This window comes from Photobacterium carnosum, assembly GCF_002849605.1.
Taxonomy (GTDB): domain Bacteria; phylum Pseudomonadota; class Gammaproteobacteria; order Enterobacterales; family Vibrionaceae; genus Photobacterium; species Photobacterium carnosum.
This window is the reverse complement of record NZ_NPIB01000010.1, coordinates 1-57671: the sequence shown is the minus strand read 5'-3', so window position 1 is coordinate 57671 and position 57671 is coordinate 1. Positions and strand designations below refer to the sequence as shown.

Below are 57671 nucleotides of genomic sequence, written 5' to 3'. Positions count from 1 at the left end.
TTTTGCCGATTTTTTAAACGACTTGTTCAAAAAGCTACGGTTAGATGCTAATAAAGTAAGTTTGATGGTGCTTTTATTGTTCAATTGGCATGTTTAACTATAAATAAATAACACGGTCTTTATTGCTATTACTGGTTACGGAAAGAGATAATTATAAAAAAAGCCGCAAAAGCGACTTTTTTGTTTAGAAACGATAAATCTAGTTTAAGCGTTTGAGTTCTTGTTGAGCACTTGTACCACCAACAGGACGATTTACTGAGATAGAACGGCCTTTTTTCATGCCTTTTTCATAATCATCAGTGAGTGATTTCATTGCTTCTTGAAGTTGTTTTTTAAAGGTTTCACGATCTAAATTTTCAAACTGCTTATCAATGTAGTTTGCCATGCGCTGGTCATGGTCATCATCAGTATTCAATACGGGTAGTTTTTCTAATGCGCCTTCAAGCCAGCCTGCGAGAAATGATGATACTCGACGAGTCACTTCTGGTGTGCTCGTGCCTGTACCTGCAAAGCTATTACGGAATTGACCTGTTTGCTGGTTCATTTCACGGTAAACAATATCAAAGGCAAAGGCCGCAAAAATTGCCCGTTCAGCAGCACCAATAAACTCAGCTTGTTTTAAGCCCTTGTAATTAGTAAGAACACACTCAACCCCAAAACGACGATTAATACCACGAATGATTTTTAGAATTTGAGAGCTAATATCCGTTGGTAATAATGTTTTTGACTTGGTTTTTCCCATCTTAATGAATTCAATATCATCTTTTTCTAGACCATATTTGAGCATGAGGCGGTGAGCCATACGAATGGCTTGGGCTGCTTCGTTCACATTTGCTGAATTACCCAACTCAAGACATTTTGCAATTTTCTTGAGGGCCTTTCGCTTCTGTTCTGACATTAAACATTCTCATGACTAAAATAGGGCACATATTTTACCGCTTTATGCCCTAAGACTACAAGCCTGTAATTGTGATAATGGTGTGAATTGCAGTTAATTGCGATAGGAGATTGATATTTAGTCAGAAATATCCCGCCTAAAGTGTAAAAGTAAATGACTTTAGAGGTAGTTATTACGACAAAGCGGTTATCTTAAACCTGGTTAGTTGGTAGATGATACAGCGGTTATGAGTAAGAGCAGTAATGAGAAAGAGATGCACCTTAGTTTGTGCACTTTATTGGTGATAGTGGGTGAATAAAACAATGGACAGCCATAACATTGCACATCAATCATAAGTAACTACACTTAAGTTTCAAGTTGCTTATGGTGAAGCCAATGACAATCTCAAGACGGAAATTGATAGAGCCCCAAATTACGCCTTTTTATCATGTAATTAATCGTTGTGTACGTCGTGCCTATTTGTGTGGCGATGATCCGTATAACGGTAAAAACTATCAACATCGTCGTGGTTGGATAGTAAATAAAATCAAACAATTAGCCGCTGTGTTTTGTATTGATGTGTGCGCTTATGCCGTGATGAGTAATCATTATCATTTAGTGTTAAAAATAGATACGGAACAACAACAAAAGCTAATCCCTGAAGATGTGATATCACGTTGGTTGCAGTTATTTAGTGGTCATCCTATCGCTGTCAATTTTTTAAACGAGGGTCAAATAGCCGCAGATAAACAACAAGCATTATCAAATTTAGTGGCTGAATGGCAGCAACGATTAGGCAGTATTAGCTGGTTCATGCGCTGCCTTAATGAAGAAATAGCGCGAAAATCGAATAAAGAAGATCAATGCAAAGGGGCGTTTTGGGAAGGGCGGTTTAAGTCTCAAGCACTACTGGATGAACAAGCATTATTATCGTGCATGATGTATGTTGATTTAAACCCGATAAGGGCGGGTGTTACACCGTCACTCGAACAGTCTGATTTTACCTCTATTCAGCAACGTATTCGTGAACATCACCAAACGAAAACCCCCTCTAAACCATCCTCATCAAATAAAAGTCACTTCCAATTACTACCCTTTGTTGGCGCAGAACATCAAGCTAAAACAGCAGGAATAAACTTTGCTTTTGTCGATTATCTTGAACTGATTGACTGGACTGGTCGGTGTATTCGAAATGATAAAAAAGGTTTTATTGCACCTAATCAGCCCAAGATTTTACAGAAAATGGGAATAACACCGGATGCTTGGCTTGAGCACAGTGAACAATTTATGGAACATTACGCCAATGTAAGTGGTAGATGGTCCCGAATGTGCGCCTTCAAACAACGTATTGGTGGGCATTGGTGCAAAGGAAAATCAGCGAGTCACCAGCTACACCCTAATTAGAGATAGCTTCTTATAATCAGATGAAAATACTGCAATAACCGTCAGGATTGTAGACGTTGTCGATCTTGAAATATGGAAATAAGACAGGTTTAGTGGAGAATATAAGATATTAAGCGGTCATTTTAATAGCTAAAGCACAGTCGTTGGTGAAATGGTTTATTTTTTTAGGGGCACTATTCAATAGTAAAAGATGTGGCTGTCCAGAGTGCTCTTATGAAGATAATTTGGAGTGACTTCTCAAAACGCCGTTATTTTTAAGAGCATAATGACATTATATCCAGTGGTTTTGATGGGTATATTCTTGATTCAATATGGAGAAGATATAATGGCAACAACGGGAGAAAAACCGGGTAAAGGTGCTTATTATTGTGAAAAATGTGGTCAACGAGTTGATTTAGATGATCATACTGACACACTCCCACCTTGCCCTAAATGTGCTCATACCAAATACAAAAAGGGGTGATGATGACAAAAAGTACCCATGTGGTTTCAAACTCTGACGGTGGTTGGGATATTAAACAAAGTGGAGGACAAAGATCTTCAGGTCATTTTGAGACGAAGCAAGAAGCTGTCGATCGTGCAAGAACGATTAGTTTGAATCAAGAATCAGAATTAGTGATTCATAATAAAGACGGCAAAATTGCAGAAAAAGATAGTCACGGAAATGATCCATATCCACCCAAGGGGTAAATCATATTGATATTAGTTATGACACTCGGCATTATTATGTCGAGTGTTTTTTGGTTTATAACCTGATATTTAAGGATATTGGTGTAGTTATAGCTATGTATTTAATAGGGATTGATTGTGAATATGTTAGAAATGTCATTTTCTAAGTTTCGAGCAGTTAAAAAATATAAGGCTGGTATCTAACGCGTCAATACGGTGATCTATTATAAATAGAATATATCATCTAATTAATCGGTATATAGAATATTGGACAAGTTGAATTATCAATGTTAAGTATAGTTACTCTACGATAAGGATATCGTTTATGCGTTTTAACTTATTGTAAAGAGTAATTATATGAACAAGAAAGTGATACTTTTTGATATAAATGAAACGGTTTTAAATTTAGGGGCTCTAAAGCCAATATTTAAGTCAGCTTTTGGTAGCGAAGATGCGCTGTCTCTCTGGTTTTCAAAGTTACTGCATCTTTCTACGGTCTGTATTACGACAACAGTTAAAAGCAATTTTGCAGAGCTAGCCCGTATTACTCTTGATACGGTTGCCGCTAATTATAAGATTCAATTAACAGAAGGTCAGCGAACTGAGTTACTTGGCGCTTTTTCAAATTTATCGCCTTATTCTGATATAAAGCCAGCACTTAGTAAGTTGCGCCAACACGGGTTTAAAGTTGTCGCTTTATCTAATTCATCATTAACCCTCATTGCAACACAAATGGAATATGCACAATTAACTGACTATTTCGATGACATTATTTCTGTAGAAGAGACAGGAAGTTTCAAACCTGATCCTACCGTTTATAAATTTGCGGCTCAAAAATTACAACAACCGATAGACCAATTATGTTTAGTCGCAACTCATGACTGGGATACACATGGCGCTTTATCGGCAGGCTTGAATGCCGCTTATATTGATAGAACAGGTTTGCCGTATAATCCGTTGTATTTAAAACCAAAAATGTATTCAAATTCAATGATGGATCTTATTGATATGATCATTGCAGATAAACAATAATGCGATCAACTCGACTATTAGTAAACAAATAACAATTGTTAGGAGTTAACATGACAAATCAATACATTCCACCTAAACAATGGCAATTTGATAATAACAATGGTGGTCAATGGGCACAGATCAATCGTCCTGTGTCAGGTGCGACACATGATAAGGCACTACCGATAGGTAAGCATCCATTGCAGCTTTATTCTATGGGGACACCCAACGGACAAAAAATAACGATCATGCTTGAAGAGTTGTTAGCAGCGGGTAAATCTGACGCTGATTATGACGCGCATTTGATTAATATTTCTGAAGGTGATCAATTCTCTTCTGGCTTTGTTGATATTAATCCTAACTCAAAAATTCCAGCATTAGTGGATCATTCACAAGGTCAAGCGGTTAATATTTTTGAGTCTGGTTCAATCTTATTTTATTTAGCTGAAAAATTTGACCTGTTCTTACCTCAGTCAATTAACGATCGTACACAAGTAATGAACTGGTTATTTTGGTTACAAGGTTCAGCACCTTATCTTGGTGGTGGTTTTGGTCATTTTTATGCTTATGCAGATGAAAAACTAGAATACCCAATTAATCGTTTTACGATGGAAGTAAAACGCCAATTAGATGTGTTAGATAAACAGCTTGCGTCTCATCAATATATTGCAGGTGATGAATACAGTATTGCGGATATCGCAATGTGGCCGTGGTATGGCAATTTAGTATTAGGCCATCTTTATAGTGCGAGCGAGTTCCTTGATGTAGCAAGTTATACTCATGTTCAACGCTGGGCAACAATGATACTTAATCGTCCTGCGGTACAAAGAGGACGCATTGTTAATCGTACTTGGGGCGAAGTATGGGAACAATTGCCTGAGCGTCATGATGCTCAAGACATTACAACAGTGTTATTACAGAAACCTTAGTTAATGTTAGGGCAGTCATTACAAACAATGGCTGTCCTAAATTAAGCGGTCATAAATTCAGAATTTGGCACAAGAATGCAAAACCAATGTCTGTTATGTTGTTATTTAACAGCTGGTATTGTTTCAGGTTTAACGATTGAAGTAACGGCTGGTTGCTGACATAAATAAGCATTAGCAAACATGGTTACTGAAGTAGAAAAACCAAGTGGTTGATAGAGATACACGGTATTTGCACCTAATGCCGCGGCTTTAATACGCATTTGGTTTATTGTTCCCCAGAGCATGTCTTTATCCGCATGGAACCAATAGTCATAAAAATGACCTTCTGAACCATATACAATCCCTAGGCGTTGACAATTTTCAACAGCTTTCACATCATCCCAAATAACATCGACGTTGGCTGATTCTGTAGTGGGGAAAGTAACACAGCCACTTAATAACAGTGTTGAGGCTAACATTGAGCTAACCATTAGTTTTTTCATGTAAAGATCACGGATAAAATAAATATCGCATGAGTGTATTTAAAAAAAGATCATTAGCAAGAGAATAAAATCAATATTCAGACTGCTGCAACATTAATTAATGAGTCGTTTAATATTATGCGCAATGTAGTCTCGGTATTGATATTTGTATCTCCCCAAGAAAGATATTTAAGCTGATGAAATCACTTATCGATTAATGATTGTTTAACAGTATTTTTAAGTGACTGCATAAATGTTTTAAAGTGGGGCATAAAGTCAGCAAAAAGTGGATGTTTGCGGTTTATCATCATAACCGGGCCTAATAATCGCAGAGCAACACCGACTCTTGTTGCTTGCGTTGCATCTAACTCACAGCCTTTCTTCAAGTTTTTAACTATCTTAAACAGATCTTCTCTATCTTGAAATTCAAATTGCATGGTTTGGGCGGTAGATGACGGAGACTCTACTTCTTCAATGGTAATACGATAGGTTTTTTTATTAGACATAATTGTACTCTTATTTGAAATAAATATGAGTATAGTTGATAATGTCAACTATACTTAGATTTGATTGATATTGTCAACTATATAATCCTTGGACATAGCGGAAATATAATGGTTAATAACAAAACGCTAGATAATTTATTTCAATTGGTACATGCGTTAAAACGTCAATTACATGAGCAGATTGAACAACTTAATCTGGATGTTACACCGATGCATGTTCGAGTAATTAAGATCATTAATAAAATGACACCGTGTACCGCTATTGATATAGCAACAGTGTTAGAACGAGATAAGGCACAAATTACACGGTTAGTTAACACCTTAATAGATAAAGAATTTATTACTAAGGTAGCCCATCCAACAGACAAGCGAAGTTCGTATTTATGTGTTACTGATCGTGGCATAGAGATTGTCGCAAAACTGGTGGTTATTGATAATACGATGCAGGAAAAAATAACAAAAAACATTAGTCTAGATGAGATAGCGTTGTTTCAACAGTTAGCCGATAAAATGACGGATAACCTTCGTTACAAATAACCTTGTTGTTCGGTGGCAGTCTTTGCATAATACTCAACGTACTTTAACTTATAAATAGCAGATAAATGATTTCTTCATACCATAATATTGATGTGCCTTTTAATTACCGCCATACCTGCTGGTTTTGCGGTGAGCCGTATTTTGATAGCCATGCTTTTATGGCTGTCCCAAATTATGATAATCAAACCTTACCGATTATGCTGCCGTGTTGCCAAGAGTGTTTTACTTTTGCTAATGCGGTAAAGGTCAGTAGCTTAGATGTACTGCGCGATAAAGTGAAACAGCAACTGCATAAGAAATACCATAAACATCTACAAATTGGGGTTAACTGGACCAAAGAAGAACTTGAATCGTCTGAAATGGAGGGTAAAGCTCTTGAAGGTTTTCGTTTTAGTGGTTGGAAGATGTTTGAAATCGCTAAAGATCGAGTCAATTACGCGGGATGGCCAATCAATATTGATGGCTTGCCTTGCTATGATGTGACGACGACATTTCAATTTGAATATGATGGCATCATTTATACGAGTTTAAATCACGCAGTGACTCAGTTGGCTGCGTTGTATGCTATTCCTCAGCCTTATTTAGAACAAGTGATAGAGCTGGTCGGGCGTGAAAAAATGACTTATGCCTTACGCTTTTGTAAAACGACTTATGGTTATTCACCAGCAGAGCGTGAGTCAAGTATTGGTAGTTTACGGGCGTTATTGGCAGAAGAGCAGGCTAATGCACAAGTATCACATCGTTCGACGAAAGAACTACGTAAAGTCGCGTTGGCTGATATTAAACAATTGATGCTGTACCGTACCATTATTGCACCGCCTGCGATTCAATGGGCATTAGAACGCGGTATTCAAACGCTAGTCGAGTTAGCTGATCACGAAGACGTATTTTTTGAATATTTCGGTAAAGATTCAGAGTTAACGGCATTTACTTATTTTAATGGCTTGCAAATTTATTTCGAAAAGCGCGAATTAGATCCCGAGTGGGCTGAGAAATCTGATCCTAATCGAGATCTATTTACAGAGTCACGTGTTTAGATAGCGCACTATAACTTTTTATATTTTAAAAAAATTACGTACCATAGATATAACGATGGATACGCTTAATTGCTGAATTAAAGCTATCGACATCGTCATTTTCCGTGAAAAAATTTAAGTATTTATTCACGGAATCTTGATCTTCAAAAATGTAAATATTAATTCGTGGGTGAGAATGGTGTTCGCCATGATCGGATAAGCGAATTTTAACAAAGTAGTTACCTTTATTTATTGTAAAGTAACTGGATTCAGTGGTTAATGAATCGATGTGTTTATAAGTGATCAGTCCTGTATATTGTGCTTGATCTAATAAATCTATCAATTCATGTTTTTCATTATTGAGTAATTTATTCATGAGATAACCTCGTAGTTGAGTGTTATTCTCATTTAAGTGTAGAAGAGTTTAATGATAATAAGGTTGGATCTAAATATTTAGGCCAACCTTTGCTTTATTTAGTGATTAGTTATGACTTGCCCACACCATCGTGCGACCTTTGTCATCAAAAGCGACCACGTTATAGCTGTCTTTCTTATCACCATATTCCATACCAGGTGATCCCATTGGCATTCCTCCAACAGCCAAGCCTTTCATTCTTGTTGGCTTGCTCGCTAAAAATCGTTTGATATCAGTCGCAGGAACATGACCTTCAAAAGTATAACCTTCAATTTGAGCGGTATGACAAGATGCATACTCAGGTAATACGCCTAGTTTGATTTTTGTGGGTGTGAGATTTTCTTGGTAAACGTTTTCTAACTCAAAGCCATTATCTTTCATATGTGCGACCCATTCTTTACAGCAGCCACAATACGGTGATAAGTAATTCGTGCCTTTGATAATAGGTGCTGTTGTGGCCGATGCTGTTGCTGAAACGAAAAGAGCACAAGCTAATAAAGTACGTTTGATGATCATAATCATATTCCTAAATAACGTGATGCATACCACGACGATATGGCTGCAAATAAATGTGTAAGTATGGTGGTGCTGGTGGAGAAAACACTTACGCTATAGGCGGTTTTAGTAATGGTTCATGATAATAATGAGGGGAGTGGCACAATACACTTATGAGTATTTCGGTACTATGGATAGATTGAAAACTAAAGCTAGTTAATAGTGCTGGTTGGTGTTGAGACTGTGACGAGCAATCATCGCTATTACAATCATCGCTACAAATTGAATTGTTAGCAGATGTTGCTATATATTGTTCAACGCTAGCGTTATTCTTGCAACAGGGACTCTTTTCCATGCAGCTACAATATGGCATTGGCATTATTTTTGTGGTGTGTGCATACGCTGTATTGGTTAATACAGTGAGGATTAGCACGCTATGCACAATAAAATAGAACCAATGACGTATCATTTTGATGATTAACTTAGCCTTTATGATTTTTGTGCATTATAGGTTTAATCTGCAATTCAACAATGAATAACTTGTAATAAAGTATGAAATATACCTATATTATATTGCTCGTATGAATGACTGACACATATTCTTACAGCTAATTTATGGATAAAAAAATCAATTCGTTTAAATTTACCCTTGCGCACTGTGATGAATAACGTTGGGTTTATTTAATGTATTGAAAGCGCCTTTAGGAAAAGAAATGCAATATACTGAAAAAGATCGTCGAGTTTTGCACGATACATGGATGAGCTACAAAGCAAAAATGCGTATAACTCAAATAGAGATGGCTAAAAAGCTAGAGTTAACGCAACTTGAATTTTCAGACATTCTGCGAGGGGATTCTGTTATTCGACATCAGTTTGTTAATGATTTTTGTGGCATTTTAAATATTGATCCAGTTTTAATACTTCCTTCGTTGCGTGAAGCTGTACAAAAAGGATCGCTAGTAAACTCTATTGTTAAGAATACGTTTATCTTTGATGGCGAAATTAAGAAAGTAACATACGTTGGTAATCAACTTATTGTTGAGTACGAACATATTCCGAGTGTTAGTTAGGTTTGTCATAAGATTATTTATTTTATAAAAAAGGCTCATCGTATTATTCGATGAGCCTTTTTTTTATTAGTGATTATATGTTATTTTCTGTTTTTCTTAGTATTTTCATCCCATTCAGGGACAAAGAAATAAAGCACTGCCGCTGAGAGTATTGACCCCATGACATCAGAAGGGAAGTGCATACCTAGCCATAAGCGGCTAATACCGACACCTGTTGCCCAAATGATTAAGCCACCTGCGATAAGATATTTACCTTGGCGAATAAAAAAACCACCCCAAAATAAAACACAGATAGCTGCAAAAATAGTGTGACCAGAAGGGAATGAGTAGTTTGTTTCACCTTCCCAGCTGCGTAAACGCCAAGGGCTGACATAGGCAGAAGCTTCTTTTACGATATTATCTTTAGCTGCTGAATCTAATGCATAGAAAGCAGTAGGTGAATCGACTAAATGTAAGTGTTGTAACTCATAGGTATAAGGGCGAGGAATGGCTGTTTCATGTTTTAATACTGTTTTAGTGACAAAACTTAACACTAATAAGATACCAAATTGAATCCATACTTTAGTGATGGTTTTCTTTGGTAACCGCATAAAAACAGGGGTAAGACACAATAATGCGGAGGTGATAAGGAAAAACGGACTGCCAGCACTATCGGTTAATAAAGCAAATGTAATACCCGCCGCGCTACTTACTGGCGTAGTTAACACAGGCACTGGGAAGATATGAATTGCAATAAATAGCAATATTGCAAATAAGCCTAATGCAATAAAATTAGGTAATTTTTTAGATATAAAAGTCATCATCGAGAGAGTTCAATCTTGTCATTATGTAATAATTAAGTAAGCCATAAAAAATAAGACTGTTATAACGTGATATTTTTCATGGTTTAATATCGGCTGTTTCTTTTCGCATAAATTGTATCAAATGTCATTAATAAAATCGTTGGATAACAACTTCTATGCTTATTTGTCAGGTAATGTTTATGTTTTTTATTTCTTAAACAATAAGATAATAATTTATACTCATAAAGTTTACAAATTTGGTGGTTATTTAGATGTTAAATTTGTAATTTATTATAATTAATTTTCATGATATTTCTTAAATTGTGAAGGTTGTCACGTGAAATAACGCAAACATTAAGAAAACTTAATGTTTATCTTGAACTAAGTTTTGCGAACTACTGTATGGTTAGCACATGCTTAAACGACATATGTTGTTTATTAATTTTAATGTGATGATATGGAGAAGGGAATGAGTATTCTTGGACATTTCCAAAAGTTAGGAAACGCGATAATGTTTCCAATCGCAGTATTACCTATTGCTGGTATTTTATTACGTATTGGACAACCCGATCTATTAAACATACCTTTTATTGCAGCAGGTGGTCAGGCGGTTTTCACAAACTTAGCGCTTTTATTTGCTATGGGTGTTGCTGGTGGCTTCTCAAAAGATAACTCAGCAGCAGCAGCAATTGCGGCAGCGGTTGGTTATTTCATCATGATGGCTGCAATGAAAACGCTAAATGCTGATGTCGACCCAGGTGTTGCTGGTGGTATTATTATTGGTGTATGTGCCGGTCTATTGTATAACCGTTTCCATGCAATTAAATTGCCAGAATTCCTAGGCTTCTTTGGTGGTAAACGTTTTGTACCTATCATCACAGGTTTAGTTGCATTGATTCTTGCTTTTGCCTTTAGCCTTGTTTGGCCTCCAGTGCAAGATGGGATCAACCATTTAGGTAAGTGGATTCTTACTAGTGGTATGCCTGGCGAATTTGTATACGGTATTGCTAACCGTCTATTGATTCCACTTGGTCTACACCACATTCTTAATAGTATGGTTTGGTTTGTGTTTGGTAACTATACCGATCCAGCTACAGGTCAAATTGTTACAGGTGAAATCTCACGTTTCTTTGCGGGTGACCCATCTGCAGGACGTATTTTAAGTGGTTTCTTCCCTGTTGTAATGTTTGGTCTTCCAAGTGCAGCATTGGCTTTCTATGTAACAGCTAAGAAAGAGAATAAGAAAGTAATTGGTGGTATGTTGTTAAGTGTTGCATTAACTGCATTCTTAACCGGTATTACAGAACCAATTGAATTTATGTTCATGTTCCTAGCACCTGGTTTGTACTTAGTACACGCTATTTTGATGGGTGTAAGTATTGTTGTTGCATCAATGCTTAATATTCACATGGCATTTAGCTTCTCATCTGGCTTAATTGATTACATCCTGAACTATAATGCTCCAGCAGCGCATAATTCATGGGAAATCATTCCAATGGGTTTCGTGGTTGGCGCTATTTACTTCGTGATCTTTGTTGGTGCGATTAAGATGTTCAATCTTAAAACACCGGGTCGTGAAGATGCACCTGAAGAAGATTCAAACCCTGATACAGACAGCAAAGCTGATTTAGCAGTACAATACCTAGCAGCACTAGGTGGCAAAGATAACTTAACTGATATCTCTGCTTGTATTACTCGTCTTCGCCTAGGTATTGTTGACCGTACAATCATCAATGACGCTAAACTAAAACAGTTAGGTGCGAAGGGTGTTGTAAACGTAGGCTCAAATAACCTTCAAGTTATTATTGGTCCACAAGCTGAGATTATTGCTAACCAAATGAAAGCACTTTAAGTCTTCATTCGTTAAGTAAGAGAAAGTATTCGTGATTTCATAACTTCCCCCTATGGTCGCGTTAAACGGTCTACCTTCTGGTAGGCCGTTTTTTTATACCTAAGAATAAATGTGTACGGTGTATAATATTAAAGAGTTACGGGTAAAGCATTAATGAGTGATTAGATCTAGGTTTAGGCATGAAATGAGAATATTAGTAATTGAAGATGACCTCACAACCCGCGAATTTATTGCGAGGGGATTACAAGAGCAGGGTTTTGTAGTCGATGAAGCGGAAGATGGTCAGCAAGGTTTAATGATGGCAACCCGTTATGAATATCAACTTATTATCTTAGATCGCATGTTACCGCAATTAGATGGTTTGAAAGTGCTAGGAGCATTAAGGGCAGCGGAAAACCACACGCCAGTGCTGATATTAAGTGCAATGGATAGCGTTGAAGATCGTGTTGTTGGCTTAACGTCGGGAAGCGATGATTATCTGACGAAGCCTTTTGCGTTAGCTGAGCTTGTTGCTCGCGCCAATATTCTTGTTAAACGTAATCAATTAGTCGCAACGGTTTCGTCTGAATATAGCTATGATGATTTACGATTAGATATTAAATCACACCGAGTCTGGCGAGGTTCTCGACTGATTAATTTACAGCAAAAAGAGTTTTTGTTACTGCAATACTTAATGGAACATGTTGAAAGTGTTGTCTCCCGCATGAGCCTGTTTGAATCGGTATGGAGCTACCATTTTGATCCTAAAACCAATGTGATTGATGTTCATATCGCTAATTTACGTAAGAAATTGGAATCAGATGGTGAGCCAAGTTTAATTCATACCGTTCGAGGGGCTGGTTATGTCTTACGCCGGGTCTGAAAACCTGTCGCGATCAACTATTTTTAAAGTGTTGATGTATTTTATTACCTGTGTCGCTTTTATTTTTATTTTATTTATCAATCAGGTAGTGGTTAGTTCTGAAACGTTTTACCACCAGCAATTAAAACGTGATTTGGTTAATGAAGCTAATTTGTTTTCGATGATAGTTAACAAAGGTGATAGCGCTGAATTATACCGAACGATAGCGCAACGCAAGCAAAGTAATACGACATTTAGTTATATTGTACAGCCGGAAAAACGCATTAATAAGGAACTGTTACTTTATCCAACGGCGTCATTGATGTTTGGTCCAAGTAAAACTGCCCAATTATCTCAGGTGGTAACATTGCCTTTAGGAATGGAGTTAGTCATAAAGATTAATCCCCAATTTATGCAATCGTACCGAGAGACGGTTATTCCAATGTTACTTTCTGGAATTGCTATCCCCGTTATTATCATGCTGGCAGGAGCTTCATTATTTGCCGTTGTAATATTGAAAAAATTAGCGCGGGTTAATCAGGGAATGAATCGGGTTATATTAGGTGAAAAAGGGGTTAAGTTACCCGTTAGTACCAATGATGATGAATTTGATGTGTTAGCCATGCATCTTAATTTCATGATAGAACAGGTAGAGAAAAAAGAGACGTCGTTAAAGGCATTGTCGGTTGGTATGGCTCATGATTTACGTACGCCTATTGCCCGCATGAAACTACGCTTAGAACGGTTATTAACCCAAAATACAGCCCCATATACAACAGAATTAGAAGCATGCCATGATGACTTAGAAGTATTGCTTAGTATGTTTAACGGTATGTTGGAAATTGCTAATTTAAACAGTGGCAAGCAGCATATTGACAAAGAATGGGTCGATTTGTCTCAAGTATGTCGTGATGTGGTTGAGTTCTTATTACCTATTTCAGATGAGAAACAGCAGCAACTGAGCTTTAGAGAAGATCAACCATACCGATTACAAGGTGAGCCTAGTTTATTATTTAGGGCTGTCTATAATTTGGTTGAAAATTCAATTAAGTACACGCCTGAGATGGGTGTTATTGATGTTATTGTTGATCATTTTGGTGTGGTTGTGATTGATAATGGCATGGGGGTATCAAATGAAGATAAAAAACGTATTCGTGAACCTATGTTTCGCGCTGATCGTAGCCGTACCCATCAAGGTTTTGGATTAGGATTATCGCTAGTTGAAGCGGTGGTTATTCGCCATAATGGTGAGTTAGTTTTCAGTGATAATCATCCAGGATTACGATCACGATTGTATTTACCTCTCGCGTCTGAAGTTAGCAGTAAAGATCAATAAAACATCACTAAATATCATTACCATCAAAAAAGCCCAATCGATAGTCGGTTGGGCTTTTTCTTAGTAATACATTCTTGAGTAATAATGAATGAGACTGATTAACGATGACTTAATTAACTATTAATTGTTAATGGCGTTAAATTTGTCTTTGCGCTCATTAAAACGTGACACTAAGTCATCAATACTATCTTGGCAATAAGGCTTTAAGCCACTCATTACCATGCGCTTACTGCCTGTACCTACAATTTCCCCATTTTCTTTAAAACAGAAATGAAGGGTTACATTCCCGCGCTTTCCTTCTACTTCAATAATAGAATCGGTTAGCTCAACAGTGGGCGCAGTAAGGTCTAAACGAGTGAAATCAAGTTCCATGCATTCATAGATCACCAATGGGCGTGTTGGGTTGATCATGATGTCTTTAGATTTCATCAATGGAACCATGATGTGAGGAAAGTTCATTCCCGAAAAGTGCACATAGTTTTTAGTGACTTGTGAAATTAGCACTTCATCTTTTGTTGTTTCGCCACTACGTTTAACATCCATGTAAACTTTACCCTTACAGTCGATCACTGCTAGCTCTGTAGGGGATTTAATATCTATAAGTAGGCAGCTTGATTCATTGATCATGCCTGCAAATTCGAAGCGCATTTTTTGGCTAAGGCCAACATTCGCTAAAAGAACCGAAAATAGCAGATCGCCAGGTACACAAAAACGCTTGTTATCTTCATCGTGAATAGGGTTAAAGTCACCGGCTACGCGTTTTGCAAAATGACTTGCTTGTGCACGAGTAAAAGATAATTCACCGCTGTTATCTGAATAATATGAATCTAAAAACATGTTTACTTATAATACCTAAAAATAAGACTGCCGCTATTCTACAACATAAACATCACTTTAATGGTCTAGCCAGATGATATTAATGTAAATATATATATTGATAAAATTCATACTAATAATAGTTGGCATAAAAAAGCCCAGCGAATATTGTTGGGCTTAGTCATATAAATGAATGCATTATTGGTTATAAGCGTACTTCAAGTGGAATCACGCTAACATTATCACCGATTTGTGCATATTCTTGCTGTGGAGGAATTTCAATTAGGCAATTAGCTTCACTCATTGAACGTAAAATACCTGAACCTTGTGAACCAATTGTTTTTACGGTAAGACGACCGTTAGCATCCCACTTAAAATAACCACGTAAATATTCAGTGCGTCCAAGACGAGAACGCAGAGGTTCTGCTGCAATGGCAGTATATGTTTGTGGTTGCCAATCTTGATAACCTTGTTGTTTACGAATCGCGGGCTCTACAAATTGTAAAAATGTCACCATAACCGCGACAGGATTTCCCGGTAAACCAAAGAACGGAATATCATTAATATGACCAAAGGCGAGTGGACGACCTGGGCGCATATTGATTCGCCAGAAATTAATTTCTCCTAGCTTATCAAGAATAGTTTTAATGTAGTCAGCATCACCAACAGATACCCCCCCTGAAGATAGAATCATGTCAGCTTGTTGGCTAGCTTGGTTCAATGTCGCTTCAAGCGCGGTTTCACTGTCTTCAATAATACCTAAATCAACGACTTCACAACCTAGATGAGTCAGTAAAGCAAATAAGCTATAGCGGTTAGAATCATAAATACAATTTTGTCGTTGTGCTTCACCGGGAGCTTGTACTTCATCACCAGTTGAGAAAATAGCCACTCGAAGAGGAGTATTGATGGTTATTTCATTGAGCCCAAGTGATGCGACCATGCCAAGCTCTGGTGCTGTGATGGTTTGTCCTTTTGCGACCGCAACTTGATCAATTGCAAGATCTTCACCCGCTAAACGGACATTTTGACCTGCTTTAATCGCACCCATAGCAAGATTGAACGTGACAGTGTCACCATCTTGATGTGCTTGTTCACGCATAATCACGGTATCAGCAGCTTGAGGAACGGGTGCGCCTGTCATGATGCGAACCGCTTCACCTGCTTGTAATGGGTGTGGATAATGATGCCCAGCAAGCACTTGACCGACAACGGTATAGCTACTGAGATCAATATCTGCGCCACGAATAGCGTAACCATCCATTGCTGAATTAGTATGTTGTGGCACATTTACGGGTGAGAGAATATCAGTATGTACAATATGACCCAGTGCGTGTTTAAGCTCAACGGTCAGTGGGTTATCAATGGTCTTTATTTGCGTAAGAATACGCTGGCGACCTTGCTCAACCGATAACAGACCTTGTGGCTGAACATCATCACAACTTGCTGTTTTTATTGGCTGATGTTGTGACTGAGAACTGTATTGCACCACGAAATCGGTTAATTGTTCGAGATCATCAATGCTTATTTGCGGTAAGGTCGTGTCGGCTTTAATGTCACTCGCAATTGCAATAATATTGTTATCATCTTGAAATAACCACGGTTTATTAATCACTTGACGGTGTAATTCAATTTTAGGGAAATCGAGTGATTTAAAACCTTCTACTAAAATCAGATCAAGCTGAGTTTGATCTAATTGGTTAATTAGATAGGGCAAAGTTGCTTCAGTTGTTGGTGTTTCACTGATTAGTGCTCGGCGATAACGCGAGGAGATAAGCATTTGGCTTGCACCTGCTTTGCGTAATCGGTAGCTATCTTTGCCTGGTTCATCAAGATCAAAATTATGGTGTGCGTGTTTAATAACGGCAACGCGTAACCCACGCTTGACCAATTTAGGTAACATGGCTTCAAGTAGGGTGGTTTTTCCGGTGCCACTGAATGCAGCAAAGCCTAATAATGGTACTGATGCGTTAATTTGAGTCATGGCGTGCTCCAAATTGTGATAATTCATCAGGGGTATTAAGGTTAATAAAAGCATCAGTTTGGTCACTAAAATCCACAGTGATCATATTGCATTGGCGATAAAGTAAAATGATTTTACGATCACCATTAGCTAAGAAAGCTTCTAACTTAGGTAAGATACGGCGATGAAGTAGTGTTACAACAGGTTGAATGTAATCACCATTATGAGCAACCGCTATATCAGTGTCAGGTTGACATGCCGCTGTCATTCGAGAAACTAAATCATGGGGGAGTTGCGGGCAATCACAAGGTACAAATCCAATCCAATCGTTATTAATGTGGTGCAGAGCTGCATGCATGCCACCGAGCGGGCCGGGATAGTTTTCAATGCTATCACCAAACACATCACCATATTGGCTGTAGATATTCTGATTACGGTTAGCATTAATGCTGATATGAGATGTTTGGGGTGTCAGTGTATCAATAACATGTTGAATAAAGGGTTGACCTGCAAGTTCTATCAGGCCTTTATCGTTGCCTCCCATACGGCTGGCTTGGCCACCCGCTAAAATGATCCAATGGGTTTGTTCAGGCGTAGGCATAATTATCCTTATTGTTTTTGATATCTGTAACGAGTTGAAGATCGGCTCGTTCAATTAATTGGGTGTCATTGATTGTCCATTGACGGCGACAAAGTGCAGTGAGTGCATTTTGCTGGTGGCTGGTGATCACTAAACTGGTGCCACGTGACAATAAATCTTCCGCTAAAATGACTTGGCGATTGATGGATTCTTGATCCATGCTGGCACTGGATTCATCCATTAATAATACGCTAGGTTTAAGTACCCATGCACGTGCCATGGCGACGCGTTGACGTTCACCACCAGATAAAACCGAGACATGTTCATTTGCTAATGTTTCAAGGCCGACCATGCGCAGCGCATTAATCGCTTCGTTTCGACGTTTTTGGCGATCTTTTATCGCAAATCTTAATCCATAGCATACATTATTAAATACTGTTGCATCAAACATGTACGGTGTTTGATGGAGGTAGATGATACTCCCTTCATAGCATCCACTAAAGAGGCGTTTAAAAAAAGTATGTTGGTGAATATTAACACTGCCAGTGGTCGGCTTTTGTAATCCGGCTAAGACTTTTAATAAGGTCGTTTTACCTACGCCGTTATCACCCGTTAAATAAATGGCATCTCGAGGGGCTAAATTCAATTGAGGAATGTGAAACAGCAATCGGCTTTTAAAACGAACAGAGAGGTCGAGTGCCTGAATAGAAGCTGGAGTCATAAGAGGCCTCGCTTAGTTAGTTCGCAAATGGGCTTTGCCACGCGCGATAGATAAAATAAAGTTTAGACCTAAAGCTAAAATAAGTAACACCATTCCTAATGCGACCCCTTGAGCAAATGCACCTTTTGAGCTTTCAAGTGCAATAGCTGTTGGAATATTTCGCGTTGAATTTAAAATATTGCCACCCACCATCATTGAACAACCAACCTCAGTGATCACGCGACTAAAAGACGCCACAACAGCGGCAAGTAATGGAAATCGGCTCTCCCACATTAAACTGAGTAAAGCTCGTGGATAGCTAGAACCTAATGTTAATGCGGTTTCCCATGCACGACGATCACTGTTTTGAAATGCGGCATGCATCATTGATATTAGTAACGGAAAACAAATCAGCACTTGGCCTAATATCATTGCTTTTTGAGTAAACAACATTTGCCAATCGCCGAGGGGGCCTGCACGTGAGAGCAACATATAAAGCAGTAAACCAATGACGACGGTAGGCACTGATTGTAAGGTATTAATTAACGACAATGTTAGCCAACGCCCAGGAAATTTACCGTAAGCTAAAGCAAAAGCGATCAATAATGAGGGGATCATAACTAATGCAATGGCTAAAATAGACACGGAAAATGATACGCCAACAATGCCCCAGAGTGAGCCATCGCCGCTAAAGAGAAGTTGAGTCGCTTGTTGCGTTGTCTGCCAAATATTCATTATGGTGTATGTTCTAACCTAAAAAATACGCCGATGAATACCATCATTCACATTATAGTTAATGAGTAAATAAGCATTTATCGGCGAAGTGTTACATTAAATTAAGATGTTATTTTTATTGCGTTTGTGCATCAGCAACGAATAATTGCTTACCGTGACGTTGGTAGTTATTAATCAGTTTCTGTGCTTTAGGGTTAACTAACCAATCACTGAATGTTTTAGCGCCTTGGTAGTTAAGATCAGGGTAGCGGCTTGGGTTAATCAAAATAACTTGGTAGGGGTTAAATAAACGCTTATCACCCTCAACCATGATTTCAAGATCAAGCTTGGTTTCATAGGCTAACCATGTACCGCGATCTGTTAATGTATAAGCTTGTAATTCTGACGCCATGTTAAGTGTTGGACCCATACCTTGACCAACCGCTTTGTAGCCACCGAAGTTAGGCTCCATTTTTGTTTGAGCCCAGATATTAAGTTCTTTTTTATTCGTACCTGAATCATCACCGCGAGAAATAAACACCGCATTATCTGTCGCTATTTCTTTTAATGCATGTGCGACATTTTTATCCCCTTTTATTTTCGCAGGATCATTTTTCGGGCCAACTAAAACGAAATCGTTGTACATTAATTTACGTGGTAATACGCCAAAGCCTTTTTCAACAAACTCTGCTTCTGATTGTGGAGCATGCGTCATAACGAGATCAACATCACCGTGTTCACCCATGCGTAATGCTTTACCTGTCCCTGCGGCTAACACTTCGACGGTATAACCGGTGTCTTTAGTAAATACAGGCAATAAGTAATCCAGTAATCCTGAATGATAGGTGCTGGTGGTCGTCGCTAGACGTACTGTCTTATTCATTGCCGTTTCTGTGGTCGCATAAGCCATCGTTGCCGATGCGCAGCCAAGAATAACTAAAGTTGTTTTTAATAAGTTCATCAACGTTCCTGATCGATTGGTTTGCATTAAAAAATGCTGAGATGATAAGTCACAAGTCTTTGGCGCTGAATATATGCGGCAAAATGACCCATCCTCCCGCAATAAAGAGCACTGCCCAGCTATAAGCAAATAAAGTGCCACCTTTTAAATGTTGATAAAAAGGACTTATTATGTGATTTCGGTATCAAATATTACGTAAAATAGGTTAAAGATAACCGAAGTTGTACTTAATGATAAAACAATTTTGACTTAATGATTCATAGTGAGACAAAATGTCGCAAATTTTAGTTTGGTTAAAATGTCTCGGTATCTATGTCTGATTTTAGTTTGTCTTCATCTTGGACTGCGGTTTCTGTATTAGTGGTTGATGATGAGCCAGGAATGCGCACGATTTTAAAGAAAGCGTTAAGTAAAAAATTTGCTCAAGTTGATACCGCAGGAAGTATTGAAGAAGCTGAAGAGATTCGTAAACGTTGCCATTTCGATTTATTAATTGTTGATATTAACTTGCCCGGTCGTTCTGGTATTGAATGGCATGAAGCGTTTGATCCGACAACACGTCGTAGTGATGTGATTTTTATGACCGGTTATGCGGATTTAGAAATGGCAATCCAAGCCTTACGTGCTGGTGCGTCTGACTTTATTCTAAAACCGTTTAATCTTGATCAGATGATGCAATCAGTGAATCGCTGTATTGAACGTCGGTTAGTGGAACGTCAAAATTTCGCATTGCAACGTGATGTTGAGCGTAGTTACCCCGTGAATATCATTGGTGATGCGCCAGCGACACAAAAGATGAAAAAGCTGATCGCTCAAGTTGCACCGTCTATTGCTGCGGTATTAGTGGAAGGTGAATCGGGTACAGGAAAAGAATTGGTTGCACGCGCTTTACATCAATTAAGTAAGCGTACTGGGCCTTTTGTTCCTATTAACTGTGCCGCCATTGCCCCTGAACTTTTAGAAAGTGAATTGTTTGGACATGTCTCTGGTGCATTTACTGGCGCGAAGAAAAGCCGTGAAGGTCTGTTTCGGGTTGCCAATAATGGCACGTTGTTTCTCGATGAAATTGGTGAAATGCCATTAGCTATGCAGTCATCATTGTTACGCGCCCTAGAACAAAAAGCGATTCGTCCTGTGGGCTCTGAGCGAGAAATTCAAATTGATGTTCGTATTGTTGCGGCGACTAACCGTAACTTAAAACTTGAAGTTGAAGAAGGGCGTTTTCGTCGAGATTTGTATTATCGACTTAATGTATTAACCATTGATTTGCCATCATTACGTGAACGTGTAGAAGATATTCCGTCATTAACCCATCATTTTACACAGCAACTCTCAAAAGATTTAGGTATGAAAACGGTTAATTGGACCCATGAAGATATTTTGGCAATGCAAGCCTATTCATGGCCCGGTAATATTCGTGAATTACGTAACATGATGGAACGCTGTATTTTGCTGGGTAAGCCACCAGCAGATTATTGGCGTGAATTACAAGGTGATGCATTACCTGTTTCTGTAACCAATACGCAGGGAGTGACAGGCGAAGAATTAGATATAAATGCCACACATCCGCAACGACCATGTCAATGCCATGAAGACGGTGAAGATCAGTATTGTTATCCTGTTACGTGGACATTAAAAGAAGTTGAAAAAGCACATATTATGCAAGTTGTTGATGCTAGCGATGGTAATAAATCAGCAGCAGCTCGTCAGCTCGGTGTGGCAAGGAAAACATTAGAGCGTAAATACAAAGAATGGACTGATGAATTATGATAAAAATAATCTTATGAAAGTAAAAACATTTATCTTAATGTGGCTCTGGCGCTTTAAAACCATGGTGCGCTATCGACTTTTAGTGCTTACATCTGTGCCTATATTTCTTACATTATTAGCGCTAATTGCAATTACCTTTTATTGGACGATAACCTACACTTGGCAAAATGCATTAATGAATGTAAGAGCTGATTTAGCGGTGGCTCATCACAGTATGGTGCTTTTAAAAAAAGAACAGCGGATGGAGTTACAAGCATTGGCTAATTCTTACGGTTTTCAGCGACGGTTACGTTTTAATGAAACGGCATTAGATGAGTGGGTACGTCAGCAAGATAAAAATCATCAATTAGATTTTGTGGTATTACATTCAGTAAATGATATTGGAATGTTTTCAGCACAAGAGCAACAGCTATTACGTGCAGGAAAAGAGCAGACTTTTTTTCAAGTACTAAACAGTACAGCGCTTTATGATTTAAATCCCAATTTACCTGCAAAAGCGCAATTACCGTTACTTAAAGAAGGCACGATTGAACAAAAAGGACTGGTTAGTCGTAGTTTAGTCCCTATTTTTAATCAGCAAGGTTCTCTTAAATGGATTTTAGACGGCGGTATTTTATTAAACAATAGTACTTCGCTGGTGGATCGTATTCGTAATTTAGTTTACGCCGATGGTACGTTACCAAAGGGAAGTCTTGGTACTGTCACTTTGTTTATGGGTGATGTACGCATTAGTACTAATGTGCCATTAGACAGTGCTAATCTTATTGGTCGAGCGGTAGGAACCCGTGTCTCGAAAGAGGTTAAACAACATGTCTTGCAACAAGGGAAAACGTTTGTTGATCGCGCCTTTGTGTATGATAGTTGGTATGTTTCTGCTTATGAGCCGTTACATGCGAATAACGGTAACGTGGTCGGAATGCTTTATACGGGCTATTTGCAATGGCCATTAATTTATCGGCATCTAACCAACATTATTGAAATGGGGATTAGCATTATGTTGGTATTGTTATTTACCAGCATTATTGTTTATAGAGGTTCGCGTGATTTATTTTTACCAATAGAGAAAATTTACCAAGTTGCAAAAGCGGTACAAATGGGGTTAAAGCGACGTGTTGGTAAATTAGATTTGTGCGAAGGGCATGAATTACAAATATTAGGCGCGCAATTTGATTCTATGTTGGATCAACTAGAGCAACGTAACGGACTTATTAAATTGACCGCGAAAGAGTTGGAAGACAAAGTTGAACAGCGCACCCAGAGTCTGCATCAAAAAACAGAAGAACTAGAACGTCATATTCAATTATTACATCAAGCACGTTCTAAGCTGGTGGCCACAGAAAAACTAGCCGCACTGGGTGAGTTAACTGCGGGTATTGCGCATGAAATTAATAATCCGGTTGCTGTTATTTTAGGAAACATTGAATTAATTCAGCTAGAGCTTGGTGATAGCACGGCAGATGTTCAAGAAGAGCTGGCCGCCATTCATCTTCAAATTGATCGTATTCGTAATATTACTCGTAGTTTATTGCAGTATAGCCGGCAAGGTGGTGTGCAAGATGAAGTGACATGGCATCACTTAAACTTGATTGTAGAAGAAAGCTTAACACTTGTGCGCTCTGGTACTAAAAAGATGGATGTTCAATTTGAGGTTAACCTTAAAGCTAAATGCAGTGTTGAAGCGAATCGTCATCAACTCTTGCAAGTGTTAGTTAATTTACAGATGAACGGTATCCATGCGATGGATGATAAAGGATTATTGAAGATAGCTACCGATGATTGGATTGATGAACAAGGTGAGGTATTAGGGGCGATGGTTGTTATTACCGATCATGGCTGCGGTATTTCAGCACAAAATATGAAACGTATTTTTGATCCTTTCTTCACGACCCGTCGTTCAGGAACGGGATTAGGTTTATCGGTCAGTCAGAGTATTGTGGCTAATGTCGGTGGAGAAATAACGGTTGAATCTGTTGAAGGTCAGGGTTCAATATTTACTGTGTATCTTAAACATAAGAAAGAATCGCCGAGTGAGCTGGATCTTCATGTGACAGCGTAACAAAGAAGAAGGTTAATGAATAACAAAAAGCCCCTTGGTAACTGCAATGAACAAGCAGTTACCAAGGGGCTTTTTTGTCGCGTTACATAATGGATAAACCAAGGATAAGAAACAGTGATGCGGTAAGAGATATTCGGCTAATAAGCCCTAGTGAGGAAGGGATAATCATTTCGGTATGCGGCATACATGATCCTTTTGTTTTAAGACAATTTAAAGCATAGCTGATTTTTTGATTTTTTTGTGAAACCTTGAGCATAAATTAACTTATTGAATCTTTGTTGTTTTTAATGTGGCTTTGAGCGCTACAACTCAGCAAAGCATGGAGAGTGGGAAATAAAATTGGATAGTAATAATATAAATAAGTTAAAAAAGATAGAATAGTCATAAGGTTAAAAAAGCCAGCATCACGAATGCTGGCTTTTTACGATATGAACTAACAACAATAATTAATTATTTGGTTAATTCTTTCAGTTTTTTATGTTGGTAGTATTTAGCATCAGCAGTAATTGATGTGCTCTTACCTGTTTGTAGCCATTGCTTAATACGGCCAGCATCACCAATTGGTGTCATTTTGCCTTGTGAATCAAGCATCACCATTAGGATCTTCTTACCATCAATCGTTGTTACCATCGCTAAACAACGACCCGCTTCATCAAGATAGCCTGTTTTGCTTAGATTAACTGTCCACTTTTTACCACGTACTAGCGCATTGGTATTGGTGTAACCTAATTTATAACGAGGGTTAGTAAAGTAAGCGGTGTGAACTGCACCATTAGTGCTGTAGTTACGAATGGCAGAATACTTGTAAGCAGCGCGTACCATCTTAGCAACGTCTGATGCTGTTGAGCGGTTTTTAGGGTTAAGACCTGAACTATCAACAAAGTGAGTGTGGGTCATACCGAGTGCTTTAGCTTTAGCATTCATTGCGCGAATAAACGCGTTGTAACCACCTGGGTAGTTAGCAGCAAGGGCAGCAGCCGCTAAGTTTTCAGATGACATTAATGCAATGTGCATTGTCTCGCCACGGCTTAATTGTGAACCAATACGAACACGAGAATATGTATTGTACATATGCTCTTTATCCGTTTTAGTGAACGTGATTTTTTGGTTCAGCGGTAACTTAGCGTCTAATGTTACCATCGCGGTCATTAGTTTTGTTAGTGACGCAATTGGCATCACGACATTGGAATTTTTATGATAAAGCGTTTTCCCTGAGCTTAGATCAATAACATAACTACTCACAGAAGCAGTCTGAAGATTACTTGGTTTGAGTTTGCTGGTGTTGATACTTGCGAAAGAAGAAAAGCTGACACTTGCAAGTGTAAAAAATAAAATTAAAGCGTTGCGCACAATGGCTCCTTGGATCCCATTTAAGAGGGGAATAATTATCCTGATATTGTCATCTTTTCGATTGTGTATAAGCAAGTCATGTTTGTGTAAATCCTATTTATAATAGGACATAAAACCAGCAGTTAAACCGAAGTTGCTAATGAAACACGATTCAATAAAATAATTGTTTAATATATTCACGATAAAATCAATTCTAACGCATTTAATTACCTCTAGTGATGACGTGAAATGAGGGGCGTTATTTTAAAGACAAGCATGATGAATGAAAATGGTTAATATGGGGGCATTTGTTAGGTTATTTATTGTTGTGCTGATTATTTGATTTCTTTTTGTGGACGGGAGATCTAACCATTTCACTTGGAATGCAATCATTAAGGTCATAGTGCTATGACCTTTGATTTTCACTTGTAAATTAATTAGCACTCCATACTTGTTGGCCTGTACGGATAAAATTATAGCCGCCTAATTGGTCACCATGTGCTTGAATTTCACTATTGGTTAATGATTGTAATAGCTGTTGTTGTAAGGTACGGAAGTAAATATTTTTAGGGATAACCAGTTCAAATGCTTCTGTACATAGCGGTATAAAACCTAATCCAAATTCTCCTGCGGTACTTTGACTCGCGCAACCAATATCTGCTTGTTCTCTGGCAATCGCAGAAGCTAATTCACGTTCACTGTTACAATAATCAACTTGATTAAGCATCGCCATATTATAGCCATGACCATGGATCCATTCTTCTAATGCTCGCATACTTCCTGCGCCTTGTTGACGTAATGCCCAACGCCAACGTGGTGACAGTAATTCATGCAATTGAATAGAGCGGCTATTAACGGCATCTGCCAATGTAGGACTTACGACTAAGCCTTGTTTTCGCTCAAAGGCATGGACTAAGACCCAGTTTTTATGCCCAGGATATTGTTGCAATAAGGCCGGATGTCGCAAACTGGCTTCTTCTACATTTCCCCAATGGATAGCACAGATATCAACATGACCTTTGCTTAACATCGCCAGTCCTTGACGTGTTCCTGTTGAGGTATAACCAACAAGGGCAGTACTACCGAGTTGATTTGCCATTTTACCGACAATGCATTGTAGTAATGGATCATCAGAGCCTGCAATCAGTAACCGATCGTTTAAAACGCCATTATGGCAAGATTCTAACAGCCACTTATCAAGCATGGCTTTAGGAAATAGCCATTTACCTGTTACTTTCGTTGCAGGCAGTAGCCCATCATTAGCTAAGGCATACACTTTCTTTTCATTAAGGTCGAGATATTCAGCTACCAATTTGGCATTCATAAATTCAGGGAAATCAGCCATTAGTCTTGATTACCTTTACTTTCGTGACCTTTAACATCCAGTTCGATGTTGTCGCTACCATTATAGATTTGAAAACGCAGTCCTTTAGCGCGAGCAATCATGGTAATACCGAGTTTCTTAGCAAGATCGTAGCCCATTTGAGTTGCACCCGATCGAGACAACAATACAGGAATACCCATTTGCGCGACTTTAATGACCATTTCAGAGGTTAAGCGCCCCGTGGTGTAGAAAACCTTATCTTCACCCGTTTGTTGTTGTAGCCACATTTCACCGGCAAGGGTATCTACTGCGTTATGACGACCTACATCTTCCACAAACGATAAAATCTCTGTGCCTTTACACACGGCACAACCATGAACAGCGCCGGCGGCTTTATAGGTTTCATTATGATGGGTCAATGCTTCTAGTAAACCATATAACATCGATTGTTTAATTTGTGGCTGCGGCAGGGTTATACCTTCAAGCTTTTTCATGACATTGCCATACATGGTGCCTTGACCACAGCCAGAGGTAACGGTTTTCTTTTCTAATTGTTGCGCTAAGTTTTCAGTATTTTCATGAGTTATAACAACCGCGGCATTGGTTTCCCAATCGATCATTACAGATTCGATCGCGCTAAGATCATTAATAAAGCCTTGGTTTTTTAAATAGCCTAATACTAATGCCGATGGACGTTCACCTAAGGTCATAAGGGTTACTACTTCAACCCAATTAAGGTACACCGTTAACGGATGCTCACAGGCAATCTCTTTTGTGTGTCGATCTCCATACTCATCAATAATGTCTACTGACATCGTTTGCTGCACTGTCGCTTTGGTTTTTATGATTTTAGGCAATGTCGCCATTTGAGATCCCTGCGTAATAAGTGTGGTGTGTTTAATTATGGATGTTGAAACCATAAGTTAAGCAAAGATTGTTCCAATATTACGTAAATTAACGCCTTCATTATTAATCAGTAGATATTGATAAAAATGCGCACTTTTAATGTGGTTTCTTTTTATTGGTCTAATATTTGCTTATAGCTCCTTAATACGTGAAATCTTAATAAGTGAAATGCCGTTTCACATCAACAGTTTTCAATAACAAGATAAAGGCGGAATAGAACCCGCTAGTAGGAGTGAATGTGCCAAAACAAGCAGAACTTGAATTAAAGAAAAATGAACATGTTTGGCCAATTAATTTTCGCTTGCAAGCTGAAGAACGCCAAGTAGGTCGTTGGACAACTCATGCATGGACAATTGAAGATATTTGTTTGTATGAAGAAGATCTTGCTGTTGATATGACAATTGCTGATATAGGGGCTGGTAACTACATGATGCCTCTAGAACTTTTTCGTGATGAACGGATGGAATATCGGTTTAACTTAAATTCGCAAAGCCCACATTTATTCTTTATTTGTGCTGAAGAGGACGAGCAATTAAAACCTGTTTTAGTCACTGCTGCGCAAGGTGTCGCGGCACGTTATATGGATGGTGATTATGTGGTTCTACATATAGATATTCCATTAGCGATTCAAGCATGGATGGAAGCATTCTTAGGTCGGCATGGTGAATTGTTTGAATTTAAACGTAAACGTGGCGGCGATAAGAAAAAAGGACGTTCAAGTGGCAACTAATTTCTTTCAACGTTGGTCAAGCCGTAAGTTAACCCCTGTTGATAATACAGAAAGCACTAATACAGAAACGATGACTGAGACTGAAGCAGTTGATGATCCACTGACTCTTAATGTTTTAGATACCGCTGTAGAGGACGTCACTAATACCCGTGATAGTGAACAAACATCAATTGTTTCTTCTGCGACATCAGTTTCCCCAGCAACATCACTAGATGCTATAGCAGAAGAGTCTGTTATTGAATTGACGATTAATGATGCTGATAACGTGACTTATGACTCGGGAGTTGCGTCATTTATGCAACAACAAGTGACTAAGTCCGTGAAAAAGGCGGCATTACGTAAATTGTTTCATTCTGAAGAGTTTAATTATATCAGTGACATGGATGATAGCACTGAAGACTTCAGTAATATGCAAGGTTTAGCACCAGAAATTGCATCACAAATGCGGGGTTGGATTAATACCGTCACGGAGACAGCAACTGAAGCACTCAAAGATGATGGAATAACAGCATTAACATCAACGGCTGAGATTAATACGGCTGATTCTATTATTGATTCTACAACCGTTGATTTGCCAGCTAACCATATAGCGATAGCCAGTGAGGATACAGCGAATGATGGGCTCGTTAATCATGTAGATACAACACATACCGATGAAGAGGTTATCCCTACGGCTGATTTATCGTTAACGCCTATTATTGATCGTGATATTAAAAGTGATGAACAGAAATCCTAACGCGAAAAAATAAAAGCGTTTGAGAATTATTAATACTAATCATAAAAACAGACTGGGACAAAAAGGGAAGATCAATAAAATCGTAAAGAGAGACAATTTGGCGCGTTAGTTCGCTACAGGTAAGACAAAATGTCTCATTTGTTTATAACGCAATATCCTTGTTATGATTTTAGTTCCTTTTAGGTCATTTTATTCCGTGAAAAGTTGGATCGGTTATTGCTCTATATAGAGTAGAAGAAAAGTCATTATTTTCTAACGACACTGATTAGCGGTAGTGAGCAAACAGGAATAACAATGTTAAAAAGTACATTAAATGCATTTACTGATATTAATGGTGTCGCACGAGCTGCTGCCATTACAGGAACAGTAGAACTTGCCAATCTTATTCCGCCAACAGTGACGTATGAAAGTCGTGGTAATTTGTTGATCATTGGTGATGCTGAACAACTACTTCACGTTGCCGATCAATTTGAAGCACTAAACAGTGTGACGTTACTGGCGACAGATTCAAAAACATGTGAAACCAAAACAGCGCATACCTTGTATTACAGTCAATCAATTACCGTAAAAGGATATCTGGGTGCATTTGATGTTCATTGCCATATAGGGCATGACGCGACAGCCCTTGATATTAATGCACTTGAAACGAACTTAGCGAAAATAGCTATTGGACGTCAATGCTTTGATATTGTGCTTGATATGACAGCAACTGGGGTTATGAATGTTGAAATTCCAGCAGCGGGTTATTATGCCGTTGGTCAAGGTTCTGCATCTCAAGCATCAAAAAAACGTGTTGCTGAAAAACTAGCGACGCTGGTGGAAGATCTCCCTTCTATGATAGGGACATTTGATAAGCCTAAATACTTTCGTCTAAATCCTGATTTATGTGCGCATTCATCACGAAGTGTAAAAGGTTGTGATCGTTGTATTGATGCGTGTCCTGCGGGAGCATTAAGTTCAGACGGTATTGCAATTGCAATTGATCCTTACCTTTGTCAGGGAGTAGGAACATGTGCGACGGCATGTCCAACGGAAGCGATCAGTTATGCCTTACCTGATCCTCAAATTACGCAAAATTTTGTTCATAGTGTTTTAGCGCGTTATAAGCAAGAAGGTGGTCAATCTCCGACACTGTTACTTTATGGTGATCGTGATACTGCTGCGGTTAAAAAGGCTCTTGCTGTACTTCCAACGTCTGTTATTACGATTGCATTAGAAGAATTGGCAACTGTAGGGATTGATACTTGGTTTAGTGCCTTAGCTTATGGTGCGCATCAAGTTCTATTAGCAACCAATACTACATACATTCCTGCAACGATTGATGCTGTATTAACTAATGAACTAACGATTGCTCAAAACTTTTTAACTGAATTGGGTTATGACGCTGATCGTATTTGTTTATTTGATTTTGCTGATAGTGCGAATTTTAAATGTTATGAAGCAGCCCTTGTTGATCCGATTGAAACGGCACTAACAGGCACTAAGCGTGAAAAACTATTTACTGTTTTAGAAGCGCTTAATCAGACAAGTCCAGCTCAACCAACCCATTCAGCTGTAGCGGCTAATGCCCCTTATGGTTCTGTAACATGTAAGACCGATGATTGTACGTTATGTATGAGTTGTGTAGCGGTTTGTCCAACCCGTGCCTTACATGCCATTGGTGATCGCCCAGGCTTACTATTTGTAGAACAAGATTGTATTCAATGTGGTATGTGTGAAACCGCATGTCCTGAGAAAGTGATTACCCTAGAAGCCGGTTTTAATTGGGATTGGGAAACACGTAAAGCCGATAAACTTGTTCATGAAGAACCTGCTGCATGTTGTATTAGTTGTGGAAAACCTTTTGCCCCAGCATCTATGGTGAAAATGTTGACAGAAAAACTTCAAAGTCATTCACATTTTCAAGGAGAAGCTATTCGTCGTTTATCTATGTGTGAAGATTGTCGTGTTCGCGATATTTTCGAAAAGATGGAACAAGATCCACAAAGTCAGACAAGGGTATAAGGTCATTATATGGAAAACGCAGCTATGAATGCTCACACTAATCCTGCTGATCAAGATGATTTGCTACGTATTGAAATTTATAACATGTTGGCACATTTATGTCGTCAAGCCCCTGAACAATCTGCGCTTGAATTTCTTGCTGATCTAGATGTTGATACGGCGCAAACATTTCAACGTAAAACCATGGCTTCAGCTTGGCCTTTATTAAAATTAGCGGCTCAGAAAACGACATTATTGAGTGTTGAAGAAGAATATCAAGATGTATTTATTGGTATTGGTCGTGGGGAAGTTATTCCATTTGGATCATGGTATTTAACCGGGTCTTTAATGGAAATGCCTCTGGCTTATTTACGTCAAGACTTAAAACAAATGGGTTTTGAACGTGCTCAATCTGTTATTGAACCTGAAGATCATATATCCGCATTGTTAGAGGTTATGGCTATGCTGGTGGAAGGTGGTGATGAACACCTTCAACAGACATTTTTTAATCGTCATCTTTCCCAATGGTGTGAAAAATTTTGTACCGATTTAAAAGCGGCTAAAAGTGCTGTGTTTTATACCGCTGTTGGTGAATTAGCTTGGCAATTTTTGACAATAGAAAAGACCCGTTTTTTAGAGTCCCAGTAAAAAGATACTCGCGATAATAAAAAATCGACATCTGTTCATGAGAATGTTGATAGAGGAGCAAACGCAATGAGTGAGCAAAAAACAAATGATAGCCGTCGCCAATTGTTAAAAAACATTGGTTTAACGGTAGCGGCTGGTGCTGTAGTAGCGGGAACGACAACTGCCGTTCAAGCTTCAACAACAGACACCGAAAAGAAAGATCCTAAAATAAAAAAAGGGTATCACGAAACCCAACATATTCGTGATTACTACAATACCCTATAAGCGGAGCCTGAAATGAAACTGACTAAACGTTCCGATAAAGTGAGCAAAGATGAAAACCAACTAGGTATTTCTCGTCGTTCTTTTATTCGTAATTCTTCTCTTGCTGCCGCTGGTGGTGTTGCAGGTGCAAGCCTTTTTGCACCTGGTTTTATGCGCACCCTGAAGCTGATTACAACGCACCTAAAGTGGTTAAACGTACCATTTGTTCTCATTGTTCTGTTGGTTGCGGCATTTATGCTGAAACGCAAGATGGTGTATGGACCCATCAGGAACCCGCTTTCGATCATCCTTTTAACGCTGGTGGACATTGTGCAAAAGGGGCGGCATTACGTGAGCATGGCCATGGTGCTAAGCGCGTAAAATACCCAATGAAGTTGGTCAACGGTAAGTGGAAAAAATTAAGTTGGGAACAAGCATTAGACGAAGTTAGCCAGCAGGTACTTAAAATTCGTCAAGAATCAGGCCCAGATTCTGTTTACTTTTTAGGTTCAGCAAAGCACAACAACGAACAAGCGTATTTGTTCCGTAAAATGGTGTCGCTATGGGGTTCAAATAACGTCGATCACCAAGCGCGTATTTGTCACTCAACCACAGTTGCAGGTGTAGCCAATACGTGGGGTTATGGTGCAATGACCAACTCACTGAACGACATGCATAATTGTAAGTCGATTCTGTTTATTGGTTCTAACCCCGCAGAAGCTCACCCAGTAGCAATGCAGCATATTCTGATCGCTAAAGAAACCAACGGTTGTAAGATTGTAGTAGTTGATCCTCGTCGTACACGTACGGCGGCAAAAGCTGATCACTTTGTTTCTTTACGTCCGGGTACGGATGTTGCCTTTGTTTGGGGTGTGCTATATCACATCTTCAATAATGGCTGGGAAGACAAAGAATTTATTCGTCAACGTGTTTATGGCATGGAAGAAGTGCGTGAACAAGTGGCGAAGTGGAACCCGAAAGAAGTTGAACGCGTAACGGGTGTACCTGAAGATCAAGTTTATCAAACGGCAAAAATGCTGTCTGAAAACCGCCCGGGTTGTGTTGTTTGGTGTATGGGTGGTACGCAACATACTACGGGTAATAACAACACCCGTGCATACTGTATTCTTGAATTAGCCCTTGGCAACATGGGTAAATCAGGTGGCGGTGCAAACATTTTCCGTGGTCATGATAACGTTCAGGGTGCAACTGACTTTGGCGTGTTATCTGATAACTTACCGGGCTATTACGGTTTATCAGAAGGTGCTTGGAAGCACTGGGCTGAAGTATGGGATATTGATTACTCATGGCTACAAGGCCGTTTTGATCAAAATACCTATAACGGTAAAAAGCCAATGAACAGCGCAGGTATTCCTGTTTCTCGTTGGATTGATGGTGTTTTAGAAAATAAAGATAATATCGAACAACGCGATAACATTCGTGCGATGTTCTATTGGGGTCATGCCGTTAACTCACAGACGCGTGGGCCTGAAATGAAAACCGCGATGGGTAAACTGGATATGATGGTGATTGTCGACCCATACCCAGGCGTTGCTGCGGTGATGAATGGTCGTACTGATAACGTCTATCTTTTCCCTGCAACCACACAGTTTGAAACGTATGGTTCAGTAACTGCAACTAACCGTTCGATTCAGTGGCGTGATCAGGTAATTGAACCGTTGTTTGATGCTAAACCCGATCATGAAATCATGTACTTATTGACTAAGCGTTTGGGTTTCTCTGATCAATTATTTAAACACATCAAAGTGGAGAATAATAAACCAAACATTGAAGACATTACTCGTGAATACAACAAGGGTATGTGGACAATTGGTTATACAGGTCAAAGCCCTGAGCGTTTGAAAGAGCATCAGAAAAACTGGGGTACGTTTGATTTCACTACCCTTGAAGCTATTGGCGGACCGGTGAACGGTGAAACCTATGGTCTACCATGGCCATGTTGGGGTACGCCAGAAATGAAGCACCCAGGTACACATATTCTTTACGATACGTCAAAAACAGTCGCAGAAGGTGGCGGTAATTTCCGTGCCCGTTTTGGTGTTGAGCGTAATGGTGTCAGTATGCTGGCTGATGATAGTTATTCATTAGGCTGTGAACTTGAAGATGGTTACCCAGAATTTACCGCGAAGATGCTAAAGCAACTTGGATGGTGGGATGACCTAACTGCAACTGAAAAAGTGGCAGCTGAAGGTAAAAACTGGAAGACAGACTTGTCTGGTGGTATTCAACGTGTTGCGATTAAACATGGTTGTATTCCATTTGGTAACGCGAAAGCCCGTACTGTTGTATGGACATTCCCTGATGCCGTGCCTATTCACCGTGAGCCGTTGTACACACCGCGTCGTGACTTATTGCCTGAGTACCAAACATGGGACGACAGCAAAGCGATGTTCCGTTTGCCAACACTTTTCAAATCAATTCAAGAGAAAGACGTATCAAAAGAATACCCAATTATTCTAACGTCTGGTCGTCTTGTTGAATATGAAGGTGGTGGTGAAGAAACACGTTCAAACCCATGGCTAGCTGAACTTCAAAAAGAAATGTTTGTTGAAATCAACCTCAAAGATGCCAACGATATTGGCATTAAAGATGGTGAGATGGTGTGGGTTGAAGGTGCAGAAAAAGGCCGAATTAAAGTGAAGGCGATGGTAACCCCACGTGTTCGTGAAGGATTGGCTTTCTTACCGTTCCACTTTGGTGGTGAATTTGAGGGTGTGAGTCTACGTGAGCATTACCCTGAAGGTTGTGCGCCTTATGTTTCAGGTGAAGCGGCCAATACGGCAACAACGTATGGCTATGATCCTGTTACCCAAATGCAAGAAACCAAAGTTACTTTGTGTAAAATCACTAAAGCGTAAGGAGTCACCTGATGGCACGTATGAAATTTCTTTGTGACTCTAAGCGTTGTATTGAGTGCAATGGTTGTGTAACAGCTTGTAAAAACGCCAATTCAGAAGCGGTTGGTTGGGGCATTCAACGTCGTCGCGTTGTGACCTTAAACGATGGTCTTCCAGGGGAGACATCAATCTCAGTGGCTTGTATGCACTGTAGTGATGCGCCTTGTATGGCGGTATGTCCTGCTGATTGTTTTAGCCAAACAGAAGATGGCATAGTGCAGCACGATAAAGATTTATGTATCGGCTGTGGTTATTGCTTATTTGCTTGTCCATTTGGTGCACCACAATTTCCTAAGCAAGATGCTTTTGCTGAACGTGGCAAAATGGATAAGTGCACTTATTGTTCTGGCGGCCCAAATACAGAGCCTGGTTCTGAAAAAGAACGCCTGCTTTATGGTGCAAACCGTATCGCAGAAGGTAAGTTACCAATGTGTGCTTCAATGTGTTCGACTAAATCATTACTTGCGGGTGATGCTGAAAAAATCTCTGAAATTTTCAGTAAGCGTGTTGTGGCCCGTGGTGCTAAAGATGCGGGCTGGGCAAGTACTGATGATCTAGCTTACGACGCAAGTAAAGTACGTAAAGCTTAATCATCTTTAAATGGATTTAACGAGGAATGTTAAGTCCATTTATCGACTCGTGTAATAGTTAGGCACACCGTTGTAATAGGTGTGCCAATTAATCTGCTTTTTAAAGTGGATAGGAGCTTTAATGACTAAGCGAATTCAACGCTGGTTAACTATCATAGTTACCGCTTTAATGATGGTGTTTTCAGTATCCACAATGGCGAGTGGTAGTGATACAACGACCGCTGGTGAAGCCGTAGTTAAAAAAGAAGTGATCGGTTTTGCTGGGGCTGATTACTGGCGTATGGTAAAAGATGGTGAGAAAGGTTACACCACATCTGGTTGGCCTGAGCATGATGTTTTAATCAGTGTGCCAGGACAAACGTGGTATATCCTTAAAGAAAAGTGGATGTCACCATTAGGTGCTTTAGCGATTTTTGGTAGCCTAGTAATGGTAACGTTGGCTTATGTGGTCATTGGGCCGCTAAAGTTAAGTAAGCCTAAAACGGGTCGTAAAATCAAACGTTGGAGCCGTATTGATCGTGCATTGCACTGGAGCATGGCATTCACTTTCCTTACATTAGGATTCAGTGGCTTAACGTTAGTTTATGGTAAACATTTTATTAAGCCCATTATCCCTAGTGAGATTTGGGGATGGATCATTCTTGCTGCCAAGCAATACCATAACTATATGGGACCTATTTTTGCGATTCTATTACTTGCTGTATTGATCAAGTGGTGGCGTAAAAGTACCTTTAATAAAGTCGATCTTGAGTGGTTTAAAAAGATGGGCGGCATGGTGGGTAAACATAAAGGATCACATCCATCAGCAGGTTTCTCTAATGGTGGTGAGAAAGTTATCTTTTGGCTATTGATCGTGTTTGGTTTCTCGATTGCAGCCAGTGGCTTTGTGTTAGATTTCCCAATTTTCGATCAAACCCGTCGTGATATGGAGCTATCAAACTTACTCCATATGTTATCGGCATTGATTTTAATCTGTGGCTTTATATTCCATATATATATTGGTTTATTTGGCATGGAAGCGGGTCTTGATGGCATGGTAACTGGCGAAGTTGATGAAACATGGGCCCGTGAACACCATAACTTATGGTTTGATGAGGTAAAAGATTTACCTGAAAATCAACCGGGTTATGAGCCTGACAAGCAGAATGTGGAAAAACCGACATCATCTCTGGATCGTTAACGATTAAACATTAAATAAAGGCCGATACACTTTGTTATTGAAAGTGTATCGGCTTTTTTTATGGGCATAATTTATGATTAATGGCAATACACAAACTCTCAGACTAACGTCTAATAAAAAACACCGTTAAACCATATAAAATCAGTGGTATAAATAGAATATAAAGATTAACCATTATTATCACCATAGGGATATTGTTATGTTATTTCCTTACAAAAATATTGTCGTACTAACTGGAGCGGGTATTTCTGCTGAATCAGGGATACGTACTTTTCGTGCGGCAGACGGGTTGTGGGAAGAACATCGAGTTGAGGATGTCGCTACGCCTGAAGGCTATCAGCGTGATCCTGAATTAGTACAAGCGTTTTATAATGCACGTCGAGCACAAATAGAAAATGGATCTGTTGCCCCTAACGCTGCTCATTATGCATTAGCAAAGCTAGAAGCTGAATTAGATGGCACAGTAACGATTGTGACTCAAAATATCGATAATCTTCATGAACGAGCTGGTAGCCACAATGTAATTCACATGCATGGTGAGTTATTAAAAGCGCGTTGTTGTGAATCAGGTCAAACGGTCGAATGGAAAGGGGATTTACATACTAGTGATCGTTGCCATTGCTGCCAAATACCAGCACCATTACGCCCTAATATTGTATGGTTTGGGGAAATGCCAATTGGTATGGATAAAATCCATGACGCGATTGTGAAGGCTGATTTGTTCATTGCGATTGGTACATCAGGCAATGTGTATCCTGCTGCGGGTTTTGTGCATGAAGCATCATTGCAAGGCGCACATACGATAGAGCTTAATTTAGAACCAAGTAATGTTGGAAATGAGTTTGAAGAAAAACGTTATGGTAAAGCATCAGTGCTTGTACCTGCGTATGTTGATGAATTACTAAAAGCACAACAATAGAGTAGTACTTTATATATGAGTTATAAAAAAACCGAGCTTTTTAGCTCGGTTTTTTATTTGTTTAATGACAACTATTACTCGCCAGCTTTTAGCTTTTGGTAATATTGCTCGTATAGTTCACTTGCTGCGCCAACGCTGTTCTGCCATTCACCCGCATCCATTACTGATTGTGGTGGGTAGATGCTTGGATCGTTAACGAAATCAGCAGGTAGTAATTTCTTCGCTGCGGCTACGGGTGTTGGGTAACCAATTTGCAATGCAATTTTTGCTGCAATATCAGGACGAAGTAAGAAGTTGATCATTTTGTATGCATTATCAACGTGCTTCGCATTAATTGGAATCGCTAGACTGTCCATCCAGAAGATAGCACCTTCTTTTGGCCATACGATATCAATTGGAGCACCTTCTTTACGTGCCATGTAAGCAGAACCATTCCACAACATACCTAGTGATGTTTCACCAGCCATGTAAGGGTTAGCAGGGAAGTCAGAGTTAAAGACTAAGACATTAGGCATTAGTTTTTTAAGCTCTTCGTAAGCTGCTTTAATTTGCTTTGGATCTTGTGTGTTAGCAGAGTAGCCTAGCTTACGTAATGCAATGTGGAACACTTCACGTGCATCATCCATCATCATTAACTGACCCTGCCACTTAGGATCCCATAAATCAGCCCAGCTTGTGATTTTTGATTTATCGATTACATCAGTGTTAACGCCGATACCTGTTGCACCCCAAATGTAAGGAACAGAATAGTCATTGTTAGGATCAAAAGGCTTATCTAAATAGTTTTTATCGATACCCGCAAAATTAGGAATTTTTGATTTGTCGATTTTTTTAAGCATGCCTTCCTTACTCATTTTAGAAACGTAGTAAGTTGAAGGAACAATTAAATCATAGCCTTTATCATAAGTTTTTAATTTAGCGTACATGGTCTCATTCGACTCGTAAGTCGAATAAATCACTTTAATACCGGTTTCTTTTGTGAACTGTTCTAATACATCATTTGGAATATATTCAGACCAGTTGTAAAAGTATAATTCATTACTATCTGAATCTGCAGCAGTAGCAATATTTGAATACATTGACATTGCACAAACTGTACCGGCCATCATTAAAGACCATTTTTTCATTATTGTTAGCTCCTAACTAAACAGGATATCGAGAGTGTTCTCTAGCGGATTTGAACCGCCTCTCCTAATTTTATGTTGTTTATAAAGCGCTTTTAAAAATGTGCTTTTAAACAAATATGAATTGGTAAACGTGATTATTATAGCAGATAAAATCATACTGCTATCACAAATATGAACACATAGATAAAATATTTATTTATAGAACATTGATTAATAACAAGTAGTTAACGTTTAAATGATATTGTTATACAAATTAATATCACGATTAATTAAAACTGAAAATAGTGTGATAAAACCGCAGGTAAAAAAATGGCTAACTTTATGTAAGTTAGCCATTTAATGTTCGTTAAAACTGTTTATGTTACTTTTTTTCTCTTGCAAGTAATTGCGAACAAATCACAAGGAACAATGAAATGATCAGCATGATAGTTGCTAATGCATTTACCTCTGGTGAAATACCGACTTTAACCATCGAGTAAATTTTCAAAGGTAAAATTTCATAGCTAGGTCCTGTAACAAACGAACTTACAATTACGTCATCAAGTGATAATGTAAAGCTTAATAACCAACCTGCAGCAACCGCAGGTTTAGCCAGTGGTAGAATAATTTGTTTTAAAATTACCCACTCACTTGCACCTAAGTCACGAGCTGCTTCAAGCATTTTTACATCAAAGCCTTTTAAGCGACTGTATACAGTGACGACAACAAACGGCAGACAGAAAGTAATATGTGATAGTAATAACGTTAAGAATCCGAGATTAGCACCAATTAATAAGAACAACGCCAATAATGAAATTGCCATTACAATATCAGGTGACATCATGACTAAAAATAGCATGCCAGATACAAACTTCTTGCCCTTGAAGTTATAACGAAATAGGGCAACAGCCGTTAAACTACCAATCAATGACGCAGCTGTTGCTGAAATAACAGCAATCGTAATTGAGTGGCCAGCAGCTTGCATCAAACTATCATTATTAAACAGATCTTCATACCATTTGGTCGTAAATCCGCCCCATTTCATACCGAACTTACTGGAATTAAATGAGTTAATAATCAGAATAACAATAGGGGCATACAAAAAAGTATATACCACTGACATAAAGCTGAATTTAAAGAAACGACCCATTATTCAAGCTCCACTTTTTTATTCAGTAATTTTCCTGCTCGATAGTAGGCATACAACATAATTGCCATTGCTAACGTCAGTGCAATACTGGTTGCAGAGCCAAATGGCCAGTCACGAGCGTTGAGTACTTGACTCTTAATCACGTTACCAATCAATAAGTTTTTCGCACCACCAAGCAAATCAGATACATAGAACATACCGAGAGCGGGTAGTAATACCAATAAACAACCAGCAATAATACCTGGCATTGTTAATGGGAAAATAACTTTAATAAATGTTTGAAGCTTATTTGCCCCTAAATCGCGCGCTGCTTCAATATAGTTATTATCAAGCTTTTCAATCGCGGAGTACAAAGGCAGCACCATAAACGGCAATAGTATATAAACCAAACCGATCATTACGGCATACTCGGTGTACATAATACGAATAGGCTTTTCAATAATATCGAAATACATCAACGCATTATTTAGAATTCCCCGTGTACCGAGCATCAGCTTTAAGCCATATGTACGGATTAACGAGTTAGTCCAAAAGGGTACAATGACCATAAATAGCATAAATGGACGCCATTTTTCTGGCATCTTAGCAATGGCATACGCAAAAGGGTAGCCAATCAACAAACAGAAAATAGTTGCTGTAATTGCCATATTGAATGAATGCAATAGTACTCTTGCATACATTGGATCAAAAAGGCGTTCATAGTTGTCTAATGTGAACACCATCTTGATTAGATTTGCATCATCACGGGTTAAAAAACTCGTGCCGATAATCATAAGGTTGGGTACAAATACAAACAGTAGTAACCAACTTACAACAATCGTTATGATGATGTTTTGGAGATTAAACTTCTTGCTCATCTGCTAGCACCACTTCCCAACTTTCAACCCAAGTAATGGCAACTTTTTGATCAAGAGAGTGGTCTACGTCAGGATCATCTTCGTTGAAGAATTCACTAACCATTACCGATTTCCCAGAATCTAGCTGTACCACAGAATCAAGTGTCATACCTTTATAAGTACGCTCTTTAACTTTGCCTAAAATACCCGTTGTCTGATCACCGTTATAAATTTCTTCAATACGAATATCTTCTGGGCGTAATAGCACTTTCACTTTGTCGCCAATGCCAACATCAAGATCACAGTGGATTAAAGAGTGACGACCTTCTACATCAGCCATAATACGCTTACTATCTAAGCGTTCTTTAACGATAGCATCAAACACGTTGATTTCGCCGATAAAGTGAGCGACAAAGAGGTTGGTCGGTTCTTCATAAATTTCACGAGGGCTGCCATCCTGTTCAATATAACCATCGCGCATAACGATAATACGATCGGACATAGATAGTGCTTCTTCTTGATCGTGAGTTACGAAAATAAAAGTAATACCAAGTTTTCGCTGAAGTTGTTTCAGTTCAAGCTGCATTTGTTTACGTAATTTGTAATCAAGCGCAGAAAGTGATTCATCAAGCAAAAGAACTTTTGGTTTATTAACAACTGCACGGGCAATAGCAACGCGTTGTTGCTGGCCACCAGACAATTGATGAGGTTTACGAGGGGCAAACTTATCAAGTTGCACCATACGCAATGCTTCCATAACTCGAGGTTCAATATCACTCGATGGCACTTTTTGCATGCGTAAACCAAACGCGACGTTCTCAAACACTGTCATATGTGGGAACAGTGCATAACTCTGAAACACCGTATTAACGAGACGTTGTTCAGCTGGAATGTCAGTAACATCTTTATTGGCAATGGTGATCTGACCGTCATCGGCAGTTTCAAAGCCAGCAATAAGACGAAGCACTGTGGTTTTACCACAGCCTGATGGACCTAAAATGGTTAAAAATTCACCATCGTTTACGTCTAGATCCAAACCTGTAATGATTTGCTTACCGTCAAAGCTTTTACAAAGACCCTTCAGCTGAATTACAGGTTTCTTAGATGTTTTTACAACGTTCAATTCTACGTTATCTCCACCTTGGGACTGATTGGTTATGCCCCAATATTTTGGCTAAAATTAGGGGCGCATAATAGACCTGTAGTCTTTCAATTTAAAGCATTTTCTTACTAAATTTACAGATTAACAGCTACTTTCTTTAATGATAGCACGTTGATTCATAGCAATATGGCCGCTATTACAAATAATATTGAAAAAATAAATTACGATTAAAGTAATAATAAGAATGTTTTATGTTTAAGCTCAAAAAATTATTACTTACGTTCAATAATCGTGGATGACTATTTATAATAAAACAGGGGAAAGCAGTACATATCGCCTTACTTGTTATTTATTGTTTGTTTTTCATACAGCAATGAGGTATTGAAATAAATTTTTACGTGAATAGTGTTTTTGTACAATGATGAGTAACGTACAATACATATACCCGAATAATGATGATATGAGTATGAAAGAGACAACTAAAAAAAGTTTTCACGTTGGCGGTTCAATTGAAAAAGCAATGGTTGGCGATGTTGATCTACAACCAATAGCTGTTCTTCAAGAAGCGTTTAAGATAACAGCAAAGAATTTTACTAAATTTTTACCTGCTGTTATTTGTTTATTTATTGCACAAATCGCATTGTTGCTATTAAGCCTAAAAGTACAATTAGGAAATCCGAGTGTATTTTTTGATGCTTTTATTACAGGGAAGGGGTTTACCGCTGAGATTTTAAAAGCTGGCTTTATGGCTAACTTTTGGTCTGATGTACTAATTGCGCCTTTGTATGTTGGTGTAAGTTTAATGGCGCTTAATCACTCTGTCGGGCTACCAACTAAACCAAGTCAAATTATTAAAGGTTTTTCATTCACATTAGTCTCTATCATTACAATGTTATTAATTTCTTCAATTCAGGGGATTGGTAGTAGTATTTTTCCTCTAGTGGGGTTATTTTTAACAATGGCTTTAAGTATGGCTATTCTACTTGTGTGTGAGAAGCGAGTAACTCCAATTAGAGCAATTCAATATTCATTCATGGCAACTATTCGTAAAGTGATGCCAATGACCGCTATTTATTTAGTCATAATGATTTTCTTTTTTATATCGATTATAACGGCTGGAATTGGATTACTTTGGACATTACCTTTTTTCTTTAATGTGAAAGCAATTATTTATCGGAATATGTTTGGCATTACATTGCAGGTTACATCGGTACCTAATGCGGATGATAATAAACCCGAATCAAAAGCTGATGCTAATGTCAGTGAGCCGATTGATAATGATACGTTTAATGCGTAATTTCATATCAAAATATGAGAAAAGCTCCTTTAGATAAGGAGCTTTTTTTAAGTATCACTTCTAATGCACTATAACTTTATATATTACATCTAAAATCATAAGATCAATATCTTTAACATTCCCATTCAATCGCTTTCTAAATAAAAACCTCCTGTATATATTCGAAAATAGGGATATCTCTAATAAAAATGAACATTAATGATGATGTATCTCAATTTCATTTTGTTACGATAGGATCATAATATGATTAATAATAAATAGTGATGGTATAAACTGTCAGCTCAAGCAAGAAAGGTAACTTTATGGATAAGTTAATAGAACGTTTTTTACAATATGTAAGTTTTGACACTCAATCTAACGGTGCAGTTTCTTCTTGCCCTAGTACTGTAGGGCAGCGTGTATTTGCGGAAGTTCTTCAATCAGAGATGCTTGCTCTTGGACTAAGTAACGTTACTCTCGATAGTAACGGTTACCTTACAGCGCGACTACCAGCAAACGTAGATGGTGATATTCCTACAATTGGCTTTATCGCTCATATGGATACAGCACCTGACGCATCAGGAAAAAATGTTCGACCACAACTTGTTGAAAGCTATCGTGGTGGTGATATCGCATTAGGAATAGGTGATGAAATCTTGTCTCCATTCCAGTATCCAGACCTTAATAAGTTACACGGTCACAATATTATCACGACAGATGGTACTACACTGCTTGGTGCTGATAATAAAGCGGGGGTTGCTGAAATCATGACGGCTATCGCTTATCTTATTGCTAACCCTGAAATCAAACATGGCAATATTTGTATTGGTTTTACACCAGATGAAGAAATTGGTCGTGGCGCAAACTTATTCGATGTTGAAAAGTTTGGCGCGCAGTGGGCTTATACAATTGATGGTGGTCCGATTGGTGAGTTGGAATATGAAAATTTCAATGCAACCTCTGCTGATGTTATTTGTCATGGTGTCAACGTTCATCCAGGTACGGCAAAAAACAAAATGGTTAATTCCATGAATATTGCTGCACAATTTCAATTAATGATGCCTGCAGATGAAACACCAGAATGCACTGATGGCTACCAAGGTTTTTATCACCTTAAATCAATGGAACCATCGGTTGCTCGCACTGAATTGGGCTACATCATTCGTGATTTTGATCGTGATGGTCAAGAGAAGCGTAAAGCATTCATGCAACAAAAAGTGGACGAGCTGAACAACAAGCTGACACAAGGTAGAGTAGAGCTTATTCTAACGGATTCTTATTATAATATGCGTGAAATGGTTGAACCATTCTCTCACATTATTGAGATTGCTCAGCAAGCGATGATTGATTGTGATGTTCAGCCTGAAATAAAGCCAATTCGTGGCGGTACAGATGGTGCTCGACTATCATTTATGGGCTTACCTTGCCCTAACATCTTTACTGGTGGTTATAACTTCCATGGTATTCATGAGTTTATTACTGTTGAAGGAATGGAACTTGCAGTCAAAGTGATTGTAAAAGTTGCAGAAAACACAGCAAATCGATACGCCTAATTTTTCTCGCTAACCATTAAAATAAAAGCCACTATCAACGATCTATTTCTCGTTAATAGTGGCTTCTCTAATAGAATGCAATGTTTATTATTTCAGATTGATTATTTAGTCGTGATCGTTACTAAGCATTTCATTTAAACGCTTTAAAATAGCATGAACAGCGTGACCTTTAGTGATTTCTCCGCCTTTCTCAACTTCGATCTCATGCTTACTATAAAGACCGGTTTCATCTTCAGCAATATGTAGCCAATCCGGATGCCAATAGAATGATTGGCCGCCATCTGTGATCCAGTTATGTACACCACAATTTTCGCCATGGTAATTTAGATCCGCTGCTTTATACGTCATTCTTAAATCCTTTAATGGTTATCTTTCTCTTTGTTGATAAAGAGTATAAAAAACAATGATGATGAAACCGTGATCTAACCGATATTATTTTGCTAAAGATTACAATTAAGTAAAATAAATAATGTATTTTTGTGTGTGGTTCGAAAAATATAATGGTTACTTACTTAAATAACGTTCCATTAAGTGCTTTTTAAAGTGATCTGGATTTAATGTTTCCCCAGTTGCTTTTTCTACTAGTTCATCGGTTGATAACGTTGAGCCTTTGCTCCAAATATTATCATGTAACCATTCAAAGATTGGCGTTAGGTTACGTTGAGCGACAAGCTGTTCAACATTCATTTCTTTATTGATGGTTGCCATAAATTGCGCAGCATACATTGCACCAAGGGTATAACTTGGGAAATAGCCAAAACTACCGTCAGTCCAGTGAATATCTTGCATACAGCCATCAGTGAAGTTTCCTTGTGTTGAAACACCAAGATATTGGGTCATTTTTTGGTCCCAAATCGTTGGAATATCATCAACATCAATCTTACCTTCAATTAAGTCACGTTCAATTTCATAACGTAAAATAACATGTGCAGGGTAGGTGACTTCGTCTGCATCCACACGAATAAAGCCCGGTTTTACACGCGTATTAATGAGTCGAAGGTTTTCTGTTGATAATGACGCTTCTGTGGAATTAAACGATTTTTGTACCATTGGGGCTAATAAACCGCTAAATGCAGGACTACGCGCTAACTGCATTTCACAAAATAAGCTTTGTGATTCATGAATGCCCATTGAACGAGCTTCACCAACAGGAAGATCACGCCATTGTTGTGGTAAGCCTTGTTCATAACGTGCATGGCCTGTTTCATGAATGACGCCCATCAATGCAGAAGTGAAATCATTTTCATCATAGCGAGTCGTAATACGAACATCTGTTGGTACGCCACCACAAAATGGGTGAGTACTAATATCTAGTCGTCCATGGTCAAAATTAAATCCCAATAATGTCATTGCATCAAGGCTTAGTGCTTGTTGTTTATCGATAGCAAATGGAGTCGATAATGGTAATATTTCTTCTGTCGCTTGTTTAGCTTCGACTTGTTGAATGAGTTGAGGTAACCATGATTTTACGTCAGCAAAAATACCGTCGAGTACCGCCGATGTCATTCCTGGCTCATAAATGTCCAGTAGGGCATCATAACGGCTTAAACCTGTGGCTTGTGAGCGAATAGCAGCTTCTTGGCGAGCTAACTCAACCACAGGCTTTAAGTTGGCTTTAAAGCCTTCCCAATCGTTTTCTTTACGTTGTGAGCGCCAAGCATGTTCACATTGAGAACCTGTAAGTGATTGTTGTTCAACGAGATCGGCAGGTAAAATATTCCGCATCATCCAATGACGTTTAAGGGCTGCAAGGCTGACGCGTTGTTCTGCGGTAAGATGTTCTTTTTCTGCGTCTGCAAACCAATTATCTAAGTAAGGAGCAGTGGCTAATTCATGTGAAATAACAGCAAGCTCAGCCATCGCTTCTGAACGTGCTTGTGCTCCACCATTAGGCATCATTGCAGCCTGATCCCAACCACAAATAGCATTAAGATGGCCAAGGCGAGATAGTTTCTTAGCATGACGTTCTAATTTATTGTAATTATTCATACTTGTTCCTAATTGATAAACAGCAATACAATAAATTTAACTCAACCTTTAACTATTTAATAGAGATACTCTGTTACTTCAGTAATAAAAATGCGAACACTGCAGTATTTATTAATTAAAAATCAAATAAGAAGTAGTTAATTACTCGTAATGATTTATATTTAAAGTAATTAACGTGATAAATGTAATCAGTGATAGGAATTGGTAAGACAATGTTACTAAGACCTGTTTTATTATATTTTTTCGATATACTGGCTGCCAATCTCAATACCTATTAGGTTTCTGCAAGTCCTTAATAGCTATGTAGATTGATTTTATCGTTTTTTAAAGGAATTTTGCCTCTCATGGAAAAGACTACTCGGTTTTTGTCGCTTGTCGGTGCTACAGCGCTTTACTCTTTATCATCTTCAGCGTTTGCTGCAATGCCAACCGTTGTACCTGATGCACCAACATTAAGTGCAAAAGGCTATGTATTGATGGATTACAATACAGGTAAAATCTTAGTAGAGAAGGATGCAAACGAAAAATTAAATCCTGCAAGTTTAACGAAACTCATGACAAGTTATGTTGCGGGCCAAGAAATGAAACAAGGCAATATTAATGCGAAAGATCTTGTTGTTATTAGCCGTAATGCTTGGGCAAAAAACTTCCCTGATTCATCAAAAATGTTTATTGAAGTAGGTAGTGAAGTTCCTCTAATGGATTTGTTTCGAGGCTTGATTATTCAGTCAGGTAACGATGCCAGTGTAGCTATTGCAGAACACGTGGCAGGTTCTGAACAATCATTTGTAAGTTTAATGAATTCATGGGCGAAAAAATTAGGGATGAACAATTCTAATTTTGCCAACCCACATGGCTTAGATAATGATGATTTATATACCACGCCTTATGATATTGCTTTATTGGGTCAGGCGCTAATTCGTGATTTACCAAGCATTTACCCACTGTATAGTGAAAAATCATTCACCTATAACAATATTACGCAACGTAACCGTAATGGCTTGCTTTACGATCCAAGCATGAATGTTGATGGCATGAAGACCGGTTACACCAGTGGGGCCGGTTATAGCTTAACCAGTTCAGGCACTGAAGGTGACATGCGTTTAATTGCCGTAGTTATGGGAACAAAAAGTACCAAAACACGTGAAATTGAAAGTAAGCAATTATTAAATTACGGTTTCCGTTTTTTTGAAACAGTAACGCCTCATAAAGCGGGTGATGAGATCATTACTGAGCAAGTATGGTTTGGTGATAAAGACCAAATTAAATTAGGTGTAGATAAAACAAGTTATGTGACGCTGTCACGCAATGATACTAAAAAACTAACAGCTAGCGTTGAATTAAACAGTGAACTTGAAGCGCCAATAACGAAAGGCCAACAAGTTGGTGAAATCATTTATTCAGTTGATGATAAACAAGTAGGTAAACAACCACTTGTTGCATTAGAACCAGTTGAACAAGGCAGCTTCTTTAGTCGTTTGATTGATCAAGTTAAGAAATTTGTAATGAGTTTTTTTAAGTAACTACTGATTTATTTATCGTAAAAAAGTCCAGCCATTGTGTGCTGGGCTTTTTTATTGTGGATAGCTATTTCCAGTCAACAATAAAATACGTATAATTCATGCCCTATAAATTCTTATCCCGCAATTCTACTATCGATGTCGTCGGTAGTTCGAGAAGTAGTAATGAATCAGACAGATAACCATAAAGAAACACTTGAATATAACAAACTGCAAAAACGTCTTCGCCGCAATATGGGTAACGCCATCATTGATTACAACATGATCGAAGAAGGTGATGTTGTTATGGCCTGCATTAGTGGTGGCAAAGATTCATTTGCGATGCTGGATATTCTGCTTAATTTAAAGAAAGCAGCGCCAATTAATTTTGACGTTGTCGCGGTTAACCTTGATCAAAAGCAACCCGGCTTTCCTGAGCATATTTTGCCTGAGTATTTTCAAAGCTTAAATATTCCTTACTACATTGTCGATAAAGATACTTATTCAGTGGTTAAGGCAAAAGTAGAAGAAGGCAAAACAACGTGTGGCTTATGTTCTCGTTTACGCCGTGGTACGCTGTATTCTTTTGCTGAAACAATTGGTGCAACTAAAATTGCATTAGGGCACCATTTAGATGATATCGTTGAGACATTATTCTTAAATATGTTCCACGGGTCACGCTTAAAAGCAATGCCACCTAAATTACGCTCTGATGATGGTCGTAACGTTGTTATCCGTCCATTGACATACTGTCGTGAAAAAGATCTAATCAAATACGCTGAATATAAGCAGTTCCCGATCATTCCTTGTAACCTTTGTGGCTCACAAGAAAATCTACAACGTCAAAGCATTAAAGCAATGTTGATGGATTGGGATGAAAAGACACCTGGTCGTGTTGATGCGATTTTTAAATCAACTCAGAATATCAGCCCAAGCCAATTAGCAGATAAAAACTTGTTTGATTTTGTTAATCTGCCATTGGATCGTGAAGGTGAGAGAGCGGAGTATGCTTTCACTGAAGCAACAGTATCATCAACAAATATTGATGAAAGTATGTTCATTGATGTTACTAACATTTAATTACCGTTAGTGGCAAAAAAAGTCAGTAAAAATGGCACCTTACTCTTCATTGAGTCGGTGCCGTTTTGTTATTGATAGTCGCCTTTACTCATCAATAGACGTTGGCGCTAATGGACTAATATAACCATCAGGTTTTAAAGCCAGTAAATCACAATTTAGACTATCGATTGTATTTTCTGCAGTGTTACCAATAAATACAGCTGATAATCCCGTACGTCCTGTCGTACCAAGGATCACAAGCTCTGCATTGATTTTATCTGCAACTTGTGGAATTACATCTTCAGCCAAACCTTCTATAACATAGGTTTGTTCTTCGTCAATAGCATACTTTTGGCGTAAAGCTTTCATTGTCATTAGATGATGACCACGAACAGCATCTGTATATGAAGCAGGATCAAACTCTGGTAATTCAATGGTAATGTTAACAGGGGTAGCAGGATAAGCATTAACTAAATTAACATTAGCATGAGTAATCGATGAGAAGGCAATCGCTTCTTTTACTATCTTGTCATTAAGATCTTCATGTGTTTCATCTTCTGCTGATAAATTCACACAAGCGATAACATTACCATTGGTTGGCCAGTTTTCGCCTTTTACCAATAATACAGGAATTGGACATTTTCGTAATAAATGCCAATCTGTTGGTGTAAAGATAACAGATCCCAATTTTGGATGTTCATGTGTTGCTTTAATTAGTAGATCAATCTCTTGACTGAAAACATCGGCAATAATGGACTCGTAAGGACGGTTGTGCCATACGACTTTAATTTCGATATTAATGCCTTGGTCTATGTGTGGTTGTATGATTTCTTTTAGCCATTCTTCTCGTTGCATAACGACACCACGACGCATTGCGTCACGTTCATCAGAAGAAAGCATTGATGTCATTTCATAAGAAAAATCATAAATGGCGAGGAAAACAATAATCTTTACATCATTACAAGCTTTTGCTAAATGAATAGCACGAGATATTGCAGGTTGTTGTTCTCGTTCAGGATCTGCGACAACAAGTATGTTTTTATATTTTTGCATAATAATGTCTCCCTACGGCATAATCTCTTTTCTTAATGAATAAGAACAAAAAAACACATTTACCGTTGTATTTATCAGATACACTTTTAAATCAAGTGATTAAAAAAATAACATATTATTTACTGTACTCTAAAGTAATCAAGATGGGGAGTAGTTTGAGAAATAAAATGTAAAAATGGGATAATAAACGGTTATCTATATTATATGTAGATACAAAAACAGGTACTAAAAAGTACCTGCTTATAAAGAGGTTAGGTAGGATATTATAGACTTATAAATTATTATTCTTACTTACACCAGCAAGCTTTGCTAATTCATCATGATCTAATATTGTAATATATTTACCTTTAACACTTAACATTTCAGACTTTTGGAAACGACCTAATAAACGACTGATTGTTTCGACAGTTAAGCCTAAGTAGTTACCAATATCACCACGTGTCATTGTTAAGCGAAATTCGCGAGGTGAAAAGCCACGTTGAGAAAAACGTAATGATAAGTTGTAAAGAAAAGCAGCTAAACGTTCTTCAGCATTTTTCTTAGACAACAATAAAATCATTTCTTGATCGCCTTTAATTTCACTGCTCATTAGTCGCATGATTTGTTGGCGAAGCTTCGGCATTTTACCTGCTAAATCATCAAGAATTTCAAAAGGTATTTCACATACCATTGATGTTTCTAGTGATTGTGCAAAACTAGGGTGTTGCATTTCATTAATAGCATCAAATCCAACCAAATCACCAGCTAAATGAAATGCAGTGATCTGCTCATCACCTTGCTCTGTAATGGTATAACTTTTAATTGTACCTGAACGAATAGCATACAATGATTTCAGTTCATCTCCTGCTTTGAATAATTCTTGACCTTTCTGGATTGGCTTTTTACGTTCGATGATTTGATCCAGTTGATCTAACTCAGATTCATTCAAAGTGAATGGAATACATAGCTGGCTAATACTGCAATCTTGACAGTGAATAGCACATCCACCTGATTGAATACGTTTTGTAGTAAATTTGTCTGAGATCATATGCCTGTCTAACCAATTTGATGTAGGTCAATATTTTAACATATTATGAAGCAATATTACGAGTATTAAAAACCTTACCATATTTGATTGATTGCAATATAACCAGTATGGGCTCTATAAATGATGATAAAAAATCCATTTATTCGCTTGATATCAGTATATTTAATGAAAATTTTAGTTTATCGACTATAGATCTAATTGCTAACTTAATGGGTAATATTCCTCGACAAAGAGCAAACATGATTATCACTTCATCTATAGCATCTCTATAAATGGCAACCCATATGAAAATAAAATAGACCTAATCACCCCCAAGGGATTGTTTTAAACGGGTAGGATAAGGGTAAGGAATATTTGGTTATAAAAAATAAAATACCATAATAGATGTCCAATACGTTCAATCTAAGTAAGGCATACCCACCATTTTTCAATGTATAACCCTAAGATAATTGTCATCAGATAAGTAAAAATTTGCATTAAAATCAATGAATTATTTGACTAGCTTAATGTGGTAACTTAAAAAATGGGACTTATAATAAGCATGCCATCATGTGAAAAATTATTCTACTTATGTTGTAAGATAATAAATACACCTAATAATATTACCGCTTATTTAGCATTCCTATTGTAACAACTGCAGCAATGCTACTGTGTAGACTAATACAATAACCAGCACTGGTTAAGCAATGTTGTTAAAAAAATCAGTTCGATTATGAGCAGATGTTAGCAATATAACCTTATCTTTTATCGTGTTTTGAGGTGGGTTTTGAGGCTTTCTTCTACCATCATCAAGCAAAATATTGTGACCTTGATAATCTAAATTCTTAAATTTATTACTCAGTACAGCCCATAAAAAACAGTAATAGTAAGATAAAAATAAGAGTTAAAGAGGCATTAACATGTAAATATTTGCCATTTATTTAAATAATCTTAAATAATTTGATACAAAATAATTGATTTTGCTGGCACTCCTATAACTATAATATAGGGAACAACAATGACATAATTCACTTTGTGCATTATTTCTAACACATGATAATATCCTAACATTTAGAATTCACCGGTTAACATTGATTCGTCTATAGTGGTTAATCCTTTAATAAGAACGCCCATCAGCCGGTAGATATTTTTTTGTAAAACAGTGACAATGTCACTTTTTGATGATCTAGTTATAATCTGTTTATCAAACGTAAGAGTGGCATTGTTGGGACAAGTTTTAATAAATTAGCGCTCATAACTACTACATGTCGATGAGTATCCATTTCTAAAAATCGACCAATGATGAGGGATTGTAAACTCAAAGATTGATTCCAAATATACTTCGGCTTGTTTAGTAAACGTAGCATATATGCTTGTACTATAAATAAACAACAAAACAATAGAAGCAGGAATATCCATATCTATTGTTAAAGCTTTAATATTTCACCTTGAGTCTTTATGATAAAGTGAGGTTTATAGGTATGGGTTCACTACAATGATAATAACCTTTAATCATTGGTAATGTTATACTAGTTAATATCATTTATTATTATACCTATGTAATTAAATAAGAAAAATATCAGCGTCTTATAAGATTAGTTGTTAATATCAGATGTGGCATATTTTTAGTTCAAGCATTTCTCCAAAAGAATAAAAAGGAATAAATACAAAATGGCAGCACAAAAATTAACTCGAGGACGATTAATTCAAATTATTATTTTAATGATTATTTTGATTAGTGCTTTTGTTTGGAGAACAGTGACATATAAGTCAAAGACTACAGTACAAAGAAGTGTCTGTAATTTAAATACAGGTAATTGTTTCTTTAATATTAATAATAAGAAGATAATAGTAAGTTTATCTCAAACAAAACCACAAGCAAATACATTAGTAGAATTATATATTAACCCAGTTGATATTAATCCAAGTGCAAGCGTTAGTGGTGTCACTATGAATATGGGTATCTTGCCTATTATATTTACGCAACAAAAAGATGGTTGGGTTGGGAAGTTTACCGTTCCTCAATCTACTCATAATAAGATGACATGGAACATTGATATTAAAATTAACCAGAATATCTATTCATCTGAATTTACCGTTACTAAATAAAATAAACGATGTTATTTTATTTTTCTTGGCACTCTGCCATCAATCCCTAAAATCCATCCTGTAATAAATTCTACTTGAGTGCAATAACATCATTTATAATAAACATGATTGTTATTTTTATTAGCAATATCTACTGGTCAAAAATGTACTTTAGACTTGTCAGCAATAAGTTGATGTATTGCATTAATATCAATGGCGATTACTTAATATTTTCAAGTGTAAATATTTTCAATACTGCTAGTGTTAGTTGTAATCAAGATAACATTTTGAACAATTGAATGTAAAATAACACTCGATGAGTCTATTAACTGTACTATGATAGGAGATAACAGGTTAATTATTAATGATAAGGGGAAAAATAACAAATAAAAATGATTTGCCTACTGATTGTATTCGGAAAAATGATTATGATAAGGAAAAATATAAAAAGATATGGCTATGGATATTGCAACAAGCTTTTCAGTATTAGATGATTCTTATGATGCAATAGTTGACGCAATCAATATATTGGATGAAAAGATAGCACCGCCTTCATTATTATTGTTGTATTTTTCGGAAGATTATAATTACGATATTTTACAATCAGTATTAACCAAACGCTATCCAGATACACGATTTCTTGCATGTTCATCTTGTCAGGGATTCATGACAGAAGATGGGTATATTAATGGACAAGGAATTGCTCTTTGGGCTATCAATGATATATCTGGCGCTTATGGAACATCTATTGTTTCTTCTAATGGATCTATTTTTAATATTGCCCGACAAGCTATTCTAAAAGCAATTAATAATAGTGGACGCCTTGGTGAATCACCAACATTAATATTACTTCATGCAACACCTGGTAATGAAGAAGAAGTCATTCGAGGTATAGAAGATGTTGTTGGGAAAAATATTGCAATCATTGGTGGTAGTGCTGCTGATGATAATGTTCAGGGTAAATGGCAAATATTTAACCAAGAACAACAAACACAAAAGGGTATAGGTATTGCTGTTTTTTATCCAAACTGTGAGGTGAGTTTTTCCTTCCATTCTGGTTATGCAGCAACGGCACATTCAGCTATTGCGACAAAAGTCCGTGGTCGTGAACTTATTGAACTAGATCATGAACCTGCAGCTGATGTCTATCAAAAATGGATAAAACAAAAGTTTGAAACAAATAGCAGTATTATTAATGAAAGTAGCTTAAATCCTCTAGGCCGTTTGGTTGGGACTATTCATGATTTACCATATTTTAAATTAGCGCATCCTTTAATGGTCACTCAAACTAATGGATTAAAAATGTTTGCCTCAATTATTGAAGGGGAGCGTTTATATTTTATGTCGGGCACCGATGAGCGTTTAATAACCAGGGCTGGACGTGTTATTACTGCAACAAATGGAACTAAATTAAATCCAATTGGAGGGATAACAATCTATTGCGCGGGCTGTATGCTTAAAGTTCAAAAGCGAATGAAAGAAGTCGCATCATTTGTAAATATAGCAATGCATAATAAACCCTTTGTTTGTCCCTTCACTTTTGGTGAACAAGGGCAATTTATTACGGGTGAAAATGCTCATGGAAATTTGATGATTTCTGCTGTTGTTTTTCATAGGGACTAATTGAATGATTGGTTTTGACGCAGAGAAACTGCAAGAAACATTGTTAGATCTTCAGCGAACACAAGAAAGAGAAAGTCAGTTACGTATAGAAAATGCAGCGATCCTTGAAGGTGTTTCAGCAATGGCTGGCGCGAATAATAAGCGTCAAGTTTTTAATAGCTTATTAGAAGTATTAAGAAAATTCATTGCCTTTGATAACGCAATCGTTTTAACTCGGGATGATGAAGCATCTGATTTACAAGTATTAATGAGTACTGTTTCTACATTTGATTTTAATCATTGGCAAGTCAGTAGTACGTTTAATCGCTGTATAAATGGTGAATGTATCGCTTTATATTCACCTAAAGATATTGAAGAATTTAAAAATAAAAGTCCTGATTTGTTAAATATTTGTCATTCGAGTTTAATTACGGGTGTAAAAATCAGTTCTGGCGATGCGATGATTATTTTAATGAGCTGTGAAAAAGGACATTTCACAACCAGTTGCCGTCGTGTTCTTAATAGATTCAGACCATTACTTGAACGTGCAATCATTGATATTGACTACCGAGAACGATTACAATCATTAGTTACTGTACGTACTCAGGAATTAACATATAGCCAACAACGGTTTAAAGACTTTGCTCGTACTGTGGGTGACTGGTTCTGGGAAATTGATACCGATTATAAGTTTAGTTATATTTCAGCATCTCAAATCGCTAACCATTTAATAGATAAGAATAATATTTTAGATTTTTTTGATGGTCATGAGGATTTTAAACAAAAATTCTGTTCACAATTACAAAAAAACGAATCATTTGAAGATTTAGAGTGGCATCTAGTTATTGATAAAAAAGAACAATGGCTCAGTTTTAGTGGTACACCTTATTATAATAAACATGGCTTATTGCTTGGTTATCGCGGTACTGTAAAAAATATAAGCGTAAGAAAAAAACGATTATTTGATTTACAGCAAGCTCGTCAACAAGCCGAAGCAGCTAACAAAGCAAAGTCTCAATTTATCGCAATGATGAGCCATGAAATTCGCACACCACTAAATGCCGTACTAGGTTTTATGGATATGTTGTCTTCTTCAGGCCTAGAGAATGAGCAACAACAATGGTTGGGACAAATGGAGCAATCAGCACATTTACTCTTGACCATCATTAATGACATCCTTGATTTATCTCGTATTGAATCAGGTAGTTTCGAATTATTTAATAGTAACATAAGCCTTTTAGAGAGCATTACACTAGTAAAAAATCAGCTTCAACCAGAAGCTGATAAAAAAAGCATACTATTAGAGTGTTATATGGATAATTCAATTCCAGAATATATTTTTTCTGATAAAAATCGAATTGTTCAAATCATGTTTAACCTTATTGGTAATGCGATTAAGTTTACAGATATTGGTTCAGTTAAAATCGTCGCGAATAAAATAGATAATAATATTGAAGTGTCTGTCTTTGATACGGGCATTGGTATTTCTAAGGATGCACAAGATAATCTTTTCAACCCATTCCATCAGGCTGATGGCAGCATTACACGTAAGTATGGTGGCACAGGGTTAGGATTAACTATTAGCGAATTATTGATCAAAAAAATGCATGGTAATATTAGCCTCGAGAGTAAGATGGATGTTGGTAGTTGTTTTAAAGTAACGTTTCCAATAGTTACTGCAATTCATCAAAAACCAAATCTAGCAAAGGAAAAAATAATACCATCAAATTTTTATCTTAATATATTACTCGCAGAAGATAGCCCAACAAATCAACTCGTTGCTAAATTAATGCTAGAACGACGTGGGCACAAGGTAACGATAACTAACCATGGTAAAGAAGCCATATTAAAACTGTTACAGTGTCACGAATTGTTTGATTTAGTGCTTATGGACATATCAATGCCTATTTTAGATGGGTTAGAAGCAACTAAACAGATAAGAAAGCTCAATATCAACACTCCAATAGTGGCATTAACAGCAAATGTAATGCTTGATGATCAATTTCTTTATCATCAAGTTGGTATGAATGGCTTTTTAGCTAAACCAATACAGCCTGAAGAACTAGATTTAATACTAAGTAAATATCAAAACCTAAAGGAAGAAACAACGAATAAATTATAATATTCGCGTTAGGTTGATAAAAATGGATAGCCATTAAAGCTGTCCATTTTTTTGTCTATAAGTAATTAATGATAAATTTAAGTCTCAAGCAAAATGAATATGTGTAATGTGTAGGAAGTATTTTAATTTAGTGTTAATTGCCTATTTTATGGTAAATCGAGAATACTGTTAAATAGGCATTCTTAACTAATCTGATAACGCAAAAGTTAAGAGAGGAGTATGGAAAGAGCGATTTATAGGATCCCACACAAGGATATCGTTACTTGATATCCTATTTAACATAATATACATAATGCGCACTGATGGTGTAGGTCCCATTTAGAAATGTCCGGTTTGAACCCGTTAGAAATGTCATGTTGAACTATATTCAGATCATAGGTTTTGCTATGAACTGGAATCAATAAATGTTGCTCACTATGACTGAAAATGAATTAAGCCGAATCAAAGTTATTCAAGATGTTTGTGATAAACAAATTACTGGTGTTGAAGCTGCCCGTCGACTTAACTTGAGTTGTCGTCAAGTATCACGATTAGTAAAACGCTTTACTCAGTTCGGTGCTGGCGGATTACTTTCACAACTACGCGGTGTGCCAAGTAATCATCGTTATGATGATAATCATAGGCTGCGTATTTTAAATCTCATCCACGAATATTACGCAGACTTCGGACCCACATTGGCACGTGAAAAACTGATTGAACGCCACAGTATTAAGATCGGATTAGAAACTTTACGTCAATGGATGATCGCTGATGGCCTTTGGGTTCCGCATTTCAAACGTAAGCCTTGCATTTATCAACCTCGTTATCGTCGCGATTGTTATGGTGAGTTAATTCAGATAGATGGTTCACATCATGATTGGTTTGAAGGCCGCAGCGACAAATGTTGTTTGTTGGTTTTCATTGATGATGCCACCGGCAAACTGATGAACTTGCGGTTTAGCGAAACAGAATCTGCGTTTGATT

At 37.7% G+C, this 57671-nt stretch carries 52 protein-coding genes and 1 pseudogene; 30 read left to right on the top strand and 23 right to left on the bottom strand.

Going from position 1 to position 57671, the window contains the following annotated elements; translation table 11 throughout:
- Positions 1 to 199: 199 nt before the first annotated feature.
- A complete protein-coding gene (locus CIK00_RS10055; protein WP_101768737.1) occupies positions 200 to 898 on the bottom strand; it encodes a DUF2786 domain-containing protein in 699 nt (232 codons plus the stop codon).
- Positions 899 to 1273: 375 nt separating this feature from the next.
- Here CIK00_RS10055 and CIK00_RS10050 point away from each other — a divergent pair, with 375 nt between their 5' ends.
- From CIK00_RS10050 to yghU, 5 genes are all read left to right on the top strand, one after another.
- A complete protein-coding gene (locus tag CIK00_RS10050; RefSeq protein WP_101768736.1) occupies positions 1274 to 2281 on the top strand; it encodes a transposase in 1008 nt (335 codons plus the stop codon).
- A 265-nt stretch (positions 2282 to 2546) separates the two neighbouring features.
- Positions 2547 to 2744 carry a zinc ribbon-containing protein gene (locus CIK00_RS10045; RefSeq protein ID WP_101768735.1) on the top strand — a complete coding sequence of 66 codons (198 nt, stop codon included), beginning with the start codon at positions 2547 to 2549 and terminating at the stop codon, positions 2742 to 2744.
- Positions 2745 to 2746: 2 nt separating this feature from the next.
- Positions 2747 to 2971 carry a DUF2188 domain-containing protein gene (locus tag CIK00_RS10040; RefSeq protein WP_101768734.1) on the top strand — a complete coding sequence of 75 codons (225 nt, stop codon included), beginning with the start codon at positions 2747 to 2749 and terminating at the stop codon, positions 2969 to 2971.
- 336 nt (positions 2972 to 3307) lie between these two features.
- Complete coding sequence (locus tag CIK00_RS10035; protein ID WP_101768733.1) at positions 3308 to 3982, top strand: haloacid dehalogenase type II; 675 nt, start codon at positions 3308 to 3310, stop codon at positions 3980 to 3982.
- Positions 3983 to 4032: 50 nt separating this feature from the next.
- Complete coding sequence (gene yghU, locus CIK00_RS10030; RefSeq protein ID WP_101768732.1) at positions 4033 to 4890, top strand: glutathione-dependent disulfide-bond oxidoreductase; 858 nt, start codon at positions 4033 to 4035, stop codon at positions 4888 to 4890.
- A gap of 101 nt (positions 4891 to 4991) precedes the next feature.
- Here yghU and CIK00_RS10025 read toward each other — a convergent pair whose 3' ends face one another.
- Together CIK00_RS10025 and CIK00_RS10020 are read right to left on the bottom strand one after the other, a co-directional pair.
- Positions 4992 to 5372: a DUF4156 domain-containing protein gene (locus tag CIK00_RS10025; RefSeq protein WP_101768731.1), complete on the bottom strand. Its 381-nt coding sequence runs from the start codon at positions 5370 to 5372 to the stop codon at positions 4992 to 4994.
- 182 nt (positions 5373 to 5554) lie between these two features.
- Entirely contained in the window at positions 5555 to 5857 is a 303-nt protein-coding gene (locus tag CIK00_RS10020) for a DUF3861 domain-containing protein (RefSeq protein ID WP_101768730.1), read from the bottom strand.
- Between the two features lie 108 nt (positions 5858 to 5965).
- Between CIK00_RS10020 and CIK00_RS10015 the strand changes: the two genes are divergently transcribed.
- Together CIK00_RS10015 and CIK00_RS10010 are read left to right on the top strand one after the other, a co-directional pair.
- The gene (locus CIK00_RS10015; RefSeq protein ID WP_101768729.1) at positions 5966 to 6394 is read left to right on the top strand and encodes a MarR family winged helix-turn-helix transcriptional regulator; all 429 of its coding nucleotides are present in this window, start codon (positions 5966 to 5968) and stop codon (positions 6392 to 6394) included.
- A 65-nt stretch (positions 6395 to 6459) separates the two neighbouring features.
- Positions 6460 to 7431: a hypothetical protein gene (locus CIK00_RS10010; protein ID WP_101768728.1), complete on the top strand. Its 972-nt coding sequence runs from the start codon at positions 6460 to 6462 to the stop codon at positions 7429 to 7431.
- A gap of 34 nt (positions 7432 to 7465) precedes the next feature.
- Here the strand turns inward: CIK00_RS10010 and CIK00_RS10005 are convergent, their stop codons facing one another.
- Positions 7466 to 7786 carry a hypothetical protein gene (locus CIK00_RS10005; protein ID WP_101768727.1) on the bottom strand — a complete coding sequence of 107 codons (321 nt, stop codon included), beginning with the start codon at positions 7784 to 7786 and terminating at the stop codon, positions 7466 to 7468.
- Between the two features lie 105 nt (positions 7787 to 7891).
- Positions 7892 to 8341, bottom strand: a complete 450-nt coding sequence (locus tag CIK00_RS10000) for a DUF411 domain-containing protein (RefSeq protein ID WP_101768726.1) — start codon at positions 8339 to 8341, stop codon at positions 7892 to 7894.
- 692 nt (positions 8342 to 9033) lie between these two features.
- Between CIK00_RS10000 and CIK00_RS09995 the strand changes: the two genes are divergently transcribed.
- The gene (locus CIK00_RS09995) at positions 9034 to 9390 is read left to right on the top strand and encodes a transcriptional regulator (protein ID WP_101768725.1); all 357 of its coding nucleotides are present in this window, start codon (positions 9034 to 9036) and stop codon (positions 9388 to 9390) included.
- An 80-nt stretch (positions 9391 to 9470) separates the two neighbouring features.
- On the opposite strand, the gene CIK00_RS09990 is transcribed toward CIK00_RS09995, so the two are convergent.
- Positions 9471 to 10193, bottom strand: coding sequence for a phosphatase PAP2 family protein (locus tag CIK00_RS09990; RefSeq protein ID WP_101768724.1), 723 nt, complete (start codon positions 10191 to 10193; stop codon positions 9471 to 9473).
- Positions 10194 to 10641: 448 nt separating this feature from the next.
- Between CIK00_RS09990 and nagE the strand changes: the two genes are divergently transcribed.
- The 3 genes from nagE (at position 10642) to CIK00_RS09975 (ending at position 14201) form a co-directional block, all read left to right on the top strand.
- The gene (nagE, locus tag CIK00_RS09985; RefSeq protein ID WP_101768723.1) at positions 10642 to 12024 is read left to right on the top strand and encodes an N-acetylglucosamine-specific PTS transporter subunit IIBC; all 1383 of its coding nucleotides are present in this window, start codon (positions 10642 to 10644) and stop codon (positions 12022 to 12024) included.
- Between the two features lie 184 nt (positions 12025 to 12208).
- Complete coding sequence (locus CIK00_RS09980; RefSeq protein ID WP_101768722.1) at positions 12209 to 12886, top strand: response regulator transcription factor; 678 nt, start codon at positions 12209 to 12211, stop codon at positions 12884 to 12886.
- A complete protein-coding gene (locus tag CIK00_RS09975; RefSeq protein ID WP_101768721.1) occupies positions 12867 to 14201 on the top strand; it encodes a sensor histidine kinase in 1335 nt (444 codons plus the stop codon). The genes CIK00_RS09980 and CIK00_RS09975 overlap by 20 nt, the downstream gene beginning before the upstream one ends.
- Positions 14202 to 14321: 120 nt before the next feature.
- Here CIK00_RS09975 and CIK00_RS09970 read toward each other — a convergent pair whose 3' ends face one another.
- From CIK00_RS09970 to CIK00_RS09945, 6 genes are all read right to left on the bottom strand, one after another.
- Positions 14322 to 15038, bottom strand: a complete 717-nt coding sequence (locus tag CIK00_RS09970) for a DUF3581 domain-containing protein (protein WP_101768720.1) — start codon at positions 15036 to 15038, stop codon at positions 14322 to 14324.
- Between the two features lie 184 nt (positions 15039 to 15222).
- A complete protein-coding gene (locus tag CIK00_RS09965) occupies positions 15223 to 17001 on the bottom strand; it encodes a bifunctional molybdopterin-guanine dinucleotide biosynthesis adaptor protein MobB/molybdopterin molybdotransferase MoeA (RefSeq protein ID WP_101768719.1) in 1779 nt (592 codons plus the stop codon).
- Positions 16988 to 17581 (bottom strand): molybdenum cofactor guanylyltransferase MobA, encoded by a 594-nt coding sequence (mobA, locus tag CIK00_RS09960; protein WP_101768718.1) that lies wholly within the window; start codon positions 17579 to 17581, stop codon positions 16988 to 16990. The genes CIK00_RS09965 and mobA overlap by 14 nt, the downstream gene beginning before the upstream one ends.
- Positions 17568 to 18281 (bottom strand): ATP-binding cassette domain-containing protein, encoded by a 714-nt coding sequence (locus tag CIK00_RS09955; protein ID WP_101768717.1) that lies wholly within the window; start codon positions 18279 to 18281, stop codon positions 17568 to 17570. The genes mobA and CIK00_RS09955 overlap by 14 nt, the downstream gene beginning before the upstream one ends.
- A gap of 12 nt (positions 18282 to 18293) precedes the next feature.
- On the bottom strand, positions 18294 to 18995 hold the full coding sequence (locus CIK00_RS09950; protein ID WP_101768716.1) for an ABC transporter permease: 702 nt from the start codon (positions 18993 to 18995) through the stop codon (positions 18294 to 18296).
- A gap of 115 nt (positions 18996 to 19110) precedes the next feature.
- Entirely contained in the window at positions 19111 to 19884 is a 774-nt protein-coding gene (locus CIK00_RS09945; RefSeq protein ID WP_233426551.1) for an ABC transporter substrate-binding protein, read from the bottom strand.
- Positions 19885 to 20247: 363 nt separating this feature from the next.
- Between CIK00_RS09945 and CIK00_RS09940 the strand changes: the two genes are divergently transcribed.
- Entirely contained in the window at positions 20248 to 21705 is a 1458-nt protein-coding gene (locus CIK00_RS09940; protein WP_101768714.1) for a sigma-54-dependent transcriptional regulator, read from the top strand.
- Positions 21706 to 21766: 61 nt separating this feature from the next.
- Positions 21767 to 23761 carry a sensor histidine kinase gene (locus CIK00_RS09935; RefSeq protein WP_202820808.1) on the top strand — a complete coding sequence of 665 codons (1995 nt, stop codon included), beginning with the start codon at positions 21767 to 21769 and terminating at the stop codon, positions 23759 to 23761.
- A gap of 450 nt (positions 23762 to 24211) precedes the next feature.
- Here the strand turns inward: CIK00_RS09935 and pbpG are convergent, their stop codons facing one another.
- From pbpG to fdhD, 3 genes are all read right to left on the bottom strand, one after another.
- A complete protein-coding gene (gene pbpG / locus CIK00_RS09930; protein WP_101768713.1) occupies positions 24212 to 25111 on the bottom strand; it encodes a D-alanyl-D-alanine endopeptidase in 900 nt (299 codons plus the stop codon).
- 412 nt (positions 25112 to 25523) lie between these two features.
- Complete coding sequence (locus CIK00_RS09925; RefSeq protein ID WP_101768712.1) at positions 25524 to 26435, bottom strand: helix-turn-helix transcriptional regulator; 912 nt, start codon at positions 26433 to 26435, stop codon at positions 25524 to 25526.
- Positions 26435 to 27280, bottom strand: a complete 846-nt coding sequence (fdhD, locus tag CIK00_RS09920; RefSeq protein WP_045038017.1) for a formate dehydrogenase accessory sulfurtransferase FdhD — start codon at positions 27278 to 27280, stop codon at positions 26435 to 26437. Before fdhD ends, CIK00_RS09925 begins: the two co-directional genes overlap by 1 nt.
- Positions 27281 to 27558: 278 nt before the next feature.
- Here fdhD and CIK00_RS09915 point away from each other — a divergent pair, with 278 nt between their 5' ends.
- The 9 genes and pseudogenes from CIK00_RS09915 (at position 27559) to cobB (ending at position 37267) form a co-directional block, all read left to right on the top strand.
- On the top strand, positions 27559 to 28050 hold the full coding sequence (locus CIK00_RS09915; protein WP_045038016.1) for a DUF3305 domain-containing protein: 492 nt from the start codon (positions 27559 to 27561) through the stop codon (positions 28048 to 28050).
- Positions 28040 to 28786, top strand: coding sequence for a DUF3306 domain-containing protein (locus tag CIK00_RS09910; protein ID WP_167388545.1), 747 nt, complete (start codon positions 28040 to 28042; stop codon positions 28784 to 28786). The genes CIK00_RS09915 and CIK00_RS09910 overlap by 11 nt, the downstream gene beginning before the upstream one ends.
- 294 nt (positions 28787 to 29080) lie before the next feature.
- A complete protein-coding gene (locus CIK00_RS09905) occupies positions 29081 to 30790 on the top strand; it encodes a 4Fe-4S dicluster domain-containing protein (protein WP_101768710.1) in 1710 nt (569 codons plus the stop codon).
- 9 nt (positions 30791 to 30799) lie between these two features.
- Positions 30800 to 31417, top strand: a complete 618-nt coding sequence (locus tag CIK00_RS09900; protein ID WP_232598399.1) for a TorD/DmsD family molecular chaperone — start codon at positions 30800 to 30802, stop codon at positions 31415 to 31417.
- A 66-nt stretch (positions 31418 to 31483) separates the two neighbouring features.
- Positions 31484 to 31681: a twin-arginine translocation signal domain-containing protein gene (locus CIK00_RS09895; protein WP_101768709.1), complete on the top strand. Its 198-nt coding sequence runs from the start codon at positions 31484 to 31486 to the stop codon at positions 31679 to 31681.
- A 12-nt stretch (positions 31682 to 31693) separates the two neighbouring features.
- A pseudogene (locus tag CIK00_RS09890) lies at positions 31694 to 34539 on the top strand (formate dehydrogenase subunit alpha).
- An 11-nt stretch (positions 34540 to 34550) separates the two neighbouring features.
- A complete protein-coding gene (gene fdh3B / locus CIK00_RS09885) occupies positions 34551 to 35168 on the top strand; it encodes a formate dehydrogenase FDH3 subunit beta (protein WP_045030423.1) in 618 nt (205 codons plus the stop codon).
- A gap of 169 nt (positions 35169 to 35337) precedes the next feature.
- The gene (locus CIK00_RS09880; RefSeq protein ID WP_373322845.1) at positions 35338 to 36348 is read left to right on the top strand and encodes a formate dehydrogenase subunit gamma; all 1011 of its coding nucleotides are present in this window, start codon (positions 35338 to 35340) and stop codon (positions 36346 to 36348) included.
- A gap of 199 nt (positions 36349 to 36547) precedes the next feature.
- Positions 36548 to 37267: a Sir2 family NAD+-dependent deacetylase gene (cobB, locus tag CIK00_RS09875; RefSeq protein WP_101768707.1), complete on the top strand. Its 720-nt coding sequence runs from the start codon at positions 36548 to 36550 to the stop codon at positions 37265 to 37267.
- 74 nt (positions 37268 to 37341) lie between these two features.
- Here the strand turns inward: cobB and potD are convergent, their stop codons facing one another.
- The 4 genes from potD to potA all read right to left on the bottom strand — a co-directional run bounded on the left by potD (position 37342) and on the right by potA (position 41482).
- Positions 37342 to 38394 (bottom strand): spermidine/putrescine ABC transporter substrate-binding protein PotD, encoded by a 1053-nt coding sequence (gene potD / locus CIK00_RS09870; protein ID WP_101768706.1) that lies wholly within the window; start codon positions 38392 to 38394, stop codon positions 37342 to 37344.
- A 361-nt stretch (positions 38395 to 38755) separates the two neighbouring features.
- Positions 38756 to 39523 (bottom strand): spermidine/putrescine ABC transporter permease PotC, encoded by a 768-nt coding sequence (potC, locus tag CIK00_RS09865; RefSeq protein ID WP_101768705.1) that lies wholly within the window; start codon positions 39521 to 39523, stop codon positions 38756 to 38758.
- Positions 39523 to 40380: a spermidine/putrescine ABC transporter permease PotB gene (gene potB, locus CIK00_RS09860; RefSeq protein WP_101768704.1), complete on the bottom strand. Its 858-nt coding sequence runs from the start codon at positions 40378 to 40380 to the stop codon at positions 39523 to 39525. The genes potC and potB overlap by 1 nt, the downstream gene beginning before the upstream one ends.
- Positions 40364 to 41482: a spermidine/putrescine ABC transporter ATP-binding protein PotA gene (gene potA, locus CIK00_RS09855; protein WP_101768703.1), complete on the bottom strand. Its 1119-nt coding sequence runs from the start codon at positions 41480 to 41482 to the stop codon at positions 40364 to 40366. Before potA ends, potB begins: the two co-directional genes overlap by 17 nt.
- A 445-nt stretch (positions 41483 to 41927) precedes the next feature.
- Between potA and CIK00_RS09850 the strand changes: the two genes are divergently transcribed.
- Both CIK00_RS09850 and pepT read left to right on the top strand, forming a co-directional pair.
- Positions 41928 to 42758 carry a hypothetical protein gene (locus CIK00_RS09850; protein WP_101768702.1) on the top strand — a complete coding sequence of 277 codons (831 nt, stop codon included), beginning with the start codon at positions 41928 to 41930 and terminating at the stop codon, positions 42756 to 42758.
- A gap of 302 nt (positions 42759 to 43060) precedes the next feature.
- A complete protein-coding gene (pepT, locus tag CIK00_RS09845) occupies positions 43061 to 44290 on the top strand; it encodes a peptidase T (RefSeq protein ID WP_101768701.1) in 1230 nt (409 codons plus the stop codon).
- 105 nt (positions 44291 to 44395) lie between these two features.
- Here the strand turns inward: pepT and CIK00_RS09840 are convergent, their stop codons facing one another.
- The gene (locus tag CIK00_RS09840; RefSeq protein WP_101768700.1) at positions 44396 to 44638 is read right to left on the bottom strand and encodes a hypothetical protein; all 243 of its coding nucleotides are present in this window, start codon (positions 44636 to 44638) and stop codon (positions 44396 to 44398) included.
- A 156-nt stretch (positions 44639 to 44794) separates the two neighbouring features.
- Entirely contained in the window at positions 44795 to 46279 is a 1485-nt protein-coding gene (locus tag CIK00_RS09835; protein WP_101768699.1) for a carboxypeptidase M32, read from the bottom strand.
- Positions 46280 to 46623: 344 nt separating this feature from the next.
- Between CIK00_RS09835 and CIK00_RS09830 the strand changes: the two genes are divergently transcribed.
- Both CIK00_RS09830 and ttcA read left to right on the top strand, forming a co-directional pair.
- Entirely contained in the window at positions 46624 to 47802 is a 1179-nt protein-coding gene (locus CIK00_RS09830) for a D-alanyl-D-alanine carboxypeptidase family protein (RefSeq protein ID WP_101768698.1), read from the top strand.
- A gap of 162 nt (positions 47803 to 47964) precedes the next feature.
- Positions 47965 to 48858 carry a tRNA 2-thiocytidine(32) synthetase TtcA gene (gene ttcA, locus CIK00_RS09825; RefSeq protein ID WP_101768697.1) on the top strand — a complete coding sequence of 298 codons (894 nt, stop codon included), beginning with the start codon at positions 47965 to 47967 and terminating at the stop codon, positions 48856 to 48858.
- A gap of 84 nt (positions 48859 to 48942) precedes the next feature.
- Here ttcA and uspE read toward each other — a convergent pair whose 3' ends face one another.
- Both uspE and CIK00_RS09815 read right to left on the bottom strand, forming a co-directional pair.
- Entirely contained in the window at positions 48943 to 49890 is a 948-nt protein-coding gene (gene uspE / locus CIK00_RS09820; protein WP_101768696.1) for a universal stress protein UspE, read from the bottom strand.
- A 271-nt stretch (positions 49891 to 50161) separates the two neighbouring features.
- The gene (locus CIK00_RS09815) at positions 50162 to 50917 is read right to left on the bottom strand and encodes an FNR family transcription factor (protein WP_080157434.1); all 756 of its coding nucleotides are present in this window, start codon (positions 50915 to 50917) and stop codon (positions 50162 to 50164) included.
- 1650 nt (positions 50918 to 52567) lie between these two features.
- Between CIK00_RS09815 and CIK00_RS09810 the strand changes: the two genes are divergently transcribed.
- From CIK00_RS09810 to CIK00_RS09795, 4 genes are all read left to right on the top strand, one after another.
- Positions 52568 to 53005, top strand: coding sequence for a hypothetical protein (locus CIK00_RS09810; protein WP_101768695.1), 438 nt, complete (start codon positions 52568 to 52570; stop codon positions 53003 to 53005).
- Positions 53006 to 53443: 438 nt separating this feature from the next.
- The gene (locus CIK00_RS09805) at positions 53444 to 54607 is read left to right on the top strand and encodes an FIST signal transduction protein (RefSeq protein WP_101768789.1); all 1164 of its coding nucleotides are present in this window, start codon (positions 53444 to 53446) and stop codon (positions 54605 to 54607) included.
- A gap of 4 nt (positions 54608 to 54611) precedes the next feature.
- Positions 54612 to 56708 (top strand): ATP-binding protein, encoded by a 2097-nt coding sequence (locus CIK00_RS09800; protein WP_101768694.1) that lies wholly within the window; start codon positions 54612 to 54614, stop codon positions 56706 to 56708.
- Between the two features lie 416 nt (positions 56709 to 57124).
- Positions 57125 to 57671: helix-turn-helix domain-containing protein (locus tag CIK00_RS09795; RefSeq protein ID WP_324762278.1), on the top strand; the 547-nt coding region annotated here is incomplete at its 3' end.

Excerpts from the sequence above, each read along its gene's own strand:
- CIK00_RS09975 (WP_101768721.1), top strand. The coding sequence starts at position 12,867 with ATGTCTTACGCCGGGTCTGAAAACCTGTCGCGATCAACTATTTTTAAA.
- CIK00_RS09970 (WP_101768720.1), bottom strand. The coding sequence starts at position 15,038 with ATGTTTTTAGATTCATATTATTCAGATAACAGCGGTGAATTATCTTTT.
- CIK00_RS09835 (WP_101768699.1), bottom strand. The coding sequence starts at position 46,279 with ATGAATAATTACAATAAATTAGAACGTCATGCTAAGAAACTATCTCGC.
- mobA (WP_101768718.1), bottom strand. The coding sequence starts at position 17,581 with ATGCCTACGCCTGAACAAACCCATTGGATCATTTTAGCGGGTGGCCAA.
- potC (WP_101768705.1), bottom strand. The coding sequence starts at position 39,523 with ATGGGTCGTTTCTTTAAATTCAGCTTTATGTCAGTGGTATATACTTTT.
- fdh3B (WP_045030423.1), top strand. The coding sequence starts at position 34,551 with ATGGCACGTATGAAATTTCTTTGTGACTCTAAGCGTTGTATTGAGTGC.
- CIK00_RS09810 (WP_101768695.1), top strand. The coding sequence starts at position 52,568 with ATGGCAGCACAAAAATTAACTCGAGGACGATTAATTCAAATTATTATT.
- CIK00_RS09830 (WP_101768698.1), top strand. The coding sequence starts at position 46,624 with ATGGAAAAGACTACTCGGTTTTTGTCGCTTGTCGGTGCTACAGCGCTT.
- CIK00_RS09900 (WP_232598399.1), top strand. The coding sequence starts at position 30,800 with ATGGAAAACGCAGCTATGAATGCTCACACTAATCCTGCTGATCAAGAT.
- pepT (WP_101768701.1), top strand. The coding sequence starts at position 43,061 with ATGGATAAGTTAATAGAACGTTTTTTACAATATGTAAGTTTTGACACT.
- CIK00_RS09880 (WP_373322845.1), top strand. The coding sequence starts at position 35,338 with ATGATGGTGTTTTCAGTATCCACAATGGCGAGTGGTAGTGATACAACG.
- CIK00_RS09805 (WP_101768789.1), top strand. The coding sequence starts at position 53,444 with ATGGATATTGCAACAAGCTTTTCAGTATTAGATGATTCTTATGATGCA.
- CIK00_RS09800 (WP_101768694.1), top strand. The coding sequence starts at position 54,612 with ATGATTGGTTTTGACGCAGAGAAACTGCAAGAAACATTGTTAGATCTT.
- CIK00_RS09815 (WP_080157434.1), bottom strand. The coding sequence starts at position 50,917 with ATGATCTCAGACAAATTTACTACAAAACGTATTCAATCAGGTGGATGT.
- potD (WP_101768706.1), bottom strand. The coding sequence starts at position 38,394 with ATGAAAAAATGGTCTTTAATGATGGCCGGTACAGTTTGTGCAATGTCA.
- CIK00_RS10005 (WP_101768727.1), bottom strand. The coding sequence starts at position 7,786 with ATGAATAAATTACTCAATAATGAAAAACATGAATTGATAGATTTATTA.
- CIK00_RS09840 (WP_101768700.1), bottom strand. The coding sequence starts at position 44,638 with ATGACGTATAAAGCAGCGGATCTAAATTACCATGGCGAAAATTGTGGT.
- CIK00_RS10050 (WP_101768736.1), top strand. The coding sequence starts at position 1,274 with ATGACAATCTCAAGACGGAAATTGATAGAGCCCCAAATTACGCCTTTT.
- CIK00_RS10055 (WP_101768737.1), bottom strand. The coding sequence starts at position 898 with ATGTCAGAACAGAAGCGAAAGGCCCTCAAGAAAATTGCAAAATGTCTT.
- CIK00_RS10015 (WP_101768729.1), top strand. The coding sequence starts at position 5,966 with ATGGTTAATAACAAAACGCTAGATAATTTATTTCAATTGGTACATGCG.
- CIK00_RS10035 (WP_101768733.1), top strand. The coding sequence starts at position 3,308 with ATGAACAAGAAAGTGATACTTTTTGATATAAATGAAACGGTTTTAAAT.
- cobB (WP_101768707.1), top strand. The coding sequence starts at position 36,548 with ATGTTATTTCCTTACAAAAATATTGTCGTACTAACTGGAGCGGGTATT.
- CIK00_RS09950 (WP_101768716.1), bottom strand. The coding sequence starts at position 18,995 with ATGAATATTTGGCAGACAACGCAACAAGCGACTCAACTTCTCTTTAGC.
- fdhD (WP_045038017.1), bottom strand. The coding sequence starts at position 27,280 with ATGGCGACATTGCCTAAAATCATAAAAACCAAAGCGACAGTGCAGCAA.
- CIK00_RS10000 (WP_101768726.1), bottom strand. The coding sequence starts at position 8,341 with ATGATCATCAAACGTACTTTATTAGCTTGTGCTCTTTTCGTTTCAGCA.
- uspE (WP_101768696.1), bottom strand. The coding sequence starts at position 49,890 with ATGCAAAAATATAAAAACATACTTGTTGTCGCAGATCCTGAACGAGAA.
- CIK00_RS10025 (WP_101768731.1), bottom strand. The coding sequence starts at position 5,372 with ATGAAAAAACTAATGGTTAGCTCAATGTTAGCCTCAACACTGTTATTA.
- yghU (WP_101768732.1), top strand. The coding sequence starts at position 4,033 with ATGACAAATCAATACATTCCACCTAAACAATGGCAATTTGATAATAAC.
- CIK00_RS09935 (WP_202820808.1), top strand. The coding sequence starts at position 21,767 with ATGGTGCGCTATCGACTTTTAGTGCTTACATCTGTGCCTATATTTCTT.
- ttcA (WP_101768697.1), top strand. The coding sequence starts at position 47,965 with ATGAATCAGACAGATAACCATAAAGAAACACTTGAATATAACAAACTG.
- CIK00_RS10045 (WP_101768735.1), top strand. The coding sequence starts at position 2,547 with ATGACATTATATCCAGTGGTTTTGATGGGTATATTCTTGATTCAATAT.
- potB (WP_101768704.1), bottom strand. The coding sequence starts at position 40,380 with ATGAGCAAGAAGTTTAATCTCCAAAACATCATCATAACGATTGTTGTA.
- CIK00_RS10020 (WP_101768730.1), bottom strand. The coding sequence starts at position 5,857 with ATGTCTAATAAAAAAACCTATCGTATTACCATTGAAGAAGTAGAGTCT.
- CIK00_RS09980 (WP_101768722.1), top strand. The coding sequence starts at position 12,209 with ATGAGAATATTAGTAATTGAAGATGACCTCACAACCCGCGAATTTATT.
- CIK00_RS09925 (WP_101768712.1), bottom strand. The coding sequence starts at position 26,435 with ATGGCTGATTTCCCTGAATTTATGAATGCCAAATTGGTAGCTGAATAT.
- CIK00_RS09895 (WP_101768709.1), top strand. The coding sequence starts at position 31,484 with ATGAGTGAGCAAAAAACAAATGATAGCCGTCGCCAATTGTTAAAAAAC.
- CIK00_RS09940 (WP_101768714.1), top strand. The coding sequence starts at position 20,248 with ATGTCTGATTTTAGTTTGTCTTCATCTTGGACTGCGGTTTCTGTATTA.
- CIK00_RS09955 (WP_101768717.1), bottom strand. The coding sequence starts at position 18,281 with ATGACTCCAGCTTCTATTCAGGCACTCGACCTCTCTGTTCGTTTTAAA.
- CIK00_RS09990 (WP_101768724.1), bottom strand. The coding sequence starts at position 10,193 with ATGATGACTTTTATATCTAAAAAATTACCTAATTTTATTGCATTAGGC.
- CIK00_RS09905 (WP_101768710.1), top strand. The coding sequence starts at position 29,081 with ATGTTAAAAAGTACATTAAATGCATTTACTGATATTAATGGTGTCGCA.
- CIK00_RS09995 (WP_101768725.1), top strand. The coding sequence starts at position 9,034 with ATGCAATATACTGAAAAAGATCGTCGAGTTTTGCACGATACATGGATG.
- CIK00_RS10040 (WP_101768734.1), top strand. The coding sequence starts at position 2,747 with ATGACAAAAAGTACCCATGTGGTTTCAAACTCTGACGGTGGTTGGGAT.
- CIK00_RS10010 (WP_101768728.1), top strand. The coding sequence starts at position 6,460 with ATGATTTCTTCATACCATAATATTGATGTGCCTTTTAATTACCGCCAT.
- CIK00_RS09965 (WP_101768719.1), bottom strand. The coding sequence starts at position 17,001 with ATGACTCAAATTAACGCATCAGTACCATTATTAGGCTTTGCTGCATTC.
- CIK00_RS09945 (WP_233426551.1), bottom strand. The coding sequence starts at position 19,884 with ATGGCTTATGCGACCACAGAAACGGCAATGAATAAGACAGTACGTCTA.
- CIK00_RS09850 (WP_101768702.1), top strand. The coding sequence starts at position 41,928 with ATGAAAGAGACAACTAAAAAAAGTTTTCACGTTGGCGGTTCAATTGAA.
- nagE (WP_101768723.1), top strand. The coding sequence starts at position 10,642 with ATGAGTATTCTTGGACATTTCCAAAAGTTAGGAAACGCGATAATGTTT.